This window comes from Nisaea denitrificans DSM 18348 (genome assembly GCF_000426505.1).
Taxonomy (GTDB): domain Bacteria; phylum Pseudomonadota; class Alphaproteobacteria; order Thalassobaculales; family Thalassobaculaceae; genus Nisaea; species Nisaea denitrificans.
This window is the reverse complement of sequence record NZ_AUFM01000011.1, coordinates 1,317,236-1,373,538: the sequence shown is the minus strand read 5'-3', so window position 1 is coordinate 1,373,538 and position 56,303 is coordinate 1,317,236. Positions and strand designations below refer to the sequence as shown.

At 60.6% G+C, this 56,303-nt stretch carries 55 protein-coding genes and 1 tRNA gene (2 of these 56 running past the window's edge); 30 read left to right on the top strand and 26 right to left on the bottom strand.

The annotated features are described in order from the left end of the window. Positions 1–1,183, bottom strand: partial view of an EAL domain-containing protein gene (locus tag K328_RS0107430; protein ID WP_028465441.1) — the start only. 1,304 nt of this gene lie to the left of the window's left edge; only the first 1,183 of its 2,487 coding nucleotides appear in the window; its start codon is at positions 1,181–1,183; its stop codon lies beyond the left edge, outside the window. Positions 1,184–1,376: 193 nt separating this feature from the next. After that, complete coding sequence (locus K328_RS22950; protein ID WP_051284618.1) at positions 1,377–2,054, bottom strand: DNA-3-methyladenine glycosylase family protein; 678 nt, start codon at positions 2,052–2,054, stop codon at positions 1,377–1,379. Positions 2,055–2,154: 100 nt separating this feature from the next. On the opposite strand from K328_RS22950, the gene K328_RS0107420 reads away from it, so the two are divergent. The 6 genes from K328_RS0107420 (at position 2,155) to K328_RS0107395 (ending at position 7,626) form a co-directional block, all read left to right on the top strand. Continuing rightward, positions 2,155–2,586, top strand: coding sequence for a secondary thiamine-phosphate synthase enzyme YjbQ (locus tag K328_RS0107420; RefSeq protein WP_028465440.1), 432 nt, complete (start codon positions 2,155–2,157; stop codon positions 2,584–2,586). Positions 2,587–2,692: 106 nt separating this feature from the next. Continuing rightward, positions 2,693–4,954 (top strand): copper-transporting P-type ATPase, encoded by a 2,262-nt coding sequence (locus K328_RS22945; protein ID WP_245577421.1) that lies wholly within the window; start codon positions 2,693–2,695, stop codon positions 4,952–4,954. Between the two features lie 11 nt (positions 4,955–4,965). Beyond that, entirely contained in the window at positions 4,966–5,364 is a 399-nt protein-coding gene (gene cueR, locus K328_RS0107410) for a Cu(I)-responsive transcriptional regulator (protein ID WP_028465439.1), read from the top strand. Beyond that, the gene (locus K328_RS0107405) at positions 5,361–5,885 is read left to right on the top strand and encodes a c-type cytochrome (RefSeq protein WP_245577419.1); all 525 of its coding nucleotides are present in this window, start codon (positions 5,361–5,363) and stop codon (positions 5,883–5,885) included. The genes cueR and K328_RS0107405 overlap by 4 nt, the downstream gene beginning before the upstream one ends. 56 nt (positions 5,886–5,941) lie before the next feature. Beyond that, complete coding sequence (locus K328_RS22940) at positions 5,942–6,481, top strand: TetR/AcrR family transcriptional regulator (protein WP_036553229.1); 540 nt, start codon at positions 5,942–5,944, stop codon at positions 6,479–6,481. Beyond that, a complete protein-coding gene (locus tag K328_RS0107395) occupies positions 6,478–7,626 on the top strand; it encodes an MFS transporter (RefSeq protein ID WP_028465437.1) in 1,149 nt (382 codons plus the stop codon). The genes K328_RS22940 and K328_RS0107395 overlap by 4 nt, the downstream gene beginning before the upstream one ends. A 2-nt stretch (positions 7,627–7,628) precedes the next feature. Here the strand turns inward: K328_RS0107395 and K328_RS0107390 are convergent, their stop codons facing one another. The 7 genes from K328_RS0107390 to K328_RS0107360 all read right to left on the bottom strand — a co-directional run bounded on the left by K328_RS0107390 (position 7,629) and on the right by K328_RS0107360 (position 14,095). Beyond that, positions 7,629–8,216, bottom strand: a complete 588-nt coding sequence (locus K328_RS0107390; protein WP_028465436.1) for a cytochrome c3 family protein — start codon at positions 8,214–8,216, stop codon at positions 7,629–7,631. A gap of 16 nt (positions 8,217–8,232) precedes the next feature. Further along, the gene (locus K328_RS0107385; protein WP_226886511.1) at positions 8,233–8,718 is read right to left on the bottom strand and encodes a nitrate reductase cytochrome c-type subunit; all 486 of its coding nucleotides are present in this window, start codon (positions 8,716–8,718) and stop codon (positions 8,233–8,235) included. Beyond that, positions 8,691–11,231 (bottom strand): nitrate reductase catalytic subunit NapA, encoded by a 2,541-nt coding sequence (gene napA / locus K328_RS0107380; RefSeq protein WP_028465434.1) that lies wholly within the window; start codon positions 11,229–11,231, stop codon positions 8,691–8,693. Before napA ends, K328_RS0107385 begins: the two co-directional genes overlap by 28 nt. Further along, entirely contained in the window at positions 11,224–11,562 is a 339-nt protein-coding gene (locus K328_RS0107375) for a chaperone NapD (protein WP_028465433.1), read from the bottom strand. The genes napA and K328_RS0107375 overlap by 8 nt, the downstream gene beginning before the upstream one ends. A 63-nt stretch (positions 11,563–11,625) precedes the next feature. Further along, positions 11,626–11,781 carry a periplasmic nitrate reductase, NapE protein gene (napE, locus tag K328_RS0107370; RefSeq protein WP_028465432.1) on the bottom strand — a complete coding sequence of 52 codons (156 nt, stop codon included), beginning with the start codon at positions 11,779–11,781 and terminating at the stop codon, positions 11,626–11,628. A 290-nt stretch (positions 11,782–12,071) separates the two neighbouring features. Continuing rightward, positions 12,072–12,815, bottom strand: a complete 744-nt coding sequence (locus tag K328_RS25675) for a cytochrome P460 family protein (protein ID WP_051284617.1) — start codon at positions 12,813–12,815, stop codon at positions 12,072–12,074. Between the two features lie 131 nt (positions 12,816–12,946). Then, a complete protein-coding gene (locus tag K328_RS0107360) occupies positions 12,947–14,095 on the bottom strand; it encodes an NADH:flavin oxidoreductase/NADH oxidase (protein ID WP_028465431.1) in 1,149 nt (382 codons plus the stop codon). Between the two features lie 179 nt (positions 14,096–14,274). Here K328_RS0107360 and K328_RS0107355 point away from each other — a divergent pair, with 179 nt between their 5' ends. From K328_RS0107355 to K328_RS0107345, 3 genes are all read left to right on the top strand, one after another. After that, positions 14,275–15,444 (top strand): M20 aminoacylase family protein, encoded by a 1,170-nt coding sequence (locus K328_RS0107355; RefSeq protein WP_028465430.1) that lies wholly within the window; start codon positions 14,275–14,277, stop codon positions 15,442–15,444. Between the two features lie 4 nt (positions 15,445–15,448). Continuing rightward, positions 15,449–16,027, top strand: a complete 579-nt coding sequence (locus tag K328_RS0107350; protein WP_051284616.1) for a P-loop NTPase family protein — start codon at positions 15,449–15,451, stop codon at positions 16,025–16,027. A gap of 339 nt (positions 16,028–16,366) precedes the next feature. Beyond that, positions 16,367–16,579: a hypothetical protein gene (locus K328_RS0107345; RefSeq protein ID WP_028465428.1), complete on the top strand. Its 213-nt coding sequence runs from the start codon at positions 16,367–16,369 to the stop codon at positions 16,577–16,579. A gap of 126 nt (positions 16,580–16,705) precedes the next feature. Here the strand turns inward: K328_RS0107345 and K328_RS0107340 are convergent, their stop codons facing one another. The 3 genes from K328_RS0107340 to K328_RS0107330 all read right to left on the bottom strand — a co-directional run bounded on the left by K328_RS0107340 (position 16,706) and on the right by K328_RS0107330 (position 20,147). Then, positions 16,706–17,341: an FMN-binding negative transcriptional regulator gene (locus K328_RS0107340; RefSeq protein ID WP_028465427.1), complete on the bottom strand. Its 636-nt coding sequence runs from the start codon at positions 17,339–17,341 to the stop codon at positions 16,706–16,708. A 67-nt stretch (positions 17,342–17,408) separates the two neighbouring features. After that, entirely contained in the window at positions 17,409–18,848 is a 1,440-nt protein-coding gene (locus K328_RS0107335) for an aldehyde dehydrogenase family protein (protein ID WP_028465426.1), read from the bottom strand. 141 nt (positions 18,849–18,989) lie between these two features. After that, on the bottom strand, positions 18,990–20,147 hold the full coding sequence (locus tag K328_RS0107330; RefSeq protein ID WP_028465425.1) for a fumarylacetoacetate hydrolase family protein: 1,158 nt from the start codon (positions 20,145–20,147) through the stop codon (positions 18,990–18,992). Between the two features lie 883 nt (positions 20,148–21,030). Here K328_RS0107330 and K328_RS0107325 point away from each other — a divergent pair. Further along, a complete protein-coding gene (locus tag K328_RS0107325) occupies positions 21,031–21,240 on the top strand; it encodes a cold-shock protein (RefSeq protein ID WP_028465424.1) in 210 nt (69 codons plus the stop codon). A 149-nt stretch (positions 21,241–21,389) separates the two neighbouring features. Here the strand turns inward: K328_RS0107325 and K328_RS0107320 are convergent, their stop codons facing one another. Both K328_RS0107320 and K328_RS0107315 read right to left on the bottom strand, forming a co-directional pair. Further along, on the bottom strand, positions 21,390–22,286 hold the full coding sequence (locus K328_RS0107320) for a DMT family transporter (RefSeq protein WP_028465423.1): 897 nt from the start codon (positions 22,284–22,286) through the stop codon (positions 21,390–21,392). 121 nt (positions 22,287–22,407) lie between these two features. Beyond that, positions 22,408–23,448, bottom strand: coding sequence for a cyclase family protein (locus K328_RS0107315; RefSeq protein ID WP_028465422.1), 1,041 nt, complete (start codon positions 23,446–23,448; stop codon positions 22,408–22,410). Positions 23,449–23,788: 340 nt separating this feature from the next. On the opposite strand from K328_RS0107315, the gene K328_RS0107310 reads away from it, so the two are divergent. The 3 genes from K328_RS0107310 to K328_RS0107300 are packed head-to-tail and all read left to right on the top strand — an operon-like array spanning position 23,789 to position 26,131. Then, on the top strand, positions 23,789–24,871 hold the full coding sequence (locus K328_RS0107310) for an alpha/beta hydrolase (protein ID WP_028465421.1): 1,083 nt from the start codon (positions 23,789–23,791) through the stop codon (positions 24,869–24,871). A gap of 60 nt (positions 24,872–24,931) precedes the next feature. Further along, on the top strand, positions 24,932–25,417 hold the full coding sequence (locus tag K328_RS0107305; protein ID WP_028465420.1) for a cytochrome P460 family protein: 486 nt from the start codon (positions 24,932–24,934) through the stop codon (positions 25,415–25,417). Positions 25,418–25,432: 15 nt separating this feature from the next. Beyond that, a complete protein-coding gene (locus tag K328_RS0107300) occupies positions 25,433–26,131 on the top strand; it encodes a DUF4405 domain-containing protein (RefSeq protein ID WP_028465419.1) in 699 nt (232 codons plus the stop codon). Here K328_RS0107300 and K328_RS0107295 read toward each other — a convergent pair. Continuing rightward, a complete protein-coding gene (locus tag K328_RS0107295; protein ID WP_028465418.1) occupies positions 26,111–27,007 on the bottom strand; it encodes a LysR family transcriptional regulator in 897 nt (298 codons plus the stop codon). The genes K328_RS0107300 and K328_RS0107295 overlap by 21 nt on opposite strands. A gap of 183 nt (positions 27,008–27,190) precedes the next feature. Between K328_RS0107295 and K328_RS0107290 the strand changes: the two genes are divergently transcribed. Then, entirely contained in the window at positions 27,191–28,117 is a 927-nt protein-coding gene (locus K328_RS0107290; protein WP_028465417.1) for a DnaJ C-terminal domain-containing protein, read from the top strand. A 3-nt stretch (positions 28,118–28,120) separates the two neighbouring features. Then, complete coding sequence (locus K328_RS0107285; protein WP_036553227.1) at positions 28,121–28,441, top strand: chaperone modulator CbpM; 321 nt, start codon at positions 28,121–28,123, stop codon at positions 28,439–28,441. Between the two features lie 48 nt (positions 28,442–28,489). On the opposite strand, the gene K328_RS0107280 is transcribed toward K328_RS0107285, so the two are convergent. Further along, the gene (locus K328_RS0107280; RefSeq protein WP_051284615.1) at positions 28,490–29,290 is read right to left on the bottom strand and encodes a phytanoyl-CoA dioxygenase family protein; all 801 of its coding nucleotides are present in this window, start codon (positions 29,288–29,290) and stop codon (positions 28,490–28,492) included. Between the two features lie 7 nt (positions 29,291–29,297). Beyond that, positions 29,298–30,221 carry a phytanoyl-CoA dioxygenase family protein gene (locus tag K328_RS0107275; RefSeq protein ID WP_028465414.1) on the bottom strand — a complete coding sequence of 308 codons (924 nt, stop codon included), beginning with the start codon at positions 30,219–30,221 and terminating at the stop codon, positions 29,298–29,300. Between the two features lie 339 nt (positions 30,222–30,560). On the opposite strand from K328_RS0107275, the gene K328_RS0107270 reads away from it, so the two are divergent. Continuing rightward, on the top strand, positions 30,561–31,337 hold the full coding sequence (locus tag K328_RS0107270) for an NAD(P)H-dependent oxidoreductase (protein ID WP_028465413.1): 777 nt from the start codon (positions 30,561–30,563) through the stop codon (positions 31,335–31,337). 297 nt (positions 31,338–31,634) lie between these two features. Here K328_RS0107270 and K328_RS26295 read toward each other — a convergent pair whose 3' ends face one another. The 3 genes from K328_RS26295 to gph form a co-directional block, all read right to left on the bottom strand. Next, complete coding sequence (locus tag K328_RS26295; protein ID WP_169721185.1) at positions 31,635–32,222, bottom strand: DUF4145 domain-containing protein; 588 nt, start codon at positions 32,220–32,222, stop codon at positions 31,635–31,637. A 477-nt stretch (positions 32,223–32,699) separates the two neighbouring features. Further along, positions 32,700–32,774 (bottom strand) — tRNA-Val (locus tag K328_RS0107260). A gap of 43 nt (positions 32,775–32,817) precedes the next feature. Continuing rightward, a complete protein-coding gene (gene gph / locus K328_RS0107255) occupies positions 32,818–33,486 on the bottom strand; it encodes a phosphoglycolate phosphatase (protein ID WP_028465411.1) in 669 nt (222 codons plus the stop codon). Between the two features lie 230 nt (positions 33,487–33,716). Here gph and glmU point away from each other — a divergent pair, with 230 nt between their 5' ends. The 7 genes from glmU (at position 33,717) to gor (ending at position 43,496) form a co-directional block, all read left to right on the top strand. After that, positions 33,717–35,096 carry a bifunctional UDP-N-acetylglucosamine diphosphorylase/glucosamine-1-phosphate N-acetyltransferase GlmU gene (gene glmU / locus K328_RS0107250; RefSeq protein ID WP_028465410.1) on the top strand — a complete coding sequence of 460 codons (1,380 nt, stop codon included), beginning with the start codon at positions 33,717–33,719 and terminating at the stop codon, positions 35,094–35,096. A gap of 25 nt (positions 35,097–35,121) precedes the next feature. Then, positions 35,122–36,945, top strand: coding sequence for a glutamine--fructose-6-phosphate transaminase (isomerizing) (glmS, locus tag K328_RS0107245; RefSeq protein ID WP_028465409.1), 1,824 nt, complete (start codon positions 35,122–35,124; stop codon positions 36,943–36,945). 35 nt (positions 36,946–36,980) lie between these two features. Continuing rightward, a complete protein-coding gene (locus tag K328_RS22930; protein ID WP_051284614.1) occupies positions 36,981–38,189 on the top strand; it encodes a diaminopropionate ammonia-lyase in 1,209 nt (402 codons plus the stop codon). After that, positions 38,186–39,349: a M24 family metallopeptidase gene (locus K328_RS0107235; RefSeq protein WP_036553225.1), complete on the top strand. Its 1,164-nt coding sequence runs from the start codon at positions 38,186–38,188 to the stop codon at positions 39,347–39,349. Before K328_RS22930 ends, K328_RS0107235 begins: the two co-directional genes overlap by 4 nt. A 78-nt stretch (positions 39,350–39,427) precedes the next feature. Further along, positions 39,428–40,243, top strand: coding sequence for a maleate cis-trans isomerase family protein (locus K328_RS22925; RefSeq protein ID WP_205620589.1), 816 nt, complete (start codon positions 39,428–39,430; stop codon positions 40,241–40,243). Positions 40,244–40,375: 132 nt separating this feature from the next. Then, positions 40,376–41,848, top strand: coding sequence for an NAD-dependent succinate-semialdehyde dehydrogenase (locus K328_RS0107225; RefSeq protein ID WP_028465407.1), 1,473 nt, complete (start codon positions 40,376–40,378; stop codon positions 41,846–41,848). A 268-nt stretch (positions 41,849–42,116) separates the two neighbouring features. Continuing rightward, positions 42,117–43,496, top strand: coding sequence for a glutathione-disulfide reductase (gor, locus tag K328_RS0107220; protein ID WP_028465406.1), 1,380 nt, complete (start codon positions 42,117–42,119; stop codon positions 43,494–43,496). A gap of 38 nt (positions 43,497–43,534) precedes the next feature. Here gor and K328_RS0107215 read toward each other — a convergent pair whose 3' ends face one another. Continuing rightward, positions 43,535–44,383, bottom strand: a complete 849-nt coding sequence (locus K328_RS0107215) for a c-type cytochrome (protein ID WP_028465405.1) — start codon at positions 44,381–44,383, stop codon at positions 43,535–43,537. Positions 44,384–44,595: 212 nt separating this feature from the next. Between K328_RS0107215 and K328_RS0107210 the strand changes: the two genes are divergently transcribed. The 4 genes from K328_RS0107210 (at position 44,596) to K328_RS0107195 (ending at position 48,512) form a co-directional block, all read left to right on the top strand. Continuing rightward, positions 44,596–45,987: a class II 3-deoxy-7-phosphoheptulonate synthase gene (locus K328_RS0107210; RefSeq protein ID WP_028465404.1), complete on the top strand. Its 1,392-nt coding sequence runs from the start codon at positions 44,596–44,598 to the stop codon at positions 45,985–45,987. 26 nt (positions 45,988–46,013) lie between these two features. Next, on the top strand, positions 46,014–47,195 hold the full coding sequence (locus K328_RS0107205) for a nicotinate phosphoribosyltransferase (RefSeq protein WP_036553224.1): 1,182 nt from the start codon (positions 46,014–46,016) through the stop codon (positions 47,193–47,195). Between the two features lie 7 nt (positions 47,196–47,202). Then, positions 47,203–47,925 carry a glutamine amidotransferase-related protein gene (locus tag K328_RS0107200; RefSeq protein WP_028465402.1) on the top strand — a complete coding sequence of 241 codons (723 nt, stop codon included), beginning with the start codon at positions 47,203–47,205 and terminating at the stop codon, positions 47,923–47,925. Between the two features lie 116 nt (positions 47,926–48,041). Beyond that, complete coding sequence (locus K328_RS0107195) at positions 48,042–48,512, top strand: hypothetical protein (protein WP_028465401.1); 471 nt, start codon at positions 48,042–48,044, stop codon at positions 48,510–48,512. Positions 48,513–48,563: 51 nt separating this feature from the next. Here the strand turns inward: K328_RS0107195 and K328_RS26290 are convergent, their stop codons facing one another. From K328_RS26290 to K328_RS0107170, 5 genes are all read right to left on the bottom strand, one after another. Then, entirely contained in the window at positions 48,564–49,121 is a 558-nt protein-coding gene (locus tag K328_RS26290; RefSeq protein ID WP_028465400.1) for a class I SAM-dependent methyltransferase, read from the bottom strand. 158 nt (positions 49,122–49,279) lie between these two features. After that, a complete protein-coding gene (locus K328_RS0107185) occupies positions 49,280–50,869 on the bottom strand; it encodes an ABC transporter substrate-binding protein (protein ID WP_028465399.1) in 1,590 nt (529 codons plus the stop codon). A gap of 75 nt (positions 50,870–50,944) precedes the next feature. Next, positions 50,945–51,862, bottom strand: coding sequence for an ABC transporter permease (locus K328_RS0107180; RefSeq protein WP_084608144.1), 918 nt, complete (start codon positions 51,860–51,862; stop codon positions 50,945–50,947). Beyond that, positions 51,859–52,800 carry an ABC transporter permease gene (locus K328_RS0107175; RefSeq protein ID WP_028465397.1) on the bottom strand — a complete coding sequence of 314 codons (942 nt, stop codon included), beginning with the start codon at positions 52,798–52,800 and terminating at the stop codon, positions 51,859–51,861. The genes K328_RS0107180 and K328_RS0107175 overlap by 4 nt, the downstream gene beginning before the upstream one ends. Before the next feature lie 255 nt (positions 52,801–53,055). Next, positions 53,056–53,343 (bottom strand): DUF1330 domain-containing protein, encoded by a 288-nt coding sequence (locus K328_RS0107170; protein WP_028465396.1) that lies wholly within the window; start codon positions 53,341–53,343, stop codon positions 53,056–53,058. Between the two features lie 124 nt (positions 53,344–53,467). Here K328_RS0107170 and K328_RS0107165 point away from each other — a divergent pair, with 124 nt between their 5' ends. The 3 genes in view from K328_RS0107165 to gltX are tightly spaced (at most 59 nt apart) and all read left to right on the top strand, a layout consistent with a single transcriptional unit that may run on beyond the window. Continuing rightward, positions 53,468–53,791 (top strand): hypothetical protein, encoded by a 324-nt coding sequence (locus K328_RS0107165; RefSeq protein ID WP_084608143.1) that lies wholly within the window; start codon positions 53,468–53,470, stop codon positions 53,789–53,791. A gap of 59 nt (positions 53,792–53,850) precedes the next feature. Then, positions 53,851–55,545 (top strand): NAD+ synthase, encoded by a 1,695-nt coding sequence (locus tag K328_RS0107160; RefSeq protein WP_028465394.1) that lies wholly within the window; start codon positions 53,851–53,853, stop codon positions 55,543–55,545. Next, positions 55,542–56,303 carry the 5' portion of a glutamate--tRNA ligase gene (gene gltX / locus K328_RS0107155; protein WP_028465393.1) on the top strand. 588 nt of this gene lie beyond the right edge of the window, so only the first 762 of its 1,350 coding nucleotides appear in the window; its start codon is at positions 55,542–55,544; the stop codon falls past the right edge of the window. The genes K328_RS0107160 and gltX overlap by 4 nt, the downstream gene beginning before the upstream one ends.

Genomic DNA, 56,303 nt, shown 5'->3' with positions numbered 1-56,303 from the left:
GCACAAGTTGCTGTTCGGTCTGCTTGCGCCCGGTGATGTCTGTCTGGCTGCCGGCGACGCGGTGTGCCGAACCATCCGGGCCGCGCACGGCGAGGCCCCGTGTCAGCATCCAGAGAAAGGTGCCGTCGGCATGGCGGACCCGGAATTCGCATTCGAAGTGGGAAATCGTTCCGGCCAGATGGGCGTCCATTTGTGTGGTGACGCGGGCGACATCGTCCGGGTGGATGCGGCTGAACCATTCCACGGGATTATCCGTGAGATCCTCGTCGTCCAGCCCGAGCATCTCTTTCCAGCGCGGCGACAGATAGATCTTTTCCCGCCGGAGGTCCCAGTCCCACAGGCCGTCGTTGGAGCCAGCTGCGGAAAGAGCATACCGCTCTTCGCTCTCTGCCAGGCCCTGGCGTGCCGTTTCGGTCAGGGTCACGTCCGTACTGGCCATGATGACATCGCCATTCGCCATCGCCGTGAAGTAATGCTCGAGGATGCGGCCCGAAGCCAGACGGTGGTTGCTGGTCATGGAGCGTTCTAGCCGCAGGTAGCCGACCACCTCTTCGAGAACCTTCTCCCGGTCGGTTTCCAGGAAGTCGCCCCGCACCATCATGTAATCGACCAACTCGGAGACCGGTGTGCCGATGCGCATCAGGTGTTCGGGGAAATCGAACATCTCAACCAGCTTGGCGTTCCACACCCTCAGCGTCAGTGCCGAATCAAAGACCGCAATGGACTGATCAATGCTGTCCAGCGTGGCGCGCAGCAGCATGGTCTGATCTTCGGCGTGTTTACGGGCGGCTTTTTCCTCGGTGATATCCCGGTGGAAGCTCAGCAAACCGCCACTGGCGGTCCGGAGTTCGGTAATCTCGATCCAGCGGTTCTTGTGGTCGTGCAGCAGGACGCGTCCGCCAGGCTCCCGGTGCGCCTGCAGCCTTCTTTCGCGCCATAGCTCGGGACGATCAGACGGGGCGTCGGTAACCCAGCGCTGTATTATTTCCGGCTCGCTCAGCAGGCTGTCGAGTGTTCTTCCGACAAGCGCAACACCGTTGAGTTCAGGATAAAGATCGAGAAACGGAGCATTCCAGGAGGTGATGCAGCCGTTCTGGTCGAAATGGCAGAGGCCGACCTGAATTTCTTCCAGGGCGCCGAGCAGTTCGGTCGGGTGGTTTTCCAGATCTGCCGGCTTGGTCATGCCCATTGCGTCACTTTATTTCTCATGTAGCGCAATTCCGGTTCCCGCCGGGTAACAGGAGCAGGATGGGCTGCGTCATTCTGACTCTCCGTTCCGTTGCTTGGAGGTGTTTGCTGGACCGATGCTGGCAGTAACGAGATCGGCTGTTAAGGGTTTCTAATGCCCTAGTTTCGTATCAATTTCCCGAAAGATATCAGGGTGATGCCGCGTCTGTCACGGGAAACACTCCAATTCCGGCGGTTTTACCGCCAAATTTCAGCATCCGATAGTACTGCCAGAGTAATTGCGCCGCCGCGCCGCGGTATGGGCGCCAGGACTCGGCAATCGGGTGGGTGTCTTTTTCCCGTGGGCGGATGTCCAGATTTTTGAGTGCACGCAAGGCTTCCTGAATGGCGAGATCGCCGCCTGGCCAGGTGTCCAGTCTGCCGAGACAAAACAGAAGATAGATGTCCGAGGTCCAGCGTCCGATCCCTGGAACCTGCGTCAGAGCCGTGACGACGGCTTCGTCATCCAGATTGTGCAGGTTTTCAAGATCGAGCCGCCCGTCCAGTACGTATTCGGCAAGGGCGCGGGCATAGCGAACCTTCGGGCGGCTGAAACCGGCCTGCTTGAAATCCTCGTCTGTCGCGGCGGCAATGGCGGTGGGGGTGACGTCGAGCTGTTGGTTGAGCCGTGTCCATATGGCGCTTGCGGAAGCCAGTGAGACTTGCTGGGCCGTAAGGATACGGATCAGGGACGCGAATCCGGGAGGCTCGCGCCTTGATGGTGGAGGGCCGAGCTTCTCGTAAAGCGCCCCGATGTCGGGATCGAGCCGGGTCAATTCGATCACGGCCTTTTGGAGAGCGCTCTCCTGACTGTCGCTGCCTGTCATGGCTGCCCTCTGTTGTGCCGCTGCAATGTCATGAGCATAGTTCCGGCTCGGGGATTTGACCCGAGGATTTGTTTAAGAACGGTAATGGGAAGGCGCGGCCATGTTGCGTGTGGATCGCCAGGCACAGGATGTTCTGACTGTTCGTACGGCGGGGCACGGCTTCTACGACCTGACGCGGGATGCGTCCTCCTGGCTGGAGGCGGCCGGCATATCGACGGGATTGCTGACTTTTTTCGTTCGCCATACCTCGGCCTCTCTGACGATCCAGGAAAATGCCGATCCGGATGTACGTGCCGATCTGGCGGACTATCTCGCTGATATCGCCCCGGAAGACCCGGGCCGCTACCGGCACGGGATCGAAGGGCCTGACGATATGCCCGCGCATATCCGTACGATGCTGACCCAGACATCGCTCTCGGTGCCGGTTGCTGACGGACGGATGCTGCTCGGCACATGGCAGGCGGTCTATCTGCTGGAGCATCGCCGTGCACCGCACCGCCGCGAGGTGGTTCTGCACCTGATGGGCAACTAAGAAGGACATGTCGCGGATCGCGCTTGACCTTCCAGTAGCTAGAAGCTTTATGCAGTGACATGAAGCCGGATACTGCCGGCTGAAGGAACCATCCGACGGAGCCATCATGTCCTGCCACGAACCTGAAAAAGCCGAGGCACCGAAGTCCTGCTGCCACGCTGCGGCGGCAAAGCCCGTCAGTACCTGCTGCGGTCACGGTCACGGCGGCGGCGTCAGTTCGGGCAAGGCGGTCATGACAGGTAAGCCGGAAGGTGCTGGCCCCGGCTATATCTGCCCGATGTGTCCGAGTGTCTGGAGCCCGGAGCCGGATAGCTGTCCGATGTGCGGGATGGCGCTTGAGCCGGAGATGATCACGCGGGACACGCCGCCCAATCCGGAATATCTCGACATGCGTCGGCGGTTCTGGATCGGGGCCGTCCTGACCTTGCCGGTATTCATCCTCTCGATGGGGGAGATGGTGCCCGGGCTGGCCGATCTGGTTGCAGGCCCCTGGAATGCCTGGGTACAGGCCGTGCTGGCAACTCCGGCTGTGCTCTGGGTCGGATTCCCGTTCTTTCAGCGTGGCTGGACGTCGCTGCGCACCGGCCATTTCAACATGTTCACGCTGATCGCCATCGGCACCGGGGCTGCGTATCTCTACAGCCTTGCAGCCTTGTTGCTGCCGGATCTTTTTCCCGAGGGTTTCCGGGGCGCCGAAGGGCATGTCGGTCTGTATTTCGAATCCGCCGCCGTCATCATCTGTCTGGTGGCGCTGGGACAGGTCATGGAACTTGGCGCGCGTGAGCGCACGTCCGATGCCCTGAAAGCATTGCTCAGTCTTGCTCCGGAGACGGCCAGACGCCTGACCGATGGTGGAGATGACGAAGAAATCGGCGTGGACGATATCCGGCAGGGCGACCATATCCGCATTCGCGCGGGGGAACGCATTCCAGTGGACGGCCGCCTTCTGGAGGGCACCGGCGCGGTCGACGAGTCGATGCTGACAGGCGAGCCTTTGCCGGTTGAGAAGAATGTCGGTGACAGCCTTGTCGGCGGCACACTGAATGGCCGTTCGACACTGGTGATGGAAGTCGTGACTGTCGGGCAGGACACGGTGTTGTCCCGCATCGTGACGATGGTGGCGGAGGCGCAGCGGAGCCGCGCGCCGGTGCAGAAAATTGCCGATGCGGTGGCGGGATATTTCGTGCCGGCGGTAGTGCTGTCGGCGGTGGCCGCTTTCGTGGCTTGGGCGCTTTTCGGTCCGGAGCCGGCACTGGCGCATGGCGTTGTCGCTGGCGTTTCGGTCCTCATCATTGCCTGCCCCTGTGCACTTGGTCTGGCAACGCCGATGTCGATCATGGTCGGTGCCGGGCGCGGCGCGTCGGCGGGCATCCTGATCCGCGATGCAGAGGCTATCGAAGGGTTTGAGAAGATCGACACGCTGGTCGTCGACAAGACCGGCACCCTGACCGAGGGCCGGCCCGACATGAGCGATATCGCCACGGTGGCGGGTGCGAGCGAGGACCGGGTTCTCGGCCTCGCCGCGGCGATCGAGCGCGGCAGTGAGCATCCGCTAGCCGCCGCGGTCATCCGGGCTGCCATGGAGCGGGGAGTTCCCGTGGAGCATGCGGCGGGTGTCGAGGCGGAAGCCGGGCTCGGTTTGCGCGGGCTCGTCGATGAGGCGCAGGTGGCCGCCGGATCGGCGCGTTTCATGGAAACCCTCAATGTCGATATATCCATACTCGCGGAAGCGTCGGAGACATATTCCGAAGCCGGGGCAACGTTGCTTTATGTTGCGCATGACGGTGCGGCCATCGGCTTGCTCGCTGTGCGGGACCGGATCAAGGACGGCGCGGCGGAAGCTGTCGCCGATCTGACCCGGGACGGTATTCGTGTGGTCATGGCGTCGGGCGACAACCCGAAAGCAGCCGCTGCCATCGGAGCCGAACTCGGGATATCGGAAGTGCGTGGTGGATTGATGCCGTCCGACAAGGCGGACCTCATTCGTGAACTGAAGGCCGAGGGACGTATCGTTGCCATGGCCGGTGACGGCATCAATGATGCTCCCGCGCTGGCGCTTGCCGATATCGGCATTGCCATGGGCAACGGCACCGACATTGCCAAGGAAAGCGCTGCCGTGACCCTGGTGAAAGGCGACGTGCGCGGGTTGGTCAAGGCCCGGCGGCTGAGCCGGGCGACCATGCGGAATATCCGGCAGAACCTGTTCTTTGCTTTCATTTACAACGCGTTGGGTGTTCCGGTTGCGGCTGGCCTGCTGTACCCGCTGTTCGGGCTGACGCTCAGCCCGATGCTGGCTGCGGCGGCGATGAGTCTTAGCTCCGTGTCGGTCATCAGCAACGCTCTCCGGCTCCGGTCGGCGAAACTCTGAGGAGACAGGTGATGCAAATCAGGGAGGTTGAACAGAGCGCGGGGCTGCCGGCCAAGACCATCCGCTATTACGAGGAAATTGGTCTGGTCCGGCCGAACCGGCAGGATAACGGTTATCGCATCTATTCGACCGAGGATGTGCACCGGCTGCGTTTTCTGCAACGGGCGAGGGGACTCGGCTTCTCCATCGAGGATTGCCGGGCGCTGTTGTCGCTTTATGACGAGACGGGCCGGGAGAGTGCGGACGTTCGGGCCATTGCCGAAGCGCATCTGGACGAGATCGATCGCAAGATCCGGGAGTTGAAAGGGATGCGTCAGACATTGGCGCATCTGGTCCATGCCTGTCATGGCGATGACCGGCCCGATTGTCCGATCCTCGACGATCTAGCGGGCATCGGAGATGGGGTATGAACTGGCGCTTTCTGGTTTCCGGCGCTGCTGTCCTCATCTTGCTCGGCCTTGCCGGTTATTCGCGTATGCAGGATCCGGAACGCCCGTCCGTGATCTCCAAGATCGTTCCGGGAGCAACTGACGCCGAGAACAGCACTGTAATCAGGCTGCGGCCCGGGAATACCGGACTGGTCGCAGACGGGCGCGAGATTTACGCAGAGGCCTGCGCGAGTTGTCACGGCGCGGCCCTCGAAGGGCAGGCGAACTGGAAACAGCGCAACCCGGACGGCCGACTGCCGGCCCCGCCGCACGACCCGTCCGGACATACCTGGCATCATCCCGATGGGCAGCTTTTCGCCCTTACGAAACTCGGCCCGGCCCGGATCGTCGGTGACGGTTACGAAAGCGACATGCCCGGTTTCGAGGGAACGCTCAGCGACAGGGAAATCATCGCCGTGCTGTCTTTCATCAAGAGCACATGGCCTGCGGAAATACGGGCCAGGCACGATGGCATCAACCGGCAGGCGGCCAGCGGCGGGTAACCAGCGGCGGGTAAAAGGATTGCCAAATGTAAAACGAACGTTTTACATTTGGCGTCATGGATAAGCGCGAAGTCATTCTTTCAACCGCCGAGCAGGTTTTCTGCCGTGAGGGTTTCCGGGCAACCGGGGTTGACCGCTTGCTGGAGCCGGCCGGAGCCTCGACCCGGACGCTCTACAAGCATTTCGGCTCCAAGAACGGGCTGGCATTGGCCATCCTGAAGGGCCGTGACCAACGCTTCTTTGCCGCGATGAATGCCGTTGCCGGGACTGGCCCGGTCTCCGGTATGTTTGATGTTTTGCTGGATTGGATGGGTGAGGAGGGAGGTGTCGGCTGTCCGTTCCTGCGGGCGCTCGGCGAATACCACTCCGAAGACCCGGGGATCGCGGCCTTCGCCCAATCGCACAAGCAGCGCATGCGCGCGCTGATCGCCGAGCGGGTTGAGGCGGCTGTCGGAGCCCCCGATCCGCGTCTGGCAGACCAGGTTTGGCTGCTCTTCGAAGGGGCGGTTTCCGCTGCGGCGGTCGCAGGCGACGAGATGGTGGATGCCGCGCGGGATGCGGCAGAGGCGTTGGTCGCAGCGGCCTCCAAGAGGTGAAACCCGCGGAAACGATATCCTTCATTGCGGCCGGGTTTGCCTTGATTGCCGCTTCCTACGGGCTGGCGCGTTTCGCTTACGGACTGTTTCTTCCGGCGATAACAGCCGATCTCGGTCTCAGCCGGATCGAGGCCGGGTTGATCAGCGCCGGTGCCTTCGCGGCCTATTGCCTTGCGATTACCGTCGCGGCTCTGGCGAGCAACGGGCTCGGCGCGCGGCGGACTGTGCTGATTGCCGGTCTTGTCGCCACGACGGGCATGGCGGGGATTGCATGGTCCGATGGGGCCGGGCAATTGGCTGCGGCTGTTTTCCTCGCCGGGGTGAGTACGGGGTTGGCATCGCCGCCGTTGGCGCTGGCCGTTTCGCAGAGCATTTCCGGCGCACGTCAGGGTGCGGCAAACACACTGATCAACAGCGGTACCAGTGCGGGCGTGATCCTTTCCGGCCCGGTGGCGATCGGATTTGCCGAAGCCTGGCGGGAGGCTTATGCGGTCTTTGCGGTAATGGCACTCGGAGTGACGGTCTGGCTTGGTTATGCGATGCCAGTCGTCGCTTCGGTTGCTGCGCGTAGAGAGGAACGCTCCGGCCCGAATGCTCGTGTTCCCGGCGCTCTGAGACCGGTTCTTTTGGCGGCATTTCTCATGGGCATGACCAGCACGGCTGTCTGGACATTCGGGGGAGCGCTGTTGCACGGGCTCGCCGGGTGGGGAGAAGAGGCAATTGCACGGGTCTGGATCGTGATTGGTATTGCGGGAATTGCCGGCGCGGCTGCGGGGCCTCTGATACGGCGCTTCGGGCTCAATCCGGTGCATCGGCTTTCGCTCGCCGCGCTCGCCCTATCCCTACTTTTGATCCTCTTTTCCAATGCCTCTGGCGCTGTGCCCCTTATCGCCGCCGCATTATTCGGTGCGGCCTACATCATGCTGACGGGCGTCATTCTGGTATGGGGCGTCGAAATGGTTCCGAGCAGTCCCGCTTTCGGTCTGGGGGCCGGGTTTCTGTCGATTGCGGCGGGTCAGGGTGCAGGAGCGCCCCTTTTCGGGGCGCTCTATGACTGGAAAGGCGGGGAGGTCGCTTTGCTCGTATTCTCCGGCTTGGCCTGCACGGCGATGTGCGTGAGTGCCAGACCGGCGCGGCTACCCTAGTTTCAGTTTTTCTGTGCCATGTCTGGCAGTTGGTGTGCGATGCCCTTGTGGCAATCGATGCAGGTTTTCTCACCTGTCGCGAGCAGGCGCGCATGGTGGTCAGCCGCTCGTGGACTTTGCTGAGTGAAATCCATGTAGGTGAAGTCATGGCAGTTTCGGCATTCGAGCGAGTCATTTGCTTCGAGCCGTTCCCATTCGTGGCTGGCTAATTCGAAGCGTTTTTCCAGAAACTTCTCTCGCGTGCTGATGGTGCCGAAGATCTTGCCCCAGACCTCTTTCGATGCCTGCATCTTGCGGGCGATCTTGTCCGTCCAGTTATGGGGGACATGGCAATCGGGACAGGTCGCACGGACGCCGGAGCGGTTGGTGTAGTGGATGGTGGATTTCAGTTCGGCATAAACGTTGTCCCGCATCTCATGGCAGGAGATACAGAATTTTTCGGTATTGGTTATTTCGAGAGCGGTGTTGAAACCGCCCCAGAAGATGATCCCTGCGATGAATCCACCCATCGTCAGGAACGCGAGGGAGAAATAGCGCGACGGCCGCGTCAGGGTCTCCCAGTACGATTTCAGGATCCGGAAAAGCGACAATTGATGGGCCCTCCCGTCACCTGTTCAGCAGAGTGTCGACGTCAACGAAGGTGTTTTCCACCAGCGGTTTGGCGTCGGTCTGCGGAACGTGACACTGGTTGCAAAAGTAGCGCCGGGCCGAAACGGTGGCCCGCACCTGATTGTCGCGATCCATGTAGTGGGTCACGCTGATCATTGGTGCCTGGGACTGTTCGACCGCGGAGCGGCTGTGACAGGTCAGACAGCGATTTGAGTTTTTATCGACCTGATATCCCCTGATCTTGTGGGGGATCAACGGTGGCTGTTCCGGATAGTTCCGGGCCTGCCGGAGGTCATTGTTGGTGATCCGCCCCATCCGCGGGGCTTCCTTGTTCACCGATATCTCGGCCTCCCGAAGCGTTGCGGTTGGGTCTTCCGCGAAGCTCACAAGTGCGGGGACCATGGAGGCGGTCACGATCAGCGCCAGAAGAAACGCTGCGTGCCGCACGGGCTTCATCAGGCCTTGGCGATTTTGACTGCGCATTTCTTGAAATCCGTTTGCTTGGAGATCGGGTCGGTTGCATCCAGCGTGACTTTGTTGATCAGCTGACTGGCGTCGAACCAGGGGACGAAGACGAGCCCTTGCGGAGGCTTGTTTCGGCCCCGCGTCTCGACGCGGGTGCGGATCTCGCCGCGCCGCGATGTAATGGTGACTTCATCGCCCCGGCGAAGGCCCCGTTTCTGAGCATCGTCCGGGTGCATGAAGACCACAGCATCCGGGAACGCCTTGTAGAGTTCCGGAACACGCTGCGTCATCGAGCCTGAGTGCCAGTGCTCCAGCACGCGTCCCGTGGAGAGCCAGAGATCGTATTCCTCGTCCGGCGCTTCCGCTGGCGGCTCGTAGGGCAGGGCGAAAATCCAAGCCTTGCCGTCCTTCTTGCCGTAGAACTGGACGCCCTTTCCGGCCTCGACATAGGGATCAAGCCCCTCACGGAACCGCCAGCGCGTCTCCTTGCCGTCGACGACTGGCCAGCGCAGCCCGCGCACCTTGTGATAGGTGTCGAAGTCCGCCAGGTCGTGCCCGTGGCCCCGGCCAAAAGTGGCATACTCCTCGAACAGGCCCTTCTGCAGGTAGAAGCCGAAATCCCGGGACTCGGCATTCTCGAACTCGAGGCTCGCGTCCGACAGCGGGAACTTGTTCGCGGTACCATTGGCGAAGAGCACCTCATAGAGGGTCTTGCCGCGGTATTCGGGGTTCTTGTCGAGAAGATCGTCGGACCAGACTTCATCCGTCTTGAACCGTTTGGAAAACTCGACGGTTTGCCAGATATCCGATTTCGCTTCACCGGGAGCCTGCACCTGCTGATACCAGAACTGGGTGCGGCGTTCGGCATTGCCGTAGGCACCTTCCTTTTCAACCCACATGGCGGTTGGCAGGATCAGGTCTGCTGCCTGCGCCGTGACTGTCGGATAGGCGTCCGAGACGACAATGAAATTATCCGGATTCCGGTAACCCGGATAGCCTTCCTCATTGATGTTGGCTGCCGCTTGCATGTTGTTGTTGCACTGGACCCAGTAGGCGTTGAGCTTGCCGTCCTTCAGCATCCGGTTCTGCAGCGCGGCATGGTAGCCGACCTTGCCGGGGATCGTGCCTTCGGGGATCTGCCAGATCTTCTCGGCGATGTCCCGATGCTCCTTCTTGGCCACGACATAGTCTGCCGGAAGCCGGTGTGCGAAGGTCCCGACCTCACGCGCTGTACCGCATGCGGAAGGTTGTCCGGTGAGCGAGAACGGGCTGTTGCCGGGCTCGGAGATTTTGCCCGTCAGAAGATGGATGTTGTAGATCAGGTTATTGCACCAAACACCCCGGGTGTGCTGGTTGAAACCCATGGTCCAGAACGAGACGACCTTGCGGTTCGGGTCCGCGTAAAGCTCGGCCAATTCGATCAGTTGGTTCGTCGGCACGCCGGAGAGTTCCGAGACACTGTCTACGTCATAGGCCGAAACGAATTTGGCGTAATCCTCGAAACTCATATCCGTGGAGCCGCCTGCCTTCTTGGCATTCTTGGCGTTTCTCTCCAGCTCGTGTTCCGGGCGGAGGCCATAGCCGATATCGGCATTGCCGAGCCGGAAACGCACGTGCTTTCCGACAAAGTTCTGATTCACACGATCATTCTGGATGATGTAGTTGGCGATAAAGTTGAGGATCGCCAGGTCGGTCTGCGGGGTGAAGATGAGACCGCTGTCCGCCAGATCGTAGCAGCGATGCTGATAGGTCGACAGCACGGTGACGTTGACATGCGGAGCGGAGAGCCGGCGGTCGGTTATCCGGGTCCAGAGGATCGGATGCATTTCCGCCATATTCGAGCCCCAGAGCACGAATGCATCGGTTTCCTCGATGTCGTCGTAGCACCCCATCGGCTCATCTATGCCGAAGGTTCGGATGAAACCGGCGACGGCCGAAGCCATGCAGTGACGGGCGTTCGGGTCGATATGGTTGGAGCGGAAGCCGGCCTTGTAGAGCTTGGAGGCGGCATAGCCCTCCCAGACCGTCCACTGGCCTGAGCCGAACATGCCGACCGGCGGCATCTCCTCGCTGTTGCGGGTCTTGGCGATGGCGGCCTTGAACTTCTCCGCCATGATGTCGAAGGCCTGATCCCAGCTGACTTCGTGGAATTCGCCGTTCTTGTCGTACTTGCCGTCCGTCATTCGCAGCAGCGGTTTGGTCAGTCTGTCGGCGCCATAGAGAATCTTGGAAAGGAAGTACCCTTTCACACAGTTGAGGCCGCGATTGACCTCTGCCTTGGCGTCGCCGTGAGTGGCTACGACGCGGCCATCCTTTACGCCGACCATGACCGAGCATCCAGTGCCGCAGAACCGGCAGGCGGCCTTCGACCAGCGCATTTCGGAAAGCTGGGCGGCGGCCTTCAGCTCCGCTGACTCGGCTGGAATGGGAAGGCCGGCACTTGCCGCTGCTGCCGCCGTCGCGGCTGCGACCGCCTGGACTTTGATATATTCGCGTCGGGAAAGTTTGGGGCTATCGCCGTCTCTAGGCATCGTCGCCTCCGTCATCAATCTGGTGGTAGACGAGAGCAACGCTCATCACCCCTGGGGTCTGCTCGAAAAGGTCGACGAATTCGACCAATTCGTGATCGTTGCGCGTCTCGATCGTCGCGATCAGTTTTCCGATGCCGGGGGCATCGTGAAACTCGATGGAGGAGACCGGTGAAAAGCGCTGTCTGATCGCAGGCATGTTCTTCGGTTCGGCCTGAATGAGAATGCTGGCGATCTGATAGGGAGCGCTGGCGTCATTCGTGCCGGAACCTGTATCGCCGAAAAGAATTTTCCGCTTTGACGGGTCGACCCCGTCTTCTCGTTCCATGGCCATCTGCTTCTCCCACATTCTGGTCGTGGATGGATGTGGCGGCATCGCAGCGGCCGCCGTCACGCTTTAAGCGCCGGGCGGACCCGCGATGATCTGGTAAATCCAGATCGCAAAGCCGAGGCCGCCGACGAGTGTGACGGCGACGACTGGTGCCAGGACGATTGTCAGAAACAGGAAGGATTTGAGCTCGCGCGACTTCGCGGCCGACTGATCGGAATCCATTGCTCTCCCCCCAAGCCCGTTTAAGGCTTTTTATTAATTCTTGCGCAGCATTTTGCCCGGGGAGCGATCCGCATCATTGATGCAGGTCAATATCGGAATGTTTTTTCTCTTTCCGTCAGGTCCCGAGGGCACTGCGTTTTACGAAGAGTATCTAAAATTGAGTCGATTGCCTGAGATTTTCCTGGTTAACGCGAAAAGAGCGTTTAAGCGGCGCGTTTCTAGAGCGGCAAGTACTGAGCCTCCGCCGATCCCAATGACCGGCGGAAGACGAATGACAATGTTGGGCTACCTCAGTTCGAGGACACGCGATACTCGTCCGGCAGGAAGAACATGCCGTCATTGTCTTCCGCGGCGTTATGGCAATCAGCGCAGAACTGAACCTTCTTGCTGTTTCTCCCGTTGGTGACGCCCATGGTCTTCCCGTTTGGAAAGATCAGCGCGTATTCCCAGTTGAGTGTGCCTGCGTTGAAACCGTCCTCCTTCTTCACCATCGTGAAGAGAGGTGCACGTTTGACCTCGCCCTTCATGGTGACGTGGAAGCCGTCCTTCACGAGCACGGCGCCGACCGGGACGGACTTGGTTTCCTCGAACCCGCCATAGGCCTTGCCGATGTTGTTACCCCAATTGTTCACATATCGGTTGCCGTGCGTGCCGGACTGATAGGGCAGGGTGTTGTACTGGTTCCAGGTGTGGAACTCCTTGGCGCCGGGCAGGTCGGACTTGGCAAAGCGCGGGTACATCGTGGCTTTGATGCAGTCGTAAGCCGCTTTCGCCTCTTCATTTGTCAAATCGGCCTTTCCCTTGACCTTTTTCGGGCTCCCGGAGGCTTTCCAGGCGTCCTCGACCCGTTTCACGGTGCAGGTGCTGGCAGCGGCGGCAAGCTGGTTGTTGCGGTCCCAGACAGCGTCGAGCTGGGCCTCCAGCTTGTCCATGCTTTCGGTCTCGGCCCGCGCGGGCAGGCCAGCGGCAAAGCCGATGGCCTGAAAACCGACCGACGCCGAAAGCAGAACGAGCGATGTTCTGGTGAATTTCATGTCTCTCTCCTGAAAGGCGGGCACCTGCTTTGGGGCCTGTTTCCTATTTTCAGGAGAGAGTGGCATGAGTTCGAACGTATGTAAGGTCACGCACGCTCAAACAAACGTGTGCACTGCTCGAGCGCCAGATGTCAGGATTTATCCTGTGCGCGCTGACCTGCCGCCCGTTTTTCCAGCCACCAGGCATACTGTGGAGGCCAGGTTTTGAAATCAGGGTCTTGCCCAAAGGCATCGGCTGCATGGCGGGGCCAGAACGGGTCGTAGAGCGCCTCGCGACCGATGGCGATCAGGTCTGCGTCCCCGGCTTGCAGGATGCTTTCAGCGTGGTGCGGGTCGGTGATCAGCCCGACGGCCTGGGTCATGATATCCACCTCGCGCCGGATCTGGGCTGCGTAGGGCACCTGATAGCCTGGCTCCCGGACCAGCTTGAAGTTGGTTGCGCCTTTCGGTGATTGGCCGCCGGAGGAGCAATCAATCACATCAACGCCGCGGGCTTTCAGCTCGCGCGCGAAGGTCAGGCTGTCTTCCATCTCCCAGCCGCCCTCGATGGCGTCGACGGATGAGATGCGAACGAACAGCGGCAGGTTATCCGGCAATGCGGCCCGGACATCCTCGGCGATTTCCAGCGACAGGCGCATCCGGCCTTCAAGGTCGCCGCCATAGGCATCGGTTCGGAAGTTGCCAAGCGGGGACAGGAATGTCTGCAGCAAGTAGCCATGCGCGCAATGGATTTCGACGGACTCGAAACCGGCATCGACCGAGCGTTTCGTCGCGTCCGCGAAGGCACCGCGGAGCCGCTTCATGTCATCGAGATCGAGCTCACGGGGCGTCAGCCAGCCGTCGGCCAACGGCACCGGGCTCGGCGCTTCCGGCTGCCAGGGCGTGTCTCCATCGGCAATATTCTCGGGTGTCAGCGGGCCGTTGCCCTTCCAGGGGCGCTGCATGCTGCCTTTGCGGCCGGAATGGCCGATCTGGATTGCCGGGACACTGCCCTCGGACTTCAGGAAGGCTGCGAGCGGCGCCAGTTTTTTGGCGTGTTCATCATCCCAAATGCCGAGGTCGCCGTGCGTGATCCGACCGTCGCGGGTCACCGCCGTGACTTCCAGAATGACCATGCCGGCGCCACCAATGGCGAACTTACCGAGATGGGCCATATGGAAGTCGGTCGGAAAACCTTCCTCAGCGGAATACATGCACATGGGCGGGATCACGATGCGGTTCGGCAAGGTAATGCCGCGGAGCTGGATCGGCTGGAAAAGCAGTGGTGTTGATGCAGTCATTTAGTCCTCCCCATTTTTTACGGGAGGATAACCGAAAACAGCCCAAATCGCGTAAGACAGGTAGGTTCTCCAAGGGTAAGTCTTAAGCGCGCGTTCGGCACTTGACAGGGGCGCTCTGTGCGCCATCGTGCGGGTTGTTCCATTTCAGTGAAATCTTCCCGCCCGCAAGGAGCCGTTTCATGCCTATCGTCAATCGCATCGCCGATTTCCATGCTGAACTGACCGGCTGGCGACGCCATATCCATCAGAACCCGGAGCTTGGTTTCGAAGAGTTCAAGACCGCCGATTTCGTGGCGGAACGGTTGACGGATATGGGCCTTGAGATCCATCGCGGTCTCGGCGGCACCGGCGTGGTAGCGACCATCAAGGGCAATGGCGGCGACGGGCCTGCTATTGGTCTGCGGGCCGACATGGACGCGCTGCCGATCCATGAAAAGGGCACGCCGGAGTATCGTTCGAAGAACGACGGAAAGATGCATGCCTGCGGCCATGACGGCCACACCACCATGTTGCTCGGCGCCGCCAAGTATCTTGCCGAGACCCGCAATTTCGCCGGCACCGTGCAGCTGATCTTCCAGCCGGCCGAAGAAGGCAAGGGTGGCGGCAAGAAGATGGTTGAGGACGGCCTTTTCAAACTGTTCCCGGTGGATGAGGTCTACGGCATGCACAACCGGCCGGAAATGCCGGTCGGCAGCTTCGGCGTTTCCGCCGGCCCGGTCATGGCCGCGCGGGACAATTGGGAGATCTTCATTTCCGGCCGTGGCGCGCATGCCGCCATGCCGCATCAGGGGGTCGATCCGGTTGTGGTTGGCGCAAACATCGTGATGGCTCTGCAGACCATTACCAGCCGCAATATCGACCCGGCGGAAGCGCTCGTCATCAGCGCTACCCAGTTCCATGCCGGCGACGCCTTCAACGTGATCCCGGACGATATCATCCTGCGCGGCACCTGCCGGGTGCTGAACCCGGATTTGCAGGCAACCCTGCCGGAGAGCATCAAGAGGGTGGCGGACGGCATTGCTGCGACCTATGGCGCGACGGCCGAGCTGAATTACATCTCCGGCTATCCGGCGACCGTGAATACCGAGAAGGAAGCCGATTTCGCCGCCTCTGTCTGCGCCGAGATTTCGGGCGGCATGGGAGCAGTCGACCGGGAGCTGCCGCCGAGCATGGGCGCTGAGGACTTCTCCTACATGCTGCTGGAAAAGCCGGGCGCCTATATCTGGTGTGGCAATGGCGACACAGCCGGTTTGCATCACCCGGAATACGACTTCAACGACGAGGCCCTGACCGTCGGCGCCAGCTACTGGAGCAAGCTGGTCGAAACCCGGCTCGCCAGATCGGCATGACGTGATGACGGGCGGCACGGGTACCGTCGACCGGGAACTGCCGCAAAGACTGCATGTTTTTGGCGCCTCCGGATCGGGAACGTCCACTTTCGGTCGTGCCTGGGCCGCCCGCTTCGGCCACAAGCATCTCGATACGGACGACTTTTACTGGATGCCGACGGAACCGGCCTTTCAGGAAAAGCGTCCGGTCCCGGAGCGTATCCGGCTGTTGAAACAGGCCTTCGAGAAGGAGGAAAGCTGGATCCTGACCGGCTCCATGGTGTCCTGGGGCGAGCCACTGATCGACAGCTTTCAGCTGGCCGTCTTTATCTACACACCCTTCAACCTGCGGATGGAGCGGTTGATCGCCCGCGAGGAAGCCCGTTACGGCGCCGAGGCTCTTGAGCCGGGCGGGGCGCATTACGAAGCGCATATGGCCTTTTTGGAATGGGCGGCATCCTACGATACGGGCGGCCACGAAATCCGCAGCCTGAAGATGCATGAGGCCTGGATCGAACGTCTACCGTGTCCGGTCGTTCGGGTTTCAGGCACGGACTCGACCGAGACGCAGATCGAACAAGTCGTCAGCTTCGTTCCCGCCTAACTCCGCTTTTCCGCTATCACATATCTCATCTATATGAATGTCCCTTATCTGAATTAACAACTCTTATCAGTATGATAGGGCGTTTTTGGCCCGTTTTCAGTAACACGTGGCTGAGGCGGATGCCGACGGGAGCGGCAGGCTGTCGTTTGCGGAGTTCGAGGAACTCGAGGTGAACAGGCCAGCAGGTCCAGGCGGCCCGGACGTGCTTTCGGGGTTTCGTCCGCGCGGATGGCTGACGGCAGAATTCATCGCCCTCAATGGAACCATTCCGGGGCACCCGCGTTTTCCCTTCAAGCGAGGCACAGTGCCTCCCATGGAATCAAATCGAGGAGATGACGGATGCGACGTACGCTTGTCCTCCCGGCCTTAATCACCGCTGGTCTTCTGCTGTCGGCATGCGCCGATACCTATTCGACCAGACAGCACGTTCTGTCGGGTGGCGGCATCGGTACGGGGCTGAGTTCGAGAACGGCTCTGTATGACGGCTGTGTTTCTTGCGGCGTCGGTGTTGGTACCGGTGTCGGCGCCGGTACCGTTTACCTCGTCGACTAGTACTTTTTCTTGGAGACTGGGATCAAAGACGATTTCCCCCGAGAGTATCTCTTCCCCCAAGAGATCCTCCCATCGATAGAATGGCCGCTATTCCCCTGGCGGCCATTCTTCGTTTCCGAGCTGAATTTAGCTTTGCAGGCGTTCGCGCGTTACGGAGGAGATCGCCGCGTCCGCACCGTCGCGGGCATCAAGTCCGGACATCACGCCTTCCTTGTCCGCCGCCGGACGGTTCTGGCTCAGCTTCCATTTGCCGTCCATCCGGGTAATCGGAATTTCGAAGCCGATGATGCCCTTGAGCTGTGACTGGACGAACTTTTCCGGTGCGTCGTTCAGGGCCCAGGGTTCGGCATTCGCGGCTTCGTGCCGGTCGGTCAGGCTCGAGACCTGATCGCGCAAACGTTCCGTATCTTCGAAGAAGCTGATCTTCCCGTAGGCGTGGACGGCGACGTAGTTCCACGTCGGCACGACTTTGCCGTGCTCCTGCTTCGTCGCGTACCAGTTCGGAGTGATATAGGCCTCCGGCCCTTGAAAGATTGCCAGCGCCTCAATGTCCAATGCCTCGGTCTTGGTCTGGATATTCGCTTTCGCCAGATGGCCGGTCAGAGTTCCATTCTCGCCTTTGCTTGTGTCGAGCAACATCGGCACATGGCTGGCCACCAGCCCGTCCGGGCCGAGTGTCACCAACGTGCCGAAGCCGATACGGCGGATGGTCTCATGCAGCAGGGCGATATCGTCTTCGCGAAAATGCGGCGGTGTGTACATGAGATTTCTCCGGTCATGAAAGGCGCCGGCGCAAGGTTGCGCCGGCGCGTTCCTCAATGTGATTTCGTCAGATCGGCAGGATATAGGCGGTTTTCACCGTTGTGTAGAATTCCGACGCATAGCGGCCCTGCTCGCGGGCGCCGTAGCTGGAGCCTTTCCGGCCGCCGAACGGTACATGATAATCAACGCCCGCCGTCGGCAGGTTGACCATGACCATGCCGGCCTCGGAATTACGCTTGAAGTCACTGGCGAATTTCAGGCTCGATGTGCAGATGCCGGAGGACAGACCGAAGGTCGTGTCGTTGGCGACAGCGAGGGCCTCGTCATAATCCTTCACCCGGATCACGCTGGCGACCGGGCCGAACACTTCCTCGCGGTTGATGCGCATGGAATTGGTGGTCTCGGTGAACAAAGCCGGCTGCAGATAGAAGCCCGGTGTGGAGCGTTCGAGGCGTTCGCCACCGAAAGCGAGCTTGCCGCCTTCCTGTTGGCCGATCTTGATATATTCCTCGTCCTGCGCGAGCTGGCTGGCATCGACCACAGGGCCGATATGTGTGCCCTCGGCAAGTGCGTCGTCGACCTTCAGGCTTTTCAGCTTGTCGATGCAAGCGGCGACGAACTTGTCGTGAATGCCTTCGGTCACAACCAGCCGGGAAGAGGCGGTGCAGCGCTGGCCGGTGGAGAAGAAGGCGCCGTTAACGGCAACGTCCACGGCGGTTGCGAGATCGGCATCGTCCAGCACGACGAGCGGGTTCTTGCCGCCCATCTCGAGCTGGTACTTCTTCATGGAGGCTGAGCATTTCGCCGCCACATGCGCACCGGTCGCGACAGAACCGGTGAAGGTCACGGCATTGATCTTAGTGCTGGAAAGGATGGCCTCGCCGACGACGCCGCCACTGCCCATTACCAGATTCAGCACGCCGTCCGGCAGACCGGCCTTTTTCAGGATGTCGACCAGCGCCCAGGCGCAGCCCGGTACCAGGCCGGCCGGCTTGAAGACGATGGCGTTGCCGTAGCAGAGCGCCGGGGCGATCTTCCAGGCCGGGATGGCGATCGGGAAGTTCCACGGCGTGATGATGCCGACGACACCGATCGGCTCGCGGGTGATCTCGACGTCGAGGCCCGGGCGGGTGGAGGCGATCTTCTCGCCGGACAGACGCAGGCACTCACCGGCGAAGAAATCGAACACCTGGGCGGCGCGGATGGTCTCGCCGATACCTTCGGGGAGGGTCTTGCCCTCCTCGCGGGCGAGCAGGCGACCGAGCTCTTCCTTGCGGGCCATGATCTCGGCGGAAGCGGCGGCCAGAATATCGTGGCGCTGCTGGATCGGGCTGCGAGCCCAGGCGTGGGAAGCAGCGACGGCGGCGTCGATAGCCTGCTCCGTTGCGGCGGCATCGGCCTGCGCGAACTGGCCGACCACGTCGCCGGTGTTGGACGGATTGATGTTATCGCTCGCGTTCGTGCCCTCGACCCAGTCGCCGGCGATCAGATTGCGGTGCAGTGTCATGAGTTCCCTCTCTCGGTTCCGGCGCCGTTCGGGCCGGGTTTTGAATCGGAGGGGAGCTTACGCCGCGTACGGCAGGGATCAATGGACTCTGCCGTTTTTATTTTATGCCTGCGCGGAAAGAGTAGGGGCCAGCCTTGCCCGTCAGAGCGCGATCCCGCGTTTTGTGAGCGACCGGAAGAGGGCGAGCGCTCCGTCCTCCCACTCCGGCAGGACGTCTGACCGGCCGACCACATTCTCGAGACATCCGAGCCGCGAGCTGGCAATGCGCACAACATCGCCCAGCTTGTGGGTGAAGCCTTCGCCTGGCCGATCCCGGTCGTCCGTCGGGGCGAACAGGGTGCCGGTATAGAGTACGGCGCCGTCCGGATATTGGTGGCAGTCGAACATCTGCTGGGCCAGGTCTTCCGGGTCACGGCTGATCACCCGCATGGTACTGGAGCCGCTGAGCACATAGCCGTCCGTGCCGGTAACCTCGAGTGACAGGTCCGCGTTGCGGATATCGGTCATGGTGAAATGCTCGTCGAGCAGCCGGATGAACGGGCCGAGGCTGGCCGATGCGTTGTTGTCCTTGGCCCGGCCCAGCAGCAGCGCGCTGCGGCCCTCGAAATCGCGCAGGTTCACATCGTTGCCGAGAGTGGCACCGACGATCTTTCCGTCCGGCCCGCAGACCAGCACGACTTCCGGCTCCGGATTGTTCCAGTCCGAGCGAGGATGCAGCCCGACCCCGGCGCCGTGCCCGACCGACGACATCGGTTGCGCCTTGGTGAAGATCTCCGCGTCGACGCCGAAACCGACTTCGAGATAGGGTGACCAGAGATCCTTCTCCAGCAAGGTCTTGCGCAGTTTCATCGCTTCGTCCGAGCCCGGCACGATGGAGAACACATCGTCGCCGATATCCCGGCCGAGCTGGGCCCGGGCCTCGTCCGCCTTCAGCGGATCGCCCTTGGTCATTTCCTCGACCACGCGCTCGATCATGCTGTTCGGAAAGGTCACCCCGGCTGCCTTGATGGACTGCAAGTCGATGGGGGAGAGCAGGCGCGGACCGGCGGCCTTCGGATCGAAGCTCGTCTCCAGAATGTCGCCGATCTTGCCGATCACCTTGCCTTCGGCGCCGCGTACGATGCTGGCCGGGCAGGCGGCCTTCAGGGCATGGGTAATGGTCGGGAGGCGGGCGGTGATATCGATGACATCCTCACCGCGCAGGGTGCAGACGGCCGGACCGTCAGCTGTGGTCACCCGGCCCAGCAATGTGGCCTTGTCCAGATCGACCGGCAGATCCCGTGCGATACGATCACTCATCTCTCGTCTCCTCCCAAATCCGGCGCCTTGTGCTTCTTATGGCACTGCGGCCCGGCAATTATTCGCTCGGCAAAATATTGCCTCTCTGGGATACAAAATACCAGAGAAATGAAAGCCTGTTCCGCATCGTGGGGTGCGCACTTTGTCGCAGACCGCCTCGGGTCTCTAAATGCTGAGTCACAGGCTACGTGAAGTTCAGGTGGTTATCGAGGGGGGATTGGTTTGCCGTGCAGAGAGCGCTATTCGGGGGGTCGTAAAGATTTTTCTTGCATCTAAGGCCGCAACGTGGCTTTTTTCGGGAAGTGCGCTGCGCGTAGATGGTGAGTTTCTCGTCAGCAGCGTCAATTCTAGCAATACGTCGTATCGATCGTTGCCAGAACGCCCAACAGGGCAGATTAACAATACGGCAGCTGATCTACGCAAGCTTCCAGAACAGAAAAAGGTCATCTTCCGCTGCCAGTTTGGCGCGATTTGGGGGTGACCGGTGAAAGAGCCTACTTGAAACAGTTTAACGACCTTGGCCAAGCCAAGTCCCACCTTCGAGCCGATACAGCCGAAGGACACAGCATTCCCACTCCAACTCCCATTCAGGACGAAGTGACCCCTGCCATGCAGGCGGCTGAGCGCGTTCAGCATCAGGCTGACGCGATCAAGAGTTCGTCCCCGATTCAATCCCGGCGGTCCGTTTTGGACCCGCGCCGTATTGAAAAGAATGCGCGACGTACCGACATGTCGGGCGAACGCACACCTGGCCCCGATGCTCCGACGGCGGGACTTTTCCGCATGTTGGGCAATATCGGTGCCACAACACCAGCTGTCCCCGCCTGAAGGCGGCAACAGGAACGACCACCAGACTACAACGATCAGTATAAGGAATATGATCATGGCTACAGGTACAGTGAAATGGTTCAACACCACCAAGGGTTATGGCTTCATTCAGCCGGATGATGGCAGCAACGACGTGTTCGTTCACGCCACTGCCGTTGAGCGTGCAGGCATGCACGGCCTGAACGAAGGCGACAAGATCAGCTACGACATCGAAGAAGACCGCCAGCGCGGCAAGTCTTCCGCTGCTAACCTGAAAATGGTCTAAGCCAGACCTTTTCGGATATATCCCGGGCGGCATTGTTCACCAGAACAGCGCCCCCGGGGCGGCCTTTCGGAATGCGGCTTACTGAGCCTGTTGCGTGACGGTCTGAAGAACGCCAATCCATTTTATGGGTTGGCGTTTTTCGTTTCCGGTCAGTTTCCCCCGCGCACGACCCGTTCGCGGTGGAAGGTGTAGATGCCGCTGGCAACGACGATGGTGGCGCCGATGATTGTCGCCAGGTCGGGCAGGTCATCGTAGATCAGATATCCCCACAGCACCGCCCAGGGCAGCATCAGGTAGTTCAGCGGCTGCAGGACGCTCGCCGGCGCGAGTGACAGGGCCTTTATCAGCAATCCGTGACCGGTCAGGCCGATGACACCAATACCCGCCATCAAGGCCAGCCCCTGCCAGTCCGGCGTGATCCAGAAGAACGGGCCGACACAGGTCATCGCCACGAGCCCGGTAATACCCGTATAGAGCACCGTCGTGCTGGCGTCGTCGTAATGAGCGGCCTTGCGCGTCAGGACCTGATAGACGGCGAAGAGGGCAATGCCGAACAGCGGTACCAGCAGCATCGCATCGAAGGCGGCGAAGCCCGGCCGGATGATGATCAACACGCCAATCGCACCGACACCGATCGCACTCCAGCGCCGGATGCCTACCTGCTCCCGCAGCAATGGCACGGAAAGGGCGGTGGTGATCAGCGGACCGGCGGCGGCGATGGCCTGGACATCCGCCAGCGGCAGATGGCGCAGGGCCACGATGAAGACGAGAATTTCGCCGGCCAGCAGGAACCCGCGGGCGAGCTGCAGGAGCGGTGCGCGGGAGGCGAAAACCCGGCGCCCCCGTTTGCGCAGGCCGTGCGCCAGCGTCACGCTGGCAAATACCATGTAACGCACCCAGAGGATCTGTGGCGCCGGATAGATCTGCGCCGCCATCTTGGTCAGCGTGTCCATCACCGAGAAGGCGAAGGTGACGGCGAACATGATGCCGACACCGGCGCGCGTGCCGTCTGCGTCCTCGGACGCTCCGAAACGATCCATCGCCATGTCTTCGCCGCGCCCTCTGCCGGTGCTGCACGATCCCGAACGCCGTGCCGCAGAGAGTCAATTGACAGGGATCACCGCCCGCTGTCCAGCGCAATGGCGGGCGGCGAAGAGCGGTGCGCCGTCAGACCGTGGCGACTGGGGTAGCCGGTGAGCCGACGACGCCCGGCAGGCGCAGCGGCGGGGCTGTCAGCAGGAAGCGCGACCGGTTCTGGGCGCGCAGCCACAGCGCCAGGTCGTGCAGGTACCACAGCTCGCCGAGATGGACTCCGAGCTTGAAGATGCAATGGTGATGCAAAGGCATGAACACCGTCGCATCGTCCGGCAATGGGGCGTGCGGGTCCTCGACGCCGTAATTATCCGCGATCAGGACAGAGAGACCGCTGTCGGTGATCCAGTTCAGCAGGCGCTCGTCCCGGCCGTCCAGCACGCAGCAGGCATGCAGCAGCGTGTCTTCGTCCGGCTCCTTGTTCATGTCCATGATGACCTTGGTGAAGGCGGTATGCAGCAGCACCATGTCGCCTTTCTCGACGATCACCTTGTCCGCTTCCATGATCTGCATGAGCTGGTCGTAGCCGACATAGGTCCGTTCCCGGCCGAGATGCTTCTCGATGTCGATCAGCACGCCGCGGCCCTGGACGCAGGTCTCGGCCATGTTCTCGATGCCGAGCCGCTTGGCGTCGGTGCCCTCGAAGCGGGTATGCTCGCTGCCCGGCTGCTCGCTGGTCGGCCCGGCGATATGCTCGCCGCCGCGCCAGCCGTTGTAATAGACGATCTCGGCCTCGCCATCGCCGTCCGCATCGAAGCGCGCGCCGATATGGCAGAGGCTGTCCCACTGGGTTGAATATTGCAGGCACAGCAGCACGGAATCGTCCGAGATCACGTCGACCAGACGCTCGTCATTCAGGCTGAGCGGAAAGTTGAAATTCGCCAAACCGCCGCGCGCCGTGGCGAAATGCCGGGGAGGGAAGCGCCGTGGGTTGAGCAGCCGCTTGCCCGGATAATCCAGCGGCAGGGACAGGCAGAACGTCTCGCCGGTCTGCACCTCGGTCACGCCCTGGCGAACCTTCTCGGCCGTCAGCAGATTGATCCGGCCCTTCTCGTCATCCGCCCCGAAATCCCCCCAGGTCGACCCCTCAGGACGGTTTTTCCACCGCTTGTTCATCGCTTCCTCGCCACTGTTTTTTGATTTTGTGCGCCGGTCGGGCGCGAGATGGGGAGAGTGTCGGACGGAGTGGCGGGTCTGGCAAGGGGCGACCCTTGGGTGTGAGGCTCGCCAAGTCTCGTGCGCGTCGGTCAAAAGAGCATTAATCCTGACGGCCGGTGGGCCGTTTATTTAGTGCCCGTCCCGTGTCCGATTTTCCTGAATCGAACGTCCTGCCATTTTAATGCGGGTTACTTATTAGAGTGGCTAATTAAACCTATCAGATTTTGCGATCTAATAATTATTTGCTGTGAGGTCATATTGAGGTCGGTCCGCATTTCGGCAGGGAGCGACGATCTTGATGTCCAGAACAATTCTCGCAGCGATGCTGCTTACTTCGGCGTGCATCGGTTCGGTGCCAATGGCCCTGGCCCAGGGGGCCGGCGAACACGGACCACTGACGATCAGGGAGCAGGGCAGCTTTACCGCCGGTGGAACGATTTCGACAGAGCCGGGCTCTTTTGATCCGCGGAAACCGTTTGAACCAGCGGGCCAAACCTACCGTGGCGATCATCTATACACATTTTACCAGATCCCGGTCTCGCCGCGTAAATACCCGATCGTGATGTGGCATGGCTATGGCCAGTTCTCCAAGACCTGGGAGACCACTGCGGATGGCCGGGAGGGGTTCCAGAACATCTTCCTGCGCCGGAAATTTCCGGTCTATCTCATAGATCAGCCGCGCCGCGGCAATGCCGGCCGCAGCATGGCCGGTACGACGCTCACTCCGAAGCCGGATGAGCAGTTCTGGTTCGGTCAGTTCCGGGTGGGAGTCTGGCCTAACTATTTCGATGGCGTGCAGTTTCCACGCGATGCGGAATCGCTGGACCAGTATTTCCGGGCGATGACTCCGGATACCGGTCCTCTCGACGTAAATCTCATGTCCGACACTGTCTCGGACCTTTTCGGCAAAATCGGCCCGGGGATTCTTTTTACCCATTCCCATAGCGGCGGCATGGGCTGGTCGGCTGCGATGAAGAGTGCCGATATCAAGGCAATCGTCGCCTTCGAGCCGGGCAGCGGGTTTACGTTCCCGGAAAGTGAAGTGCCCGACCCGCTGCCGAGTTCCTTCGACACGCTGAAAGGCGTGCCTGTGGCCATGTCGGACTTCCTGAAGCTGACCAAGATCCCAATCATCATTTTCTACGGGGACAATATCCCCGGCACGCCAACCGATATCCCGACGCAGGATGCATGGCGGGTGCGTCTCGAGATGGCGCGTATCTGGTCAGAGACGGTGAACAAGCACGGCGGAGACGTAACCCTCGTGCATCTCCCGGATATCGGCATTACAGGCAACACCCACTTCCCGTTCTCAGATCTGAACAATGTCGAAATCGCGGACCTTGTATCGAAGTTCCTTACGGAAAAGGACCTCGATTGATCCGCCAAATTGGCGGCTCCGAAAGTCCGTTTCGATCCACCTAACCAAACGAGGTCATCAATGATGAAGCTTGTTGTCCGGCTTTCTCTTGCGTCCCTGTTCGCCGCTGGCGCCCTGTTTGCCGGAACGCCAGTCCGGGCGGAGCCGAACCGCGTCATGTTCCCTGAGAATCTTGATGAACTGGTGCACTACACCACCGTCAGACGCGGTGAAGTGACGGAACACATCATGACCACGCGCGAGGCGATAGACGCGGTCCGGAACGGCCAGCCTATCCCTTCCGGCACGCATTTCGTCCTGGTCGATTACCGGGATGAGGAGGTCTACCGGTACTTTGTCATGGAAAAGGGCAAAGGGTACGGGGCCGAGTATGAGGAACGCCGCCGCACCGGTGACTGGCAGTTCCAGTGGTTCTGGCCGGACAGGTCAATCAACATGGACGAGAACACCGCCCGCTGCCAATCCTGCCACAGCAGCCAGGAAGACAGCGAGTACCTCTTCACCGGCTACCGCATTCCCCGGTTCGACGGCTCGCCCGTCGAGTAAGCGATAGGGCTGCTGATGATCTCCTTTTTTCACACGCGTCTGCTGTTCGATCTCGTTACGGCGGCCCTCCTGCTGTTCTGCTTCTCCTATTGGTGGCTCGGTAACGCCGCGCATGAACTGGCGGGAACAGCGATGTTCCTGCTTGTCATTACGCATAACGTCTTAAATCGACGCTGGTACGGCACGATATCGAGGGCGCGTCGCCAGCCGCGCGGTCTGGTCAACATTCTGGCTACCGCGGCACTGCTTGCGACGATGCTCGTGCTGCTCGGTAGCAGCGTGCTGATCTCCGACGCCTTGTCCGGGTTCATGTCGCCTTTTGGCGGCTTCACCGTGAGGCAAATCCATACACTCGCTGCCTATTGGGGGCTGGTGCTGGTAGCGGTCCATCTGGGGCTGCGATGGCCCCTGCTTATGGGGGTGGCCGGTACTCTGTTCGGGATCTCGCGCCCATACGCCGCCCGTACCGCCGTGCTCCGGACCGTCGCCGCTGCGATCGCGATCCATGGCGTATGGAGTTCGTTCGAGCTTGGCCTCGGCACCAAGCTTATGATGCGGATGACACTCGACTGGTGGAATTTCGAGGCCTCGGTCGCTGGATTTTTCGTCCACTGTATCGCGGCCGCCGGGCTCTATGCCGTGCTGACTTACTATATTATGGGGTGGATCCAGCGTCGCATTCGCCGGGCGAGGTCAGCTTCCGCGGTAGCGTAGCGCGTCTACCAGCATGCTTAGAGCCGGCGATGAATGCCGGCGGCTTGGATAGTAGAGATGGTATCCGGGAAAACAGGGGCACCAATCCTCCAGAACCCGGATCAGCCGCCCGGTCAAAATATGGGGGAGAACCTGGTCTTCCGGCATGTAGGCGAGCCCGAGCCCGTCCAGAGCCGAGTGTAGCCGCATGGCGAGATTGTTGAATACAAGCTGACCTTCGCCGCGTACCTTCACCTCGCGGCCACCATTCTCAAGGCCCCAGGGAAACAGCCCGCCATAGGTCGGAAGCCGCATGTTGATGCATTTGTGGGCGGTCAGATCCTGCGGTGCCTGCGGCGGTGGATGCCGCTCGAAATAATTGGGCGACCCGACGACCGCCATCCGCATCTGCGGGCCGATGCGCACGGCGATCATATCCTTGGCCAACTGCTCACCCAGCCGGACCCCGGCGTCGTATCCCTCGGCGACGATGTCGGTGAGGCCGTAATCGACGATGATTTCGACATTGATATCGGGATGGTCCGGCAGGAACCTTTTCAGAGCGGGTTGCAGGACCGAGATTGCGGGATGTTCCCCGGCGGTGATGCGGACGGTTCCGGCCGGTTTGTCGCGCAATTCGCTCAATGCAGCGAGTTCCGCTTCGATATCCTCGAACCTTGGCGCGACAGTACGTAAAAGGCGTTCGCCAGCTTCCGTAGAGGCCACACTTCGCGTCGTCCGGGTCAATAGGCGCAGGCCGATCCGCTCCTCCAGCGCCCGGATCGTCTGGCTCAGGGCGGACTGAGACACTCCGAGCTTCGCCGCAGCACGCGTGAAACTCCGTTCCTTAGCGACGGCGGCAAATGCAGCCAAATCATTGAAGTTCTCGTTCGCCATTAATTAGCTCGACTAATAATTAGATCGCGATAATAGCGCTTAAGCACTGGGGCTAAAAGCGTCACGATACTGCATTACTGCGGCTAAAAATCACGGAGGCCACCCATCCATTGCGGACCTTCCCGAATGAAGTATCGTGTCTTTCTAACTCCAGTTGCGTAACCGCAGAGGAAGAGTGCCACCGTGGCGGACGAACTATACGAGGTGCTGGGCGTCTCCAAGGATGCGTCCAGCGATGACATCAAGAAGGCCTACCGGAAGCTGGCGAAGAAGTACCATCCGGACCTCAACCCCGGCGACAAGGCCGCGGAGGAGACGTTCAAAAAGCTTCAGGCTGCCAACAACCTGCTGTCCGATCCGGAAAAGCGGAAGCAGTACGATGCCGGCGCCATCGATGCCGAAGGGAACGAGACCCGGCAGCATTATTACCGCGACTATGCGGGGGCAGGCGGGGAGCATCCCTACCAGTCGAGCGCAGGGTATGAGGATATCAGCGACGTCTTCTCGGATTTGTTCCGCGCCCATGCACGGGGTGGGGGCGCACGGGGTGCAGATGGCGCCGAGTTCCGGATGCGCGGCGGCGATGTCCGCTATTCGATAGAAGTCCCTTTTCTCGAAGCGATCAACGGCGCGAAAAAGCGTGTCACCATGCCGAACGGCAAGGTGCTGGATCTTTCTATTCCGGCCGGATTGCACGAGGGCCAGATTCTCAGGGTGCGCGGTCAGGGCATGCCGGGACATGGAGGCGGTCCGGCCGGTGATGCCTATGTCGAGGTCCACGTCGCGGCGCATCCCGGGTTTCGCCGCCACGGCAACAATATCCATACCGACCTTCCCATCGGCCTGCATGAAGCGGTTCTCGGCGCCAAGGTCCGGGTGCCGACCGTGACGGGCGCCGTGACCATGAGTGTTCCGGCAGGCTCCAACAGCGGGGATACCCTGCGGCTGCGCGGCAAGGGCGTGCCTGCCTCGGGCGGTCGTTCTGCGGGCGATCAGGTGGTGACGCTGCGGGTGCAATTGCCGAAAGAGCCGGACGATGAGCTGAAGACTTTCCTTGAGGAGTGGGCGAAGACCCATTCCTACGATCCGCGCACGGAAAAGGAGGGCTGAGTCATGCGGGAAGAAGCAGAAATCCTCGGCCTGTTTTCCGAGCTTCGGCGCGAGACGCTGCATGTCTGGATCGAGCGCGGCTGGCTTGCGCCGGTGCGCGGCAGCGACGGATATGTGTTCCAGGAAATCGACGTGGCCCGGCTGCGTCTGATTGTCGAATTCCGTACCGATCTGGCACTGGACGATGAAGCCCTTGATGTCGTTCTGCCGCTGCTCGACCAGGTGCACGGCCTGCGCCGCGAGCTGCACCGGCTTGCCGACGCGGTCAATGCCCAGCCGCAGGACGTGCAGGCGCGGATCTCGGCGCATCTTGAGGAAAACTGACAGGCGCCGCGTCGATAACGGAAGGCGTTAAGCCACCGGTTTTGTGGCTCAGCCCTGCTTGCCGTCCAGCATCACCGCGTTCCGGGCGCCCGCGATTTCGGACCAGTGCGCCAGATCCTGTTTGGTCATCAGGCCCGCCGGCGGGCGGCAGGGCCGGAAGTTTCCGTACCGGTCCTCGCCGCGCACCAGCATCGCGGCCATGTTGCCGCCGTCGGTCTGCCGGGCATGGGCCGGGATGTAGCGGATGGCGAGGCCGATGCGGCGGTCGTCTGTCCGGTTCGGATGGGAGGCGTGGAAGACACGGCCGTGATGGATCGACATCTGGCCGGGCATCAGCTCCGCCTCGGTCGCGTCCCGTTCGTCCACCTTCACCGCGACTTCCTGACCGCGTGTCAGCAGATTGTCCTCGGCGAACGTGTCGCTGTGATCGACCTGCCGGTCCTGCGAGCCGGCCACGAACCGCATGCAGCCGCTTTCCTTCGTCGCCGGCGACAGGGCAACCCAGGCGGTGACCTCTTCCTCGGTCTCCAGGCCCCAGTAGTGCAGGTCCTGATGCCAGGAGACAAAGCTCTTGGTGTTCGCGTCCTTGATGAAGAACGGCGCGTCGAGCACCAGCAGGTCCGGCCCCAGGATCTCCGCGATGACGTCGGTGATTTCAGGGCGCCGGGTGATCTCGTCGACAAAAGGCAGGGCGAGGTTCGGATAGCGCCTGAGGATCTTGCGGAAACTCTTGTCGGCGCCGTGCCGGGCCTCGGCCTCTTCCAGTTGCCTGCGATAGCCCGCCGCGTCCTCCGCCGACATCACATTGATCGGGCAGACGAAACCGTCGCGTTCGAATGCTTCTTTCATTCTGCTCTCACGCTCCAACTTTTTCGCGGGCGGTAAAGGCGCTGCGGGCGCCACCGGATTTCTGTGTCTTGAAGATCGATCCTGCGTCCGGGGCAGGCGGCAGCGGCAGGCGCATTGGCACCGCCTCCGCGCGCGGCTCTGTGGTCATGTTGCCGGTGATCACGCTGTCCGCGAAATGGTCCCAGAGCGCCTGCCCGCCGCCGGATGCAAGCTTCCCGTAGCTGGCCGAGCCGACCAGCGGCCAGGCATCGGCGGCTCGGCATTCGTAGAACAGGATCAGCCGGTTGCGATCGGAAAGGTTCGGCGCCGAGCCGTGCAACGTGCGGACATGATGCACGGTCATCGATCCCGCCTTGCCGGTGAGCGTCACGGCCTTCTCGTGGTCGAACAGCGGGTCCTCCGGATCGACCGCTCCGCAGAACACCCCGCTGTCGGCGGAATGGTGGGAGAGCACCGGGCCTTTATGCGTGCCCGGGATCACCTGCAGCGGCCCGTTCGCCTCGTCGACATCTTCCAGCATCAGCCCGAAGGCCAGCATGTCGTCGTTCGAATGCGGGTAGAAGGCCCAGTCCTGATGCCATTCGACAGCCGCGCCGCCGCCCGGCGCCTTGGTGTTGAGTTTGCTGGTCTGGATCATGGTGTCGGGGCCGAGCAGGGCAGCCAGCACCTCCGTCATGCGGGAGTTTTTCAGCACGTCCCAATAGTAGGGATCCTGCTTGTGCGGCAGTTTGATACGGGTGAGGCGTGGCTGTGCCGCCGTGTGCCCCTCGTCGAGGTCGAAGACATCGTCACTTTCGGTCACGGCGCGGGATTTCTCGATCAGCCCGTAGGTGATTTCCCGCAGCCTGGCGAGCTGTTCGGGACTCACCGCATTCTCGACCATCAGGTAGCCGTTCTCGCGATAGAACGCGATATCCTCCGCATTCAGCATCGGTAGTCCTCCCACAATTTCGCCGGAAGACTTGAGCCGACCGGCACGCGTTTCTTGTTTGAAGGGAAGTATGAACCGGAAAATCCGCGCGGGAATCGCGATTTTGGCCGGACTGCGCTTGCGATCGGTCAGTAATGCGCTGCATTGGAACGGATGCCTGCCTCCGATGTCGGTCCCCGGTTGCCGCTCTATGAAAACGGCCTCGGCTCCGGGCCGGTATCCGGACCAGTATCACCCCCGGGCGACTCTGCCGCCCCGATCAATGACGGGATTTCGGTCTTGGACGATTGTGAACGATGCTCCCCGTTCGTCGGGATCAATTGAAGTAAGGGTCTGAAAATGAAAGCACATATCGTACTCGCGCATCCGGAGCCGAAATCCTTCAACGCGCATATGGCGGCACTGGCCCGGGACACTCTGCAGGACAGAGGGTGGCAGGTCACCACGACCGATCTCTATGCGATGGGGTTCGATCCGTGCGAGCGAGCGGCGCATTATCAGGATGTTTCCGATGCCGGGCGTTTCGATGCCCAGGCCGAACAGCGCTATGCATCTGACAACAAAACGCTGCCGCCGGAAGTGCGTCATGAACTCGATCTGCTGGATCAGTCGGATCTGGTGATCCTGCAATATCCGATGTGGTGGCACATGCCGCCGGCCATCCTGAAGGGATGGTTCGACCGTGTGTTTGTGTACGGCGACGTCTATTCCAGTCAGCGAAAGATAGAAAACGGACGGTTCTTCGGGAAAAAGGCGATGCTTTCCTTGACCGTGGCTCCAAGCCGGGACGCCTATGCCTTCGATGGCCGGTGCGGTGAGATCAGCCTGCAGCTCTGGCCGATCAATTTCTCGCTCACCTATGTCGGCTTTTCCGCGCTTGAGCCGCAGGTGACCTATGGCGTGACGTCGGGGGCTTTCAATGCGCGGCCAGAGGATCACGAAGAGCGGCTGCAAAAGGCGCAGGACGATTATGTAAGGCGCCTGCAAAACATCGAGAACGAAGCGGAAATGCCGTTCAACACCATGTCGGATTGGGGCGAGGATGGACGGATCAAAGCCTCCGCACCGTCTCACAGCCCGTTCATTCGCCACAGTGAGCGGCTGGACTACAGCTGAGTGGGGACCTGCTGAGGGATTGCCGAAGCGATAACGCTAGGGCGCGGGACGATAATCCGGACTTTGAGAATGGTGGGCGCGACAGGGATTGAACCTGTGACCCCTGCCGTGTGAAATCAGCTATCCAATACCCAAAGTAGATATCTTAAGATATTCAATAGGTTAGCTTAAGGCAGGAGAAGTGCTCTCTTTTTACATCTGAAGGGAAGCAGATTTCTCTGAAAATTCAGTGAATTGAGGGGATCTCCTGTCAATATGCTTGGGGTAGCACCTGCTCATATGACGAGGAGCAATTGGTTAGTTCGATGGCCCAGTCTCCTCACTACTCTTCTCCTCATACTGTTTTCGGACGAGCGCAATTTGTTGAGGGCGTGTGAACAGTGACTTGATAAGTTCCTCTGCGAACTCGATTGCTTCTTTCGCTTCTTTTTCATTGAATTCTGGACGATGGGCGGCGTCATTGCCTAATGCCGTTACATGCTCTCCCCAATCGGCAACGTAAGCCGGTACTTCGCCAGATTTCCGCAATTCCTGAATGGCTTTCTTCAGGTTCGGGATTTCATTGAGCCCCTTCTTTTCTGCTAGGGCCATTTCGATAGCTTTTCTCGCAAGCATGCCTGCACCTTGCCAGATTCTTGCTACTCGGCTTCGAAGTGCATCGCTCAAGGCGCTTGCAACCTTGTCGGGAGTGTGGGGCGGCGCTTCTGTGCTAGGGCTTTCAGGGAATTGTTTTAAGACAGACCAATGATTAGGTAGGATGTCTCCAGCTAAATCCTTTGGCTGAGCGAATGGCCCATTGCCATTGTGCTTCAGGTGGAACATCACTCCTCGGTGGCAGTGGCTACAGTGAGCGATCAGTTCTGCCGAGTTGGACTTGCCATCCATTGACTTCCTGATGTGGCGGGCTGGATCCTCAAACTTAAACGTGGAGTTCGATGCGCCACAGTGGGGGCAATCGATTAGCAGTGAACCCATGATGTGCGATTCCTTGTAATCGGATCTTTGATCAAATCTATTATGCTGAATAGCAGGCGTATGGTCACTGTTTCGCTCCCTCTAGTTGTGATCTTTCTATCCAAAAAAAACACGAAAAAAGAGATTATGAGTGTTGTCATTGCAGGTTTCGAGTGTGGTCTTGCATAAAAGAGGCAGGGGCTGAATCCGCCGATAGGTTGATTTTTTGGGAGTGGGCGTATGATGGTTCGAATTAGAAAAAATCACTTATAATCAATGCATTATGGTTCGTTTTGGCTGGACTCTAGGGGCCATAGGTTTAGCCATCTGACATAAAATTATGTCATTATGTCAGTCGCTATCTTTTTCCATGTAGTGTGTAAGTTATTGATATTGCGGGGAAAAAGATGGTGGGCGCGGCTGGGATTGAACCAGCGACCCCTGCCGTGTGAAGGCAGTGCTCTCCCGCTGAGCTACGCGCCCGTCGCTTGACGGACCGCTCTCTTAAGGGGCGCGCTTTGTGCTGTCAAGCGAGCGATGCGATGGTTTTCGGCAAATCGCGGAAATGGTCGAGCCGGGCGGTGGCGGGGATTTCCTCCAGTGGAGTGCGGGCATAGCCGTAGCGCATCAGGATGAAGGGCATACCGGCGCCCTTGGCAGAATGGGCATCATGCTCGTTATCGCCGACCATGCAGGCCGTCTCCGGTGTGGCGCCCAGACGCTCCAGCACGGCGGCGGGATGGGCCGGGTCCGGTTTCCGGATGGGCAGGGTGTCGCCGCCGACAATGGCGTCGAACAGGTGATCGAGGCCGAGCAGGGCCAGCACCTTGTGGGTCGCCCGCTCCGGCTTGTTGGTGCAGATGCCGAGGCGGAAGCCCGCGTCTTTCAGCGCGGCCAGCGTTTCGGGCACGTCCGGATAGGGGATGGTCCTGTTGCTGGCATTCGCCTCGTACAGCGCGATGAAGCGTTCCGTCGCGGCACTGAGGGCGGCCGCGTCCGGTGTCTGGCCGCGCAGCTCCAGGCAGCGCCTCACATAGACCTGTCCGCCATCGCCGATGAAACTGCGGGCTGTGGCAAGGTCGATCGGGGCCAGGCCCATCTCTTCCAGCAGAAGATTTCCGGCGGCATGCAGGTCATGCACGGAATCGATCAAGGTGCCGTCCAGATCGAAGACGATGTGGGAAAGTGTACGCATATTGGAACCCGCCGGGGCCGTTCTGTTGTCTGGAATGTTGCCTATAGCACGGCTGGAGCGCCGTCATTGTGCCGAATTTGGCCGCGCTATATACCAGATGCGCGACCATGCCGGAGCGGGACAGCAAGCTGTTGTGAAGAGTAAGAAAACGTGACTGTCCCGGCGCAAGGCCCTGTGGCACTTTTGCCCAGTCGTATACCGTGTTGGATCCTCTTGGAAACTAGCTGTTCATGAACGCTCCCGTCGCTGTTGTCATCCTTGCCGCGGGCAAGGGAACAAGGATGAAATCGGACCTGCCGAAGGTCCTGCACCCGGTTGCCGGGCGGCCGATGCTGCATCACGTCCTGGCTGCTTCGGAAACGCTTTCGCCGGAACGCCGGGTTGTGGTGCTGGCGCCGGGCCAGGAGGCGGTGGCGGAAAGCATCGCGCCGATCCCGACGGCAATCCAGCATCCACCGCGCGGGACGGGGGATGCGGTGCGGGCAGCCCTCGGTGAGCTGGAGGGGTTTACCGGCACGGTGCTGGTGCTGTTCGGCGATACCCCAATGTTGAGCGAGGACACGCTGGAACGCATGGTCGCCGCGACGGAAGGAGCGGATGGCGCTGCCTTCGTCGTGCTCGGTTTCGAGAGCGACAATCCGGGCCGGTACGCCCGGCTGTTGCAGGATGACGCCGGGAATTTGCTGAGGATCATCGAGGCGCCTGACCTGAAGGATGAAGAGCGCGCGATCCGGCTCTGCAACGGCGGCGCGCTGGCCGTCGACGGGGCCCGGCTCGCCGACTGGCTCGGCAAGTTGGAGCCGCATAATGCGCAGGGCGAGTTCTATCTCTTCGACCTGCTGGAATTCGCCCTGGAAGAAGGCCGCCGGGGCGCTGTCGTCTGGGTCGATCCGGTGGAGACCATGGGGGTCGATTCCCGAGCCGGGCTGGCTGCGGCCGAGACGCGTATGCAGGAGCGGCTGCGGCTTCGTCTGATGGAGGCGGGCGTGACCCTCGTTGCGCCGGAGACTGTGTTTCTCAGCCACGACACCAAGATCGGCCGGGACAGCGTGGTGCAGCCGCATTGCGTCTTCGGTCCGGGCGTGACTATCGGCGAAGGCGTCGAGATCAAGAGCTTCTCTCATCTCGAAGGGGCCAAGGTGGCGGACGGCGCACGGGTCGGTCCCTATGCCCGGTTGCGGCCGGGTGCGAATCTTGGCGCCGGAGCGCATATCGGCAATTTCGTCGAGGTGAAGAACGCCACCTTCGGCGACGGGGCCAAGGCCAATCACCTGAGCTATATCGGAGATGCCAGTGTCGGCGCCGGAGCGAATATCGGTGCCGGGACCATCACCTGCAATTACGACGGCTACGAGAAGCACCGGACCGAGATCGGCGCCGGTGCCTTCATTGGCTCTAATTCCTCGCTGGTGGCGCCCGTCAATATCGGTGACGGCGCGCTTGTCGGGGCCGGCAGCATTATCGGCGACGATGTAAATCCGGACGATATCGTGGTCGTGCGTGGCGAGCGGACAGTCGGAGAGGGTGCCGCGAAGCGCTTCCGTGAGGTCCGGGCAGCCCGGAAGGCTGCCAATAAAGCCGGCAATGGCCGCAAATCCGAGAAAAAGTAAATCTGACTGAAAGGACGCCCGACGGATGTGCGGCATCATCGGAATGATCGCGAACCGGCCTGTTGCCGAACCCATTGTCGACGCGCTGAAGCGGCTGGAATATCGCGGCTACGATTCCGCCGGAGTGTCGACGCTGGACGGAGGTCCGGCCGAGCGCCGGCGGGCCGAAGGCAAGCTCTTCAATCTTGAGAAGTCCGTCACCGAACAGCCGCTTGGAGGCGCTATCGGCATCGGCCATACCCGCTGGGCAACCCACGGCGCGCCGACGGAGCGCAATGCCCACCCGCACCGGGCCGGCCGGGTGACTATTGTCCATAACGGCATCATCGAGAATTACCAGGAACTGGCGGCGGAACTCGCGGCCGAAGGCATCACGCCGGAGAGCGAGACCGATACCGAGATCGTCGCACTCTATTTCGAAAAGCTGCTGACCGCCGGAAAGAGCCCGGAAGAGGCGATGAAGGAGATCGCTCTCAGGGTGACCGGCGCCTATGCGCTGGTGCTGATGATCGACGGCGAGGAAGACCTGCTGCTCTGCGCCCGCCGGGCGTCGCCGCTGGCCATCGGGTATGGCGATGGCGAAATGTTCATCGGCTCCGACGCGCTGGCGCTGGCGCCCTTCACCCGGAAGATAGCTTATCTGGAAGACGGGGACTGGGCGATCATCCGCCGTGCGGGCGCCGAGATCCATGACGAGACAGGGGCTCCGGTTGAGCGCAAGATCAGCCTCACCGAGGCGACCGGCGCACTGATCGGCAAAGGCAATTACCGGCACTTCATGGAGAAGGAAATCCACGAGCAGCCGGAAGTCATGGGCTACACCCTGTTCCAGTATTACAGCGCCACGGACCGGTCCATCAAACTTCCGGACCTGCCGTTCGATCCAGCCACTTTGCCGAAGCTCACCATCGTTGCCGCCGGGACCAGCTTCTATGCGGGGATGGTGGCGAAATACTGGTTCGAGACATTGGCCCGGGTGCCGGTCGAGATCGATATCTCCTCCGAGTTCCGCTACCGCAACCCGGTGTTTCCGGACGGTGGGGCGGCACTGTTCATCTCCCAGTCCGGCGAAAGCCTGGATACGCTGATGGCGTTGCGCCACGCCCGTGAGGCCGGACAGCATATTCTCTCACTGGTGAACCAGCCGGAAAGTACCATCGCGCGGGAATCCGACGTGGTGCTGGGAACTCTCGCAGGCCCGGAAATCTGCGTCGCCTCGACCAAGGCCTTCACCACCCAGCTCGTCGCCCTGCTGACCATGGCGGTGGATTTCGCCCGGAAGCGCGGCACGGCGTCCGACGCGGTGCTGAACGGGGTGCTGGACAGTCTTGTCCATCTCCCGGCGCAGATCGGCGAGGTGCTGAAGGATATGGAGCGCTGGCATCCGGTCAGCCACGAGCTTTCGAAGGTTCGAGACGTGCTCTATCTCGGCCGCGGCCTGTCCTATCCGGTCGCTCTGGAAGGCGCGCTGAAGCTGAAGGAGCTGAGCTACATCCATGCCGAGGGCTATGCCGCCGGTGAGTTGAAGCACGGCCCCATCGCACTGCTTGAAGAGGGCCTGCCGGTCATCATGGTGGCGCCGATGGACCCTTGGTTCGAAAAAGTCGCCAGCAATGCGATGGAGGTTCGGGCGCGCGGCGGCAAGGTGATCCTGCTCTCGGACAAGACCGGGATCGAGCGGCTCGGCGAACTCGCCACCTGGTCTTTCGAGATGCCGGAATGCGACCCGATGGTGGCGCCAATCCTCTATACTGTGCCGGTCCAGCTGCTGGCGTATTTCACCGCGACGGAAAAAGGCACCGACGTCGACCAGCCCCGCAACCTTGCAAAGAGCGTGACCGTGGAGTAACGCGGTCGGAGTAATTTGCACGAGGAGTGGACGGGATGACGATGGAACGGGAACTGATGGCGCCGGAACTGCTTCGCCAGCACGCGGCGCATGGCACCGTCGGTGGCACCTATCCGCGCGCACTGGAGGCTGAGTTCCCGACGGGGATGGCGGAAGCTGCTATCGCGGAGATTTCATCCTGGCCGGGATACGCGCCGACACCACTCTATTCGCTCGAAAAGCTCGCCGATCATCTCGGTATCGGCGCGGTTCTCTATAAGGATGAAGGACCACGCTTCGGTCTCGGCAGCTTCAAGGCCCTTGGTGGCGCCTACGCCGTCATGCTGTTGGCCCGCAAGTGGCTGGCCGAGAACGGTCACGGCGATGCGGCGCTGGCCGATATCCGCGCCGGTAAATTTGCCAGTGCGTTGAAAGATCTGACCGTGACCTGTGCGACTGACGGCAATCACGGCCGCTCCGTCGCCTGGGGTGCCGAGATGGCGGGCTGCACTTGCGTGATCTTCATTCATGCCGAGGTTAGCGAGGGCCGGAAGCAGGCGATGGAAGCCTTCGGTGCCGAGGTCCGGCGGATCGAGGGTGACTACGACCTGTCGCTGAAATATTGCGAGAATGAGGCTCAGACGAATGGCTGGTTCGTGGTCTCCGACGCCTCCTATCCCGGCTATCTCGACATCCCGCGCGACGTCATGGCGGGCTACACGGTGATGGCGAGCGAAGTGCTGGGGCAGGCCGCAGAAGCGCCGACCCACATGTTCGTGCAGGCCGGTGTCGGCGGTTTCGCCGCCGCGATGGTCGCGCGGCTCTGGCAGGGATATGGGGACAAGGCACCGCGCTCCATCGTCGTCGAGCCGGACCTTGCCGCCTGCGCCATCGAGAGCGCACGCCAGGACAAGCCAGCCATCGTGCCGATCCATGAGGAAACCCTGATGGCCGGTCTTTCCTGCGGGGAAATGTCCCTGGTTGCCTGGCCGATCCTTTCTGCCGGATGCACCGATTACATCACGGTCGGTGAAGAAGGCGTTGGCCCGGCCATGCGGTTGCTGGCCTCGGGCGAGGCGGGCGTGAAGATCACGGGCGGTGAATCCGGCGTTGCAGGGCTGGTTGGCCTGTTGGCTGTGGCTGCCAACCTGGCGCTGAAGGAACAGCTCGGGCTCGGCCCGGACAGCCGGGTTCTGTTGATCGGCAGTGAGGGCGCGACGGATCCTGAAATTTACAAATCGATTGTCGGCGACCTGGCAGCATGAGCGCGGTGCGCGGCTTCCCCGTCTCTGAATTCGAGGCGCGGGTCGCACAGGCACACGCGCTGATGGCAGCAGACGGGCTCGACCTTCTGCTGCTGACGACCGAGCCAGAAGTGCGCTACTTCAGCGGCTTCCTGACCCAGTTCTGGCAAAGCCCGACGCGGCCCTGGTTTCTGCTTGTTCCTCGCTCCGGCAAGCCTGTAGCCGTCATTCCAGGTATCGGTGCGGCCGCAATGGAGCGGACCTGGATCGACGATATCCGGACCTGGCCCTCCCCATGCCCCGAGGATGAGGGGTTATCGCTGCTGGCCGATACGATCACGGAACTTGGCGGAGACAAACCGGTCATCGGCGTTCCGTCCGGCCCCGAATCCCATCTTCGATTGCCTCTGGCCGACTATGCGGCGCTCCGGGCGTCCTTGCCGGACGCGACTTTCCGGGACGATGCGGGCATTCACCGGCGCCTCCGCATGATCAAGTCCGAGGCCGAAATCGACAAGATTCGAACGGCTTGTCAGATGGTGTCAGGCGTGTTCGAGGATTGGCCGTCCTGGCTCAGCGTGGGGATGAGCGAGCGGGAGGTTTTCCGCGACTTCAAGATAGCCTGCCTGAAGGCCGGAGCGGATGACGTGTCCTATCTGGTCGGAGGCGCCGGGCCGGGTGGGTATGGCGATATCATCTCGCCGCCTTCGGACCGGAAGGTGACCGACGGAGACGTGCTGATCCTCGATACCGGCACGATGCATGACGGTTATTTCTGCGATTTCGACCGGAATTTCGCCATTGGAACCCCGTCCGCTGCCGTGCGTTCTGCTTATACGACAGCTTATGCCGCGACAGATGCGGCGCTGGCAGCGGCCCGGCCCGGTGCAACCTGTGCCGATCTCTTTCGTGCCATGGCGGACGTGCTGGAGGCGGGCGGCGCCCGGGTCGGCGATGTCGGCCGGCTTGGGCACGGTCTTGGCATGCAACTGACCGAATGGCCGTCGATCACGGCGACCGACCGGACGATGCTGGAGCCGGGTATGGTCCTGACTCTCGAACCCGGCCTTGAATATGCGCCGGGAAAGATGATGGTGCATGAGGAGAACATCGTGATCAGGCAAGATGGCGCGGAACTTCTCACCCGGCGCGCCTCGCAGGAACTGCCGGTCGTTCATTAAGATTTCAGTCTTGCCGGGGACGCGGTTGATCGCAGCGGCCCTGAAGCGCCATGGTGGCGCGATCGATAGGAGGATGCTTTGACGGCGCAAGATGCAGAGAGTGGCATGCAGGAGCATGAAATCGATCCCCTCATGCCGTGGCCGCACCGGCTCGGGCTGATCGTCCTGCAGACGGACGAGACCATCGAGCAGGATTTCCGTATCTTCACAGCGGACCCGTCGATTGCCTTCTACCATACGCGTATCCCCAGTTCTCCGACTGTGACGACAGAGACCTTGCGCCAGATGGAAGATCACATTCCGTCCGCTGCGTCCCTGTTGCTGAAGGAACCTCCGCTTTCCGTCATCGGCTATGGCTGTACCTCGGCCTCGACGGTGCTTGGCGAGGCGCGGGTGAGGGAGCTTGTGCAGTCGGAGCATCCGGGCGTGCCGGTGACCAATCCGTTGTCCGCCTTGAAAGCGGCTGCGGCCGCCCTCGGTGTGACACGGCTGGGTCTTGTCAGTCCCTATATCCGTTCGGTGACGGACGCGCTGGAGGCTGAGCTGTCCGAAAGCGGCACGCCTTTTGTTCAGGCCGTGGTATTCGGCCGGGAGGAAGAAAACCTGGTTGCCCGGATTGCGCCGCGCTCAATTCTGTCTGCTGCCGAAAAAGTGGCTGGCGACATGGATGTCGAGGCGGTCTTCGCCTCATGCACCAATCTGCGCGCAGCGTCGGTAATTCAGGAAGCGGAGAAGGCAACCGGCAAACCGTTCCTGTGCAGCAATCAGGTACTGGCCTGGCACATGCTGCGCCTTGCGGGCATTACCCGCACAGTGCCGGAACTTGGGCGGCTGGGAAGCCTCGGCCTTGCCCCGGTGGGTGCGGCGCCTCACGAACGTGATTGCGTAGCCTGACGGCATATCCTGTCAGGCCTTAATGGAAGAGAATTTCCCGGCGCCTGTTTGAAGATGCCGGGGTTTATGGTCCGGCTCCGTCCGGCCGGAAACGGCCGACGCTGCCGGGTGAAAGAGGGAAGGAGCCCCCTAATGGATATCAGAAGCAAACTTTCCGACCCGTCCCTGTTCTGCGAGCAGGGCTATATCGACGGCGCCTGGGTTGATGCCGATGGCGGCGGCAAGGTCGATGTGACAGACCCGGCGACGGGCGATGTGGTCGGAACTATCCCCGATATGGGCGCGGACGAGACGCGCCGCGCAATCGAGGCGGCGAATGCAGCCTGGCCGGAATGGCGTGCAAAGACGGCGAAGGAACGCTCCGCCATCCTGCGCAAATGGTTCGATCTGATGATGGAGAACCAGCGCGATCTCGGTATCATCATGACCGCCGAGCAGGGCAAGCCTCTTGCCGAAGCAATGGGCGAGATCGCCTATGGCGCCTCCTATGTCGAGTTCTACGCTGAGGAAGCGAAACGGATCTACGGCGACATCATCCCAAATACCGCCGACGGCAAGCGTATCGTCGTGCTGAAGCAGCCGGTCGGTGTCGTCGGCTCGATCACGCCGTGGAATTTCCCGAACGCGATGATCACCCGCAAGGCGGCTCCTGCACTGGCAGCGGGCTGCACTTTCGTCTCCAAGCCGGCCAAGATGACGCCGTTCTCGGCAATCGCACTGGCCGTTCTGGCGGAACGCGCGGGTATCCCTAAAGGCGTGTTCAACGTGGTCTGCGGTGCCAGCTCGTCCGCCATTGGCAATGAGCTGACCCACAGCAAGCTGGTCCGCAAGATCACCTTCACCGGCTCGACCGAGGTCGGCAAGACGCTGATCGCGCAGTCGGCTTCGACGGTGAAGAAGGTCTCCATGGAGCTTGGCGGCAACGCCCCGCTGATCATCTTCGACGATGCGGATATCGATGAAGCCGTGAAAGGCGCGATCATCTGCAAATACCGCAATGCCGGTCAGACCTGCGTCTGCGCGAACCGGATCTTCGTGCAGGACGGCATCTATGATGAGTTCGCCAAGAAGTTCGCGGCGGCGGCCAAGGCGATGAAGATGGGTAACGGTTTCGGTGACGGTGTCACGGTCGGCCCGCTGATCGAGGCGGCGGCGGTCGACAAGGTGGAAGAGCATGTGCAGGACGCGGTTGCCAAAGGCGCGAAAGTTGCCGCCGGTGGCACCCGCAGCAATATAGGCGCGCTGTTCTATGAGCCGACCGTGCTAACCGGGGCAACCCGTGACATGGCGATCTTCCGCGAGGAAACTTTCGGCCCTGTGGCCCCGCTCTTCCGTTTCAAGACGGAAGAAGAGGTGATTGAGCTGGCAAACGATACCGAGTTCGGCCTCGCCTCCTACTTCTATGCCCGGGATCTCGGCCGGGTCTGGCGGGTAGCGGAAGCGCTGGAATATGGCATGGTCGCGATCAACGAGGGGATCTTGTCCTCAGAAGTTGCGCCGTTCGGTGGCGTAAAGGAATCCGGCCTCGGCCGCGAAGGCTCGAAATACGGCCTCGATGACTATCTCGAGATCAAATACCTGCTGATGGGCGGCCTGAACGGCTGAACCGCACATTTTTAGAAGAAAAGGCGGCCGTCGTGCCGCCTTTTCTGTTTCTGAAGACGATGCGCGGCTATGCCGGCAATTCAACTGGCGGGCTTTCCGGAAACACGGTGAATGGTCCTGCCGCCGGGAGAGTCATAGGCAGCGTTTTCGAGTGGATTAGGCCCCGCTTCGTTGACTGTCTTGTGGTGGACAGGCATCAATTGCGTTCCTATTTGTGAGCCAGTCATTAACCAGTCCTGAAATCCGACCCGACCCTTGGAGCGAGCCCGTGTCCGACTATGATTTTGATCTGATTACAATTGGTGCCGGCTCCGGCGGTGTTCGGGCAAGCAGGTTGGCTGCCGGTTTTGGTGCGAAGGTCGCGGTTATCGAGGAAGAGCGCGAAGGCGGTACCTGCGTGCTGCGCGGCTGCGTGCCGAAGAAGCTCTTCGTTTACGGCTCCCATTTCGGTCACGACATGCAGGACGGTACCGGCTACGGCTGGTCTGCGGACAATGTCAGCCATGACTGGCCGGCCATGATCGCCGCCAAGGAAAAGGAACTGGACCGGCTGCACGGCATCTATGTCAGCCTGCTGGAAAATGCCGGGGCCACACGCATTCACGGGCGCGGCACGGTGGTTGACGCGCACACGGTTGCGGTGGGCGACAAGCATTACACGGCTGAACGTATCCTGATCGCGGTCGGCGGCTGGCCGAGCGTGCCGGATGTGCCGGGCGCGGAGCATGCCATCACCTCGAACGAGGCGCTGGAGCTGCCGAAGCGGCCGGACCGGATTGTCATCGTCGGCTCCGGTTTCATCGCCGTCGAGTTCGCCGGGATCTTCAATTCCTTCGGCTCGGAAACCCATCTGGTCTATCGCGCCGATAAGGTGATGCGCGGGTTCGATGAGGATGTGCGCGATACGCTGACCGAGGAAATGTCCAAGAAGGGTATGCATCTGCACCCGGGCACCCTGCCGGACAAGATCGAGAAGGTCGGCGATGTCTACAAGGTGCATCTGAACAACGGCTCGACACTCGAAGTCGACGAAGTGATGTACGCGACCGGACGCCATCCGAACACCAAGGGCCTCGGCCTCGCTGAAGCCGGTGTGGAGCTGACCAAGGGTGGCGCTGTCGTGGTGAACGAATGGTCCCAGACCTCCGTGCCCAGCATCTACGCCGTCGGCGACGTGACGGACCGGATCAACCTGACGCCGGTTGCCATCGCCGAAGGGCATTCCTTTGCCGAGACGGTCTTCAACAATCGTCCGATGCAGGCCGATCATCGGGACGTACCGAGCGCCGTCTTCAGCCAGCCGCCGATTGGCACGGTGGGGCTGACGGAAGCCGAGGCGCGGGATCAGTACGGAGAGATCGACGTCTATGTCGCCGGGTTCCGGCCGATGAAATACACCCTGACGGACAATCCGGAGCGCGGCATGCAGAAGCTGATTGTCGACCGTGCGTCCGACCGGGTGGTCGGAGCCCACATGGTCGGCCTCGATGCGCCGGAAATCATTCAGGGCCTCGGTATTGCCATCAAGGCCGGTGCCACGAAAGCCGAGTTCGACGCCACCATCGGTATTCACCCGACGGCGGCGGAAGAGTTCGTCACTATGCGCACCAAGCGCCCGGATCCGGAGGAGCGGCAGGCGGCGGAATAAGGGTCAGATTCTCCGCCGGCGTTCAGCCGGTCGCGCTTCTACTGTGCGCTTTCCTTTGGCGGGAGCGTGCGGATGAAGGCGACCAGTGCGGCCATGTCCCGGTCGTTGATCGAAGCGTAGTAAGAGATACCCATCGGCGGGAAGATATGGGTGCCGTCCGGGCGCATGCCGGTGCGGATCACGGTTGCGAGCTCAGAGTCGCTATAGTCCGCCACATTCCCGTCCGCGTGCGGTGTGATGTTGCTGGATACCGAAATTCCCCACGGACCCTCGAATTTCAACCCGCCTGCGCCGGTCTGCTTCTCGTAGTCAAACCGGCCTTTGACCATTGGCGTGTGGCATTCGAGGCAGTGGCCGGCTGGTCCGGCGAGATAGGCGCCGTAGTCGAGAATGTTTTCCGGGCGCGGTTCGGGAACGGAGCCGACCGGCGGTCCGTATGCAGGGGGCAGAGGAATGCGGTATTCGGACTTCGGAACCGCGTTCGAGACTGCCGGAACCTGCATCACGTAGGTCGCGATGGCCTCGACGTCCCGGTCGGAAAGATGACGGTACATGCCGAACGGCATGGGCGGCCCGATCAGGTTGCCGTCCGGGCGGATGCCGTCGCGGATCGCCCTAATCAGCTCGGCCTTGGTCCAGTTTCCGATCCCGGTTTCCTTGTCCTGAGTGATGTTCGAGGCGAATGCTGTGAATTCCGGTGTGTCAGCGATGATCGTGCCGGCAAACTCCAACCCTGGGGCTGGGCCGTTCGGCGTCTGTGCCGTGTGGCAGTTGCCGCAGGCCACGATGCCGTTGACGAGATACGCGCCGCGTTCCAGAAGCGTCTCGGCGGCAGTGTGGCTGCTGGTGGCAGCCAGGAAGACCACAATCAGAATCGAGATACGCATTTGTGAAGCCCCGCCGGAGGATTGATATTTTTGTTTACCATTCCACGATAGCGGGTTGAGTGCATGGCGTCCAACGAGGTTCACTGTTTGAAATGAGCGGTTCCGGTGCGTATCAGAGATGCTGGTATTCCCGGAACTCCACTGTTACAAAACTCGTCCGTACTCGCTGAAAACAGCGAAAAGCGGTCGATTCGATTACTGGGAGAAAAGCGATGGCCGGCACCTGGAGCCCCGATAGCTGGCGCGGCAAACCGATCAAGCAAGTTCCGTCCTATCCGGACGCGGCGCGAGTCGCGGCTGTTGAGAAAGAACTGAGCGGTTATCCTACCCTGGTTTTTGCAGGGGAAGCGCAGCGTCTGAAAGCCTCCCTCGGCCGGGTGGCGAAGGGTGAGGCGTTCCTGCTGCAGGGCGGGGACTGTGCCGAGAGCTTTGCCGAATTCTCCCCGAACAACATTCGCGACACCTTCCGTGTGCTGTTGCAGATGGCGGTGGTGCTGACTTTTGGCGCAGGCATGCCGGTTGTGAAGGTTGGCCGGCTCGCCGGTCAGTTCGCCAAGCCGCGCTCGTCCGACGTGGAAACGATCGATGGTGTCGAGCTGCCGAGCTATCGCGGCGACATGGTCAACGCGATCGAATTCGAAGAAGCGTCTCGGACGCCGGATCCGGATCGTCTGCTGAAGGTCTACAATCAGTCGGCGTCGACGCTGAACCTGCTTCGGGCTTTTGCTCAGGGTGGTTTCGCCAACCTGGAGCAGATCCATCGCTGGACCTTGAGTTTTGTCGAGAACTCGCCGCAGGGGGAGCGTTTCGAAAGCGTGGTTTCTCGTATTGATGAGGCGCTTGAATTCATGCGGGCCTGCGGCATCACGGCCGAGAACAACCAGCAGCTCCGCGAGACCGAGTTCTACACAAGCCATGAGGCTCTGTTGCTCGGCTATGAGCAGGCGTTGACCCGCAAGGATACCATCACCGAACATGGTGGCTGGTACAACACAGCCGCGCACATGCTCTGGGTTGGTGACCGGACCCGGCAGCTTGACGGCGCGCATGTCGAATATCTTCGGGGTATTTCCAACCCGATCGGCATGAAGTGCGGTCCAAGCCTCGAGACCGACGACATGCTGCGGCTGATCGATGTTCTGAACCCGCAGAACGAGCCGGGCCGTCTGACCATGATCGTGCGCGTCGGCGCGGGCGAGGTGGACAAGCATCTGCCGCGCTTCATCCGTGCCGTGGAGCGTGAGGGCAAGAACGTCGTCTGGTCCTGCGATCCGATGCACGGCAACACGATCAAGGCCTCCAGCGGCTACAAGACCCGGCCGTTCGACCGGATCCTGGGCGAGGTGAAGGAATTCTTCGAAGTGCACCAGGCCGAAGGCACCCATGCCGGCGGCGTGCATTTCGAGTTGACCGGGCAGGACGTCACCGAGTGTATTGGCGGCGCCCAGGCGATCACCGACGATGCGTTGGCGGACCGGTATCATACGCATTGCGACCCGCGTCTGAACGCTTCCCAATCGTTGGAGCTTGCTTTCCTGATTGCGGATATGATGAAGCAGAGCCGTGTGAACGGCGGCACTGCCAGCATGGCTGCGGCTTCCTGATAGACCGCTGAGTAGGATTGGGGCTCATGGACGGCTCTGAAGGTATTGCGTCGCTGACACCGGACGAAACACCCCGGACGGTGAGCCATCCGGCGGAATCGGATCTGCCGCGCTTCGTCGACAAGTATTTCCTCCGGACCAAGGAGGTGGTCGCGAAGTTCGGCGATGTTGATGTCACCTATGCCGTTTTCATGCGGCGCCCGGTGACATCGGCGCCACGGCTTGCCATGCAATGGCTTGAACGCATGGCCAAGGCGCGCGGCGTCGAGCTCAAGGTCGATCTGAAGCAGAAGGAAGGCTCCTGGGTCGGTGCCGGCGAGCCGATCATGTATGTCTCCGGCTCGCTCTATCACCTGATCGATCTGGAAACCCAGTTCCTGCAGAAGCTCGGTGCCTGCTGCGTCGCTGCCTACAATTCCTACGTGATGTGCGCGGAGATGCCGAAGACCGCGTTTCTTGCCATGGACGCCCGGCACTGCGCCGGTACCGAAATGGCGGAAATGATGGCCTATGGGGCCAGCGTGGGCTCCGCCAAGGCGCAGCGCAAGCTGAACGCGGTCGGATTCATTGGGAACGCTTCGGACGAAACGGCGCATTTCTTTGCCAAGGACCGGGGCTACGGTACCATGCCGCATGCTCTGATCGGCTATGCTGGCTCGACCGTGCGGGCGGCGGAAATGTTCCACGAGACTCACCCGGAAGAAAACCTGACGGTTCTGGTGGATTATTTCGGCCAGGAATTCACCGACGCACTGGCGGTTTGCCGACGCTTCCCTGAACTGGCTGCGGCCGGCAAGGTGGCGGTCCGGCTCGATACTCATGGCGGGCGCTATGTTGAGGGTATGGATATAGGCATGTCCTATCAGGTGCTCGACCGGACGGCACCACAGGCGATCCGGGGATACCGCACGGACAACGAGCTGCGTTACCTGATTGGTACCGGCGTTTCTGCGGCCGCGATCTGGCATATGCGCGAGCGGCTTGACCGGGACGGCTTCAAGGCGGTGAAGATCGTCGCCTCCAGCGGCTTCTCCCCGGAGAAATGCCGGGTCATGGCGCTGGCGGATGCTCCCATTGACGTTATCGGCACGGGCTCCTATCTCCCAGAGAAGTGGAGCGAGACCTATGCGACCGCCGACATCGTGCGTTACGGTAGCGAAGAGCGCGTCAAGGTCGGGCGCGAGTTCCTGTTGGACAAAACCAGATAGGGTTGCCGTGACTTCCAAGATTCTGATCGTCGTACACCAGAAGACCTCCGTCGCAGGCCATGTCGGTGTGCTGCTTGAGGAACGTGGATACACGCTGGACCGGCGTTGTCCGATGATCGGGCATGAGCTTCCGGAGACGCTCGACGATCATGCGGGCGTGGTGGTCTTCGGCGGCCCGATGAGTGCCAATGACGAGCATCTGGACGGCATCGGGGCTGAGCTCAAGTTCATGGATACGGTGCTGGCGTCCGATACACCGTTTTTCGGCATTTGCCTCGGTGGCCAGCTTTTGGCCCGTGCACTCGGCGCGCAGGTTTATCTGCATGATGAGGGGAATGTCGAAGTCGGCTACACGAAGATCCATCCGACCGATCTGGGCCGTCCTTATTTTGAGCATTCCGAGCATTTCTATCAGTGGCACAAGGAAGGCTTCGAAGTGCCTGATGGCGCCAGCCTGCTGGCCACTGGAACTCGCTTTCCAAATCAGGCCTACCTCTATGGCGACAACAAGCTCGGCATTCAATTCCATCCGGAGATTACGCTGGAAATGATCCAGCGCTGGACTGCCGGCGCTGCACATCGGATGGAACTTCCGGGCGCACAGCCGAAGGAAGCCCATATCAAGGGCTTCGAGATGTTTAGCGAGAGCATTGACCGCTGGGGCAGGGCGACGCTGGATTGGCTGGGGCTGGACGGCTCACCGCGCGCGGTGATGGATGCGGCGGAGTAGGGCGCTTCCGCCTTTTCAGCTGAGCATGCCGATCTTGATCTGCACGGTCTGGTTTTTGCCGGACGGTGCATCGCGCATCTGTTTAATTCTATCGATGTAATTGCTGGAAATTACGAATGAGCTCGAATTCTTCCTCGGCTATTCCTGCATTGTCTGAACTCAGCGACGACAAGCTGCTTGAACGGCTGCTTGATCTTCAGCAGAGAACGCGCGGGATGTTGATGAAATATCAGCTCAAGCCGGCCTCTTTCAGCGCGATGGCACGGAATGCGCGGCGTTCCATTTCCAATACGGAAGAGCTATCCGAGCTGTTTGAGCTGTTCATCAATCTCCAGGAGCTCGGCAATGAAGCCAAACAGCGAAAAGTGCTCGACGAAGCGTCGATGACAGAGTCGGGTGAGCAATCGCAGAGTGCGGTGACTGCATCGTTCCTGCGCCGAGAAGGGCGTACATGCCTTGCAGAGCCCGGGAAGGCGCTAACAGCGAATGCACCGGTGTCGGTGCGTCCGGATGGCAAGAGTTTAGCCGAGAGCGCCGCGTCTGACGAGAAGGCCTCCCGTGATTTCTTCAACACCCTCAACCAATGACTGGCGGCAGAGCACTTTGACACCGAAGACATTGCCTTACGCTGGAGTGGGTTATTTGCAGGCCTTCAAGACGACATTCAATTCCTGAATGACGCCCCATCTTTCCTGGGCAATCTCAAGAAGGTCTTCTTTGGAAATTTCATTATCGTTCAGTTTTTTAGCCCAAGCAGAATCGTACTTGTAGGAAATTTCAATCGTTTCAAAATCAATATCAAGCATAAATGCCAGCATCGTCGCGTTGACGTTGCGTTCCATCCAGTCTTTGTTGACTTTCTTGCTCATCATTTTGAATGTTCCAGATGTGAATGAGCGGACATGTGTTGGATCTGTATAGAATGTTGGGTGCATATAAAATGGAACGGAAATCCTAAATATTCCATCGTGCTTCAGTACTCGATAAATTTCTTTTAAAATATTGAAAAAAGTTTCTCTTTGTTCGCCAAGATGTTCAAGAACATGTATGGCGGTAATTTCAGAAATAGAGTTGCTATCGAATTGCCATGGCGTTTCTTCAAGGTTCATTAAAACGTCAGGTTCGCATTCTTTGAAATTATCGACGTTAACGTAGCCGTCCATTTTGCGAAAACCGCTACCAATATTCAGTTTCATTTTAAAAAATTCTCTCTAACATCAATTGAATGGACAAGATTTGATGGATATATCAGGCGAATAATCAGGTCAATAGCTCTGGGGATTGATGTCTATCAAAAGAAAAAAGCGGAGCGGGGTAGACCCACTCCGCTCTCTTTATTTGTGTGTTGGAAAGCTTATTTCAGCTCAAGGCTCAGTCCCTTGTACAGACCGGCACCGTAGATGCCATGTGCCTCAACCGGCTTCAGGCGCGGTCCGGCGGCGACGAACATCGGCTCGTGCACGATCGGGATCCAGACAACGGCGTCATGCACCTGCTTCTGAACCTTGCCATAGGCTGCGGCACGGTCGGCGTCGGTCAGGGCACCACGACCTTCCTTCAGCCACTGATCCGTCTGGGCATTGTCCCAGTTCATCCGGTTCGGCGTCGGCATGTTGGCCGACGGGAAGTAGAGGTTCAGCGCATCGCCCGCTGAAACGTAGGGATAGCTCATGGTGTAGAGATCGAAATCCTGGGTCTTCAGCTTGCCCCAGATTACCGTGGCGTCGAACACCTCGACCTTGAGATCGACGCCGATTTTGCGGAGATCTCCCTGCAGAGCTTCCATCACCTGACGCCAGATGTTGGAGAAGCTGTAGGCGACAAGTTCAAGTTTTTTGCCGTCTTTCACCCGGAACCCGTCGTCGCCCATTTTCCAGCCATCGGCGTCGAGGATCGCAGCAGCCTTTTCCGGATCGTATCCGAAGAGGCTTTCGTCGATCAGATCGGACGCATAATCGAGCGTCCCGGAGTGGGTATAGGCATAGGCCGGAGCGGCTTTGCCGAAGAACGGTCCTTCTGCCATGGCTTTCTGGTCGACCGCGAGGTTAAGTGCCTTGCGGACCTCGATATCATTCACGATGTCGCGCGTGATCTTGAAGCCGACATAGTAGGTCCAGAAGTAGTAGGGCGGCGAGGTAACCGAGATCTGCGGGTTGGCCTCGAGCTGATCGACTGACCAGTAGGGCAGGTACTGGGTCACGTCGCCCTGGTTGGTCTGGATGCCGGCAACCCGGTTATTGTCTTCAGGAACGATTTTCCAGACGACCTTGTCGATCTTTGCCGGGCCTGTGTTCTTGTAGAAATCCGGTCCCCACTTATAGGCATCGTGCTTGGTCATAACGAGCTGGTTGCGCGGCTCCCAGCTTTCGAAGCAGTAGGGGCCGGTGCCGTCGAAGCCCTTCACACCGAAATCGTCGCCCAGCTTATTCACCTGGTCGACATTCAGGATCGTGTGGAAATGCTGTGTCATTTGATACAGCAGTTCGGAATAGGGCTGCTCCAGCTCATACTCGACAACATAGTCGCCGACGGCCCGGATTTCCTTCACGTCGCCGGCGCGGTTCTTGACCACGCCTTTATCCAGCGCGAGCCAGCGGTCGATGGTCGCCTTGACGTCGGCTGCGGTCAGTTTCTTGCCGCTGCAGAACGTGATGTCTTCGCGCAGCTTGAATGTGTAGAGCTTGCCGTCTTCGGACACTTTCCAGGATTCTGCCAGAAGCGGGCGAATTCCCTTCATGTCGGGAGCGAGCGCGACCAGCGTGTCTCCCATCATGAACATCACTTCGGCGGTTGCCCGCGATGTAGATGTGTGGGGATCGTACCGGTCAGTGTCGATGGTCCGCATGACGCTGATCGATGTTTCGGCGGCTGCCGGTGCCACGAGTGGCAGGCTTGCGGTCAGGGCTATGGCCCCGGCGCGAAGCAACAACTTGCGAAGTTCCATAGTGAAGCCTCCTTTTTTGTTCCGGAGTGCCGGGCGGCATCCGGTTTCGGCCCGGGGCTGGACCCGGACGCGTTCCTACTGACGCAATCTGGGATCGAGCACGTCCCTGAGCGCGTCCCCTAACACGTTGAAGCAGAGCACGATGACCAGGATCGCCAGGCTGGGAATGGTCGAAACGTGTGGAGCGAAGAACAGGAAATTCCGGCCCTCAGATGCCATGGTGCCGAGCTCGGCGGTTGGTGGCTGTGCGCCGAGACCGATGAAGCTGAGAGCCGCGCCCAACAGGATGATCTGGCCAAGCTGCAGGGTCAGGTAGACGAAGATTGTCGAGGCGCAGTTCGGCAGAAGATGGAACCAGATGATTCGGGTGTCGCTCATGCCGATGGCGCGACTTGCGGTGATATATTCCATCTGCATCTGGACGACTGCGGCCCCGCGGGTGATCCGCGCAATATTCGGCACGGCCGAAACGGTCAGGGCTATCGCGATTGAAAAGATGCCCGAGCCAAGAACCGCTGCAATGGCAAGGCCGAACAGGATGGAGGGGAAGGACAGCAGGATGTCGACGATCCGCATGATCGGACCCTCGAGCCATTTGTAGTAGGCAGCGAGCAATCCGAGGAAGGCGCCAATGGTACCACCGGCCAGAATGGCCGAGATGCCCATGACCAGCGTTGTCCGTGTGCCGTAGAGGAGGCGACTGAGAACATCCCGTCCCAGACCGTCCGTGCCGAGCAAGTGATCCGCAACCGCACCGGGCGCCCAGATCGGCGGCTTCAGCATGTTCCGCAGATTGTTGTCGTATGGATCATGCGGAGCGAGGACAGGTGCCAGCAAGGCAGCAAGTATGACGATGGCGAGCAGAGTGGCGGATATGACCGCACCTTTGTCACGCTTCAGCTTTTGCAGCGTGCTCCGGCGAGGAGACATCATCGCGCCTGGAAGCCCGTCTTCGGGAGAGGTAGCGGACATGGTGGCGGGGGTGGGGTTCATGACGTCCTCAGGCGTGGATCGAGCACGGCGTAAAGCAGGTCCACGATAATGTTCACCGCGATAAACGATATCGCCAGGACGAGAATGGCGCCCTGGCTCAAGGCGTAATCGGCGGAAACGATGGCGCCGACGGCGAGGCGGCCGACACCCGGCCATGCGAACATGGTTTCGGTCACCACAGCACCGCCGAGCAGGAACCCGATTTGCAACCCGATAAGCGTGACGACAGGGATCAGCGAGTTGCGCAGGGCGTGCTTCATCACGATCACGCGCTCCGAGACGCCTTTGGCACGGGCCGTACGGACGAAATCGCTGTTCAGGACCTCAAGGAGCGAGGTGCGGGTCATGCGGGCGACAGGGCCGATAAAAACGCCGCCGAGAGTGATGGCCGGCAGAATGATGTGCCGGATGCCCTCAATCGTCCAGAGTGGCCCGGCGCGTCCCTGAAACGGCAGCAATTGCCATTTGAAGCCGACATACTGGATCAGTACCAGACCGAACCAGAAGATCGGCATGGAGACCCCGGCAACGGAGGCCGCCATGATGATGCGGTCCGATATCTTGCCACGCCGCACGGCCGCGAGGGTGCCGAACAGAATGCCGAGGGGGATGGCCCAGATCAGGCTGGCGGCCATCAGCTCGATTGTCGGGCCAACGGTATTGGCAAGCTCGTCGACAACCGCGCTGTTGGAAATCATCGAACGGCCGAGATCGCCTTGCAAGACGCGGCTGAGGTAGATGCCGAACTGGACGATGACTGGCTCGTTCAACCCCATCGACTCCCGGATGGCCTCGATGTCCGCGGCGCTGGCCGTGGGGCCCGCGAGAACGGTGGCCGGGTCCGTCGGCACTACCTGCATCAGCATGAAGCCGATAAAGAGCACACCGAAGAGAACGGGAATGGAAACGAATAGCCGTTTTGTTATGTGTCTAAGCATGATGTCGCGATCTGAAGTCGCTGAAGGAGGGCGGGGAATTCTTCGCAACGGATGTGCCAAGTCCGCGCCGGGAAGGGAAATAGATCTTGATTTGGCCGAATGCCCGCGAGAAGGGGCGGAGAAGGCAGGATGCCAGGACAGGATGCCCTGTCCTAGGCTGCAATAATTTTAGGCGATTTCATGCTGCAGCGCACAAAAAAGCATCAATTGACGTTCACCGTACCGGTGAATCGTATCGCGGTACGGTGAGAGGTGTCACACGCCTTCTACCAGGACGGCATTGCCTGAGGATGCGGCCTGGCGAAGAGCTTTCGGCTTTTCATATTCGGCGGAATAATACCACTTCCGGGCTTGCTCGAAGCTGTCGAAGCGAACCACCACGGTGCGAGGATTGGGAGAGCCTTCAAGGTCTTCCTGCTTGCCGCCGCGGATGATGTACTCGCCGCCATATTGCTTGATCGTGCTTGGGACCAGGGCGCGATATTCTTCGAATGCAGCAGCGTCAGAGACGTCGATCTGGGCAATGATGTATCCGGCCGGCATCGTGTCTTCCCCCGTTTGTTTTCTCTTCGATGCACTGTAGCCGTTCCGGACCTCCTGTTGCCAATCGGCGAGGCGAATGCTTCAGTTCCCGACACGCATCAATGGAATGTCGAGGGAGGACATTATGAGCGCGGGTGAAGGCGAGATTCTGCTGACGGTGTTTCTGAAGCATCAGAAAGATAAAAATCTCAGCGAAATCAATGAGAAACTTGAGAATGCCGAATTCTGGAAACTGTTTCCGCCGGAAGGCATCGAAGTGGTCAACTGGTATGTGATGATGGGGATCGGGCAGGTCGCTATCCTGCGGGTGCCGGGCCATCGGCTGCGAGAAGTTAACCTGGCGATAGAGAAAAGCGCCTGGGGTGCGTTCGATACCGAATTCTACCCGACCTACGATTTCATGCCGGTGTTGAAAGACATCAAAGCCCGGCAATGCCGGGAGGCTTGAGCGCTTGGGCGTCCGTTTTCGCTTTGTGAGCCTGCCCGCGCCGCGCTAAGAGAAGCGCCATGACCGAGACACTCACGATTGCGTTGGCCCAGTTGAACCCGACTGTCGGGGACTTTCAGGGCAATCTCGAACGGTTGCGCAAGGCGCGGGCCGAGGCGGCGGAGCATGGCGCGGACCTGCTGCTGACGAGCGAGCTGTATATCTGCGGCTACCCGCCGGAAGATTTGATCCTTAAGCCGATGTTCGTCGACAGCATTCGTATCGCTGTCGATGCGTTCGCTGGGGAAACCGCCGACGGCGGACCAGCAGTGCTGCTGGGCACACCGTGGCGCGGCGATGACGGCCGGGTCTACAACGCGGTGGTTCTGATCGAGGACGGCAAGGTCACGGGCGAGCGCTACAAGGCCGATCTGCCGAACTATGGTGTGTTCGATGAGAAGCGGGTGTTCGCTGCCGGAGACATGCCGGGCCCGATCGCCTTCAAGGGCGTACGCATCGGCATTCCGATCTGCGAGGATATCTGGACTCCGGATGTGGTCGAATGCATTGCCGAGACCGGCGGGGAAATCCTGCTGGTCCCGAATGGCTCGCCATTCGAGACGGGTAAAACGGATCAGCGCCAGCAGCTCGGTATCGCCCGCGTGGTCGAAAGTGGTTTGCCGCTGGTCTATCTGAACCAACTCGGCGGCCAGGACGAGTTGGTGTTCGATGGTGCGTCCTTCGTGCTCAATGCCGACCGAACCCTCGCGGCACAGCTGCCGGCATGGCAGGAAAAGGTTGTTATCACGCATTGGAGTAATGGGGCGGAAGGCTGGGTCTGTGCGCCGGCCGAAACCGTTGAGATCGAGACCGGCGATGCAGCGCTGTATCAAGCGCTGGTCTGCGGTGTCCGCGACTATGTGAACAAGAATTGCTTCAAGGGTGTGCTGATCGGCATGTCGGGCGGTATCGACTCCGCCCTGAGTGCCGCCGTCGCCGTTGACGCGCTCGGCCCCGACCGTGTGCATTGCGTGATGATGCCGTCGCCTTATACCAGCCGGGAGAGCCTGGAAGATGCGGCTGAAGCGTCCCGGTTGCTTGGCGTGCGTCTGGACGAGATCAATATCGGCCCGGCCATGAGCGCGTTCGATGAAATGCTGGCGCCGTTCTTCAAAGGCACCAACAGCGATATCACCGAAGAGAACATCCAGTCCCGCTCGCGTGGCATGGCCCTGATGGCCCTGTCCAACAAGTTTGGCTACATGGTGCTATCGACCGGCAACAAGTCCGAGATGTCCGTCGGTTACGCGACGCTCTACGGCGATATGTGCGGCGGCTACAATGTGCTGAAGGACGTCTACAAGATGTCCGTCTTCGCGCTCTGCCGCTGGCGTAACGAGAACAAGCCAGCAGGCGCTCTCGGCCCTGACGGTGCGGTCATGCCGGAGCGGATCATTACCAAGCCGCCGTCCGCCGAACTTCGGCCGGATCAGAAGGACGAGGATTCCCTGCCGCCCTATCCGGTGCTGGATGCGATCCTGGAAGAGCTGATCGAGAACGAGACACCGATCGCAGATATCGTGACCAAGGGTTATGATGCGGAGACAGTGCTCAAGGTCTGGAGGCTTCTGGACCGCGCGGAATACAAGCGCCGCCAGGCACCTCCGGGCGTCAAGGTTACTCTGAAAGCTTTCGGTCGTGACCGCCGTTATCCGCTGACCAATGCTTTCCTCGGCGCCTATGTGGCGTCGCCCGCAGCCAAGGCCGCAGAATGACCTCTTCGAGTAATGTGATCGTCCGTTTCGCGCCGAGCCCGACGGGCCGCCTGCATGTCGGTAATACCAGGACCGCGCTGGTCAACTGGCTGTTTGCCCGCAAGGCCGGCGGTACCTTCCTGCTGCGCATGGACGATACGGACGACGAGCGCTCGACCGAGGAGTATGAGCGCGGTATCGAAGAGGACCTGACCTGGCTCGGTCTGACCTGGGACCTGTTTGCGCGCCAGTCGGACAGGCTGGACCGCTATGACGCGGCCGTTGAACGTTTGAAAGCCTCCGGGCGGCTCTATCCCTGCTACGAGACTCAGGACGAGCTCGGCTTGAAGCGCAAGGCGCAACTCTCCGCCGGACGGCCGCCAGTCTATGACCGCTCGGCGCTTAACCTGACCGACGAGGAGAAGGTGGAGAAGGAAGCGGCGGGCATTCAGCCGCACTGGCGCTTCAAGCTGATCCATGAGGAAGAGCGCTGGAGCGATCTGGTGCGGGGCGAGTCCCACTATCATATGGCCAGCCTCAGTGACCCGGTGCTGCTGCGCGCCGATGGCCGGCCGATCTACACGCTGGCCTCCGTGGTTGACGATATTGAGCTCGGTATCACGCATATCCTGCGCGGTGAGGATCATCTGACCAACTCCGCTGCCCAGATCCAGCTCTTCAAGGCGCTTGATGCCGTGCCGCCGCAGATGGGGCATCTGTCTTTGCTGACGGACGCGGACGGGCAGGGGCTTTCCAAGCGGCTCGGCTCGCTCGGTTTG

Coding starts and splice junctions, on each gene's coding strand:
- K328_RS22950 (WP_051284618.1), bottom strand. CDS start 2,054: ATGACAGGCAGCGACAGTCAGGAGAGCGCTCTCCAAAAGGCCGTGATC.
- K328_RS0107420 (WP_028465440.1), top strand. CDS start 2,155: ATGTTGCGTGTGGATCGCCAGGCACAGGATGTTCTGACTGTTCGTACG.
- K328_RS22945 (WP_245577421.1), top strand. CDS start 2,693: ATGTCCTGCCACGAACCTGAAAAAGCCGAGGCACCGAAGTCCTGCTGC.
- cueR (WP_028465439.1), top strand. CDS start 4,966: ATGCAAATCAGGGAGGTTGAACAGAGCGCGGGGCTGCCGGCCAAGACC.
- K328_RS0107405 (WP_245577419.1), top strand. CDS start 5,361: ATGAACTGGCGCTTTCTGGTTTCCGGCGCTGCTGTCCTCATCTTGCTC.
- K328_RS22940 (WP_036553229.1), top strand. CDS start 5,942: ATGGATAAGCGCGAAGTCATTCTTTCAACCGCCGAGCAGGTTTTCTGC.
- K328_RS0107385 (WP_226886511.1), bottom strand. CDS start 8,718: ATGCGCAGTCAAAATCGCCAAGGCCTGATGAAGCCCGTGCGGCACGCA.
- napA (WP_028465434.1), bottom strand. CDS start 11,231: ATGCCTAGAGACGGCGATAGCCCCAAACTTTCCCGACGCGAATATATC.
- K328_RS0107375 (WP_028465433.1), bottom strand. CDS start 11,562: ATGGCCATGGAACGAGAAGACGGGGTCGACCCGTCAAAGCGGAAAATT.
- napE (WP_028465432.1), bottom strand. CDS start 11,781: ATGGATTCCGATCAGTCGGCCGCGAAGTCGCGCGAGCTCAAATCCTTC.
- K328_RS25675 (WP_051284617.1), bottom strand. CDS start 12,815: ATGAAATTCACCAGAACATCGCTCGTTCTGCTTTCGGCGTCGGTCGGT.
- K328_RS0107360 (WP_028465431.1), bottom strand. CDS start 14,095: ATGACTGCATCAACACCACTGCTTTTCCAGCCGATCCAGCTCCGCGGC.
- K328_RS0107355 (WP_028465430.1), top strand. CDS start 14,275: ATGCCTATCGTCAATCGCATCGCCGATTTCCATGCTGAACTGACCGGC.
- K328_RS0107350 (WP_051284616.1), top strand. CDS start 15,449: ATGACGGGCGGCACGGGTACCGTCGACCGGGAACTGCCGCAAAGACTG.
- K328_RS0107345 (WP_028465428.1), top strand. CDS start 16,367: ATGCGACGTACGCTTGTCCTCCCGGCCTTAATCACCGCTGGTCTTCTG.
- K328_RS0107340 (WP_028465427.1), bottom strand. CDS start 17,341: ATGTACACACCGCCGCATTTTCGCGAAGACGATATCGCCCTGCTGCAT.
- K328_RS0107335 (WP_028465426.1), bottom strand. CDS start 18,848: ATGACACTGCACCGCAATCTGATCGCCGGCGACTGGGTCGAGGGCACG.
- K328_RS0107330 (WP_028465425.1), bottom strand. CDS start 20,147: ATGAGTGATCGTATCGCACGGGATCTGCCGGTCGATCTGGACAAGGCC.
- K328_RS0107325 (WP_028465424.1), top strand. CDS start 21,031: ATGGCTACAGGTACAGTGAAATGGTTCAACACCACCAAGGGTTATGGC.
- K328_RS0107320 (WP_028465423.1), bottom strand. CDS start 22,286: ATGGCGATGGATCGTTTCGGAGCGTCCGAGGACGCAGACGGCACGCGC.
- K328_RS0107315 (WP_028465422.1), bottom strand. CDS start 23,448: ATGAACAAGCGGTGGAAAAACCGTCCTGAGGGGTCGACCTGGGGGGAT.
- K328_RS0107310 (WP_028465421.1), top strand. CDS start 23,789: ATGTCCAGAACAATTCTCGCAGCGATGCTGCTTACTTCGGCGTGCATC.
- K328_RS0107305 (WP_028465420.1), top strand. CDS start 24,932: ATGATGAAGCTTGTTGTCCGGCTTTCTCTTGCGTCCCTGTTCGCCGCT.
- K328_RS0107300 (WP_028465419.1), top strand. CDS start 25,433: ATGATCTCCTTTTTTCACACGCGTCTGCTGTTCGATCTCGTTACGGCG.
- K328_RS0107295 (WP_028465418.1), bottom strand. CDS start 27,007: ATGGCGAACGAGAACTTCAATGATTTGGCTGCATTTGCCGCCGTCGCT.
- K328_RS0107285 (WP_036553227.1), top strand. CDS start 28,121: ATGCGGGAAGAAGCAGAAATCCTCGGCCTGTTTTCCGAGCTTCGGCGC.
- K328_RS0107280 (WP_051284615.1), bottom strand. CDS start 29,290: ATGAAAGAAGCATTCGAACGCGACGGTTTCGTCTGCCCGATCAATGTG.
- K328_RS0107275 (WP_028465414.1), bottom strand. CDS start 30,221: ATGCTGAATGCGGAGGATATCGCGTTCTATCGCGAGAACGGCTACCTG.
- K328_RS0107270 (WP_028465413.1), top strand. CDS start 30,561: ATGAAAGCACATATCGTACTCGCGCATCCGGAGCCGAAATCCTTCAAC.
- K328_RS26295 (WP_169721185.1), bottom strand. CDS start 32,222: ATGGATGGCAAGTCCAACTCGGCAGAACTGATCGCTCACTGTAGCCAC.
- gph (WP_028465411.1), bottom strand. CDS start 33,486: ATGCGTACACTTTCCCACATCGTCTTCGATCTGGACGGCACCTTGATC.
- glmU (WP_028465410.1), top strand. CDS start 33,717: ATGAACGCTCCCGTCGCTGTTGTCATCCTTGCCGCGGGCAAGGGAACA.
- glmS (WP_028465409.1), top strand. CDS start 35,122: ATGTGCGGCATCATCGGAATGATCGCGAACCGGCCTGTTGCCGAACCC.
- K328_RS22930 (WP_051284614.1), top strand. CDS start 36,981: ATGACGATGGAACGGGAACTGATGGCGCCGGAACTGCTTCGCCAGCAC.
- K328_RS0107235 (WP_036553225.1), top strand. CDS start 38,186: ATGAGCGCGGTGCGCGGCTTCCCCGTCTCTGAATTCGAGGCGCGGGTC.
- K328_RS0107225 (WP_028465407.1), top strand. CDS start 40,376: ATGGATATCAGAAGCAAACTTTCCGACCCGTCCCTGTTCTGCGAGCAG.
- K328_RS0107215 (WP_028465405.1), bottom strand. CDS start 44,383: ATGCGTATCTCGATTCTGATTGTGGTCTTCCTGGCTGCCACCAGCAGC.
- K328_RS0107210 (WP_028465404.1), top strand. CDS start 44,596: ATGGCCGGCACCTGGAGCCCCGATAGCTGGCGCGGCAAACCGATCAAG.
- K328_RS0107205 (WP_036553224.1), top strand. CDS start 46,014: ATGGACGGCTCTGAAGGTATTGCGTCGCTGACACCGGACGAAACACCC.
- K328_RS0107195 (WP_028465401.1), top strand. CDS start 48,042: ATGAGCTCGAATTCTTCCTCGGCTATTCCTGCATTGTCTGAACTCAGC.
- K328_RS26290 (WP_028465400.1), bottom strand. CDS start 49,121: ATGAAACTGAATATTGGTAGCGGTTTTCGCAAAATGGACGGCTACGTT.
- K328_RS0107185 (WP_028465399.1), bottom strand. CDS start 50,869: ATGGAACTTCGCAAGTTGTTGCTTCGCGCCGGGGCCATAGCCCTGACC.
- K328_RS0107180 (WP_084608144.1), bottom strand. CDS start 51,862: ATGAACCCCACCCCCGCCACCATGTCCGCTACCTCTCCCGAAGACGGG.
- K328_RS0107175 (WP_028465397.1), bottom strand. CDS start 52,800: ATGCTTAGACACATAACAAAACGGCTATTCGTTTCCATTCCCGTTCTC.
- K328_RS0107170 (WP_028465396.1), bottom strand. CDS start 53,343: ATGCCGGCCGGATACATCATTGCCCAGATCGACGTCTCTGACGCTGCT.
- K328_RS0107165 (WP_084608143.1), top strand. CDS start 53,468: ATGAGCGCGGGTGAAGGCGAGATTCTGCTGACGGTGTTTCTGAAGCAT.
- K328_RS0107160 (WP_028465394.1), top strand. CDS start 53,851: ATGACCGAGACACTCACGATTGCGTTGGCCCAGTTGAACCCGACTGTC.